Below are 57,671 nucleotides of genomic sequence, written 5' to 3' on the forward strand. Positions count from 1 at the left end.
CGGCCGCGTCATCGGCATGGCCCGCAACCAGGTCCTGATGCCGGGCTTCGCCGCCTACCATCTGGGCCAACAGGGGGTAGACCCGGACCATCGGCTGGCGCCGCCGGTGCGGGACGACCTGTTCTCGGATACCTCGGAGTAGCCAGGTGTGGATCAGGGCTTTGGGCCGGCGCAGGTCCGGGAATCTGCGCTGGCCTTCGGGGATGGTGTTGATGGCCTGCTCGGCGTGCGCGAGCAGTGGATCGCCTTGAGGCACCAGGAACCGAAGGAAGTCTTCCAGGATGCCGGGCAGTCTGTTGTCGGGCATGAGCCAGACGCCGACCCGTGGCAAGAGACTCTGATCTGGCGGTAGGATCACCGTACCGTGGACTTCGGGAGACGCGGGCACCGGGCTGTATCCGGCACCTTCGAGTCGCGCGGCGATGGCCTGCCAACTGGCATCCAGACTCTCGTCCGCATCGAGCAGAATGCCGAGCGCGGCGATGTCGCTCTCCATCAGGCGGACAGGTATGCCTTCAAGCAAGCCGGGCTTCCCTCCATAAGGCTTGATCACATCGATCTTGCCAAGCTGCCTCTTGCCGCAAATGGCCTTGACCACATGCTCGTCGCTGGACCCCTCGACCATCAGCACTGTCTCGCCGGCCATGGCTCAACGCACCTCAATGTGATCGCGCGTCACGATTTCGAGGTCCTTTTCCTTGAAGACCGTCGCGGCGACACGGTCGCTCAACTGAGATAGGCGCACAAGAACGCCGTCCAGCGGGCTCTCGCTCGCCGCCTCCTGAAAGGCGCGCACACAATCCCAGCTGTGTGAGGTGGCAAAGACCTGGACATTGAGGTCTGTCGCGAGCCGGAAGATCGCTCGCCAGATATCACTTTGGACAGAATAGTGCAGACCGTTTTCGATTTCGTCCACGAGCAGAACCCCATCACGGGCATTGCATAATGACAGCACGATGCCGAACAGCCGGTTAACACCATCACCGAGGCTGCGGAGCGGAACCCGGTGGGCGTATCGCGAGCTCTTGGCGATGGCCGTTCTGGGGCCGCGACCGCGCTCATCGCTGCCGATAACCGAGATCGCTTGAATGTCATCGGAGATCACTTGCAGCGCCTTGACCACCTCTTGCTCTACCTCCGTTAACGCGATGGCATCCCAGAGCGGTCCAAGCTCGCGAGTGGAGCGAGAGCTGAAGGGGTCGAGATAGACACAGGGTGTCTGCGGTGCATCCGGGTCGGGGCGAATGGGATATGCGCGACGGTTGAGTCGCTGCATGGGCACAACACGCGAGCGCGCCGACATCTCCAGCACGAGTGCTGGAAACGACTCTTCGTCATCGAATAGATCCGCTTGCACCGGCTCGTAGGAATAGGTTTTCCGGTCTGGGTCGGCTCTGCGAGCGAACCAGTCCATGCTTACAGCGATCTTGCGAATTTGCGCGGGGATATCGCCCGTGGCGGAAATCGAGAATCCCTGCCCAACAGCGCCCAATTCCGGAAAGCCGTGGAACAGGTTGCAGATTGGCGCCACATCGCGCGCCGAGTACACATGCTCGGAGTCCCGGTCGGCGTTCAACTCCTCACGGTCATTCAGTATCTCGTAGAGTGTTCTGAGTGAGCCGCCCGTTGTAAGCACCCTGATCGCCTCAAGCAGTGTCGATTTGCCCGCGTTGTTCTTACCGGTAATCAGGTTGACCTTGCCAAAGCCGTCCAACCTCAAGTCACTGAGTGCCCTGAAGCGCCGGATGGCGATGCTCTCGATGAAGACCGTCATGGTGTTGGTCTCTTGCTGCTCAGGTGCGGTTCCAGGGAAGTCTTGCGCCGAATCGCCGGATGTGACCGCGTCGAACGTGAGTCGTGGGCGCTTGCCCAGCGCAGAACAGCTGTCGGCCAACGTACGCAGCGTCATGTTGCGCGAACCGTTCAGCAACTGGGAGACGTGGCCCCTGGTCGCGCCCATGCGCTTGGCAAGATTGGTTTGGTTCACGCCGGCCTACTTCATCGCCTGCCGGATGGATTCGGTGAATTCCGCGATCAGCAATTCCTGCGCCGCCGGTTTCGCGCTCTCGGGGCTGTCGCTCGCCCAATGTTCCAGAAAGTCAGTCAAGCACCTGCACCTTGGCTGGTGGATGTCGTTGGCGGCGTGCCCCGCGGCAACGGAGCCAACTGTTGGTGCATTCAAGCACGGAGTTTAGTTTCGGGACCAGCTCCCACGCTGGACAGACCGGGCAAGAATTCACCGGCGGCGGCCACACGGGCCATTGCGCCGCGCGCTGCGGACAGCAGATCAGTCGTTTACGTGCGCGCGGATGGCGGATGCGCTTCGCTTATCCAGCCTACAGCCGATACTTGCCCAGTCTGTGGAGCGTGGGAGTCACAGCGCCTACGCCGTCGCCTCGCGGCCTGGGCGGGCTGGGCTCGTCCGGTCAGCGCCCGGCCTGCTCCAGCGCCTCGATCAGCAGCAGGACCTCGGCGGCGGAGATGTAGTGCAGCGCCGGGTCCTCGGCGAGGGCGGGGTCGCGACTGCCGGCGGCGATGGCCTGGAGGGCCGCAAGGAAGGGGCGGAGCGAATCGGGCAGGTCCGGTTCGGCTTCCAGCTCCGCCAGCAGCGCCGCCGCGGCGGCCGGGTCGCCGGCGAGCAGGTGCTCGGCGACGGCCAGGGCGAGGCGGCCGTCGAGAGCATGGTTCTCGCCGCCGTCGCGGCGGTAGGCCAGGTAGGCCGCGCGCGCCTTGCCTCGGGCCTGTTGGGCGGCGGGCGGGTTGCCGGCGTCCGTCTCGATGGCGGCGAGGATGCCGAAGCTCTTCCAGGGCTCGGCCGCGTGGCCGAAAGGCGCCTTGCAGGCGATGGCCCGCTCGACCTCGCGGCGGGCCTCGTCGAGGCGCCCGAGCCGGCGCAGGGTCTCGGCGAGGTTGCTCCTGGCCACGCCCTCCATGGCCACATCCCCGACCTCGATGGACTTGTCCGCCGCCTGGCGGTAGAAGCCCGCCGCGTCCTCGGGCCGGTCGAGGGCGTCGTCGTAGAGGGTGCCGAGCTGACCCAGCGTGCCGGCCTGTCCGGCGACATTGCCGAGCTGGACCTCGATCTGCAGCGACTGCCGGTAGGCCGCCTCCGCCGCCTGTGGCTGCCCCGCGCCCTCGTAGGCCAGGCCGGTCTGGTGCCAGAAGACGGCGACGCTGCCCGGCTCGCCCAGCCGGGTGAAGGCCTCGCGGGCCTCGGCATAGGCGTCCAGGGCGTCCTGGTAGCGGCGCTGGTCCTTGCGCACGGAGCCGAGCTGGCCCTTGCCGACGGCGACATCGCGGGCGTCGCCGCGCTCCTCGTCGCGGCGGATGCCCTCCTCATAGGCCGCCGCCGCCTCGTCGAGCCGCCCCAGGCGCCAGAGACACTCGCCCCGCTCGCTGATGCAGGCGGAGGCCATGCGCGCCGCGGCGCGGCTGGACCGGTCTTCTGCGATGGCCTCGAAGCGCTGCTCCGCCTCGGCGAGCAGCGGCAGGGCCTGCTCCGCCCCGCCGGCGGTCCTCAGCACCCGGCCGAGCAGCCAGCAGGCCATCGCCAGGTCGTAATCGGCGCCCCGATAGGCCGCCTCCCCCGCCGCCCGGGCGCGCGCCAGCAGCGCCCGCGCCCCGGTGAGCGCGCCCTGCAGGTCGCCGCCGGCGAGCTGCTGCTCGATGCGGGTGCGCTGGGCCTCGAACCCGGCATGGCTCCAGCCGTCGCCGAGGGCCTTGGCGGCGGCGTCGCGCGCCGTGGCCACGCGCCCCAGCAGCCGCGGCTTGCCGGCGTTTTGCAGCAGACCGTAGAGGCTGGTGGCAAGATCGATGGTCGCCGCCGGGTCGTCTTTCGCCTGCAACTGCTCCAGCAGCGCGAACAGGTTGGCGAGCTCCAGTTGCGTCAGGGTCGCCGCCAGCTCGGTGTCCTGGTTCGACTGCTGTTCGAGAAAGGCGACATAGCCACCCATCGCCTCGACCCAGCGGGCGGTGAGCGCCTCGCGCTCGGCGTCGTCCAGCCGCGCGTGCAGATAGGGGCAGAGCGCCGGGTTCAGGGTCAGGTGATTGTACGGGTCCGGCGTCGCGAGGCCGGTCTGCACCAGGTCCGCGGCCAGCGCATCCAGGTCCGCCTCGTCCCAGTCGGTCATGACGCGCAGCACAGCAAGCTGGACACCGCCATGGAACACCCCCAGCACCCGCACCCGCTCCCGGTTGGCCTCCGACAGCCGCCGCAGGGACAGCTCGACGCCGGCAAAGACCGACTGCTCCCGGGCCTGGGGATGGCCTGTGGGGAAGCGCCGGGCCATGTCCGCCATCAGGTCGGTGAGCGCCGCGCGGGTGGCCTCGACGCCCTGGCTTTGCAGCGACGGCGCCAGCAGCGCCAGGGTGCGGGCGTGGCCGTGGACGGCGTCCACCAGGCGCTCGATGGCCTCGCGGCCGGCGGCGTCGCCGGCGGCGACCGCTCCGCCGCCGCCGTCGGCCGCATCCAGCACCCGCTCCACGAGCTTGATGGCGTCCTCCGGCGCGAGCCGGTGCAGCTCGCGGCGGTTGCGCTTGGCGTCGAAGGGCGCCGGCAGGGCCTCGCGGCTGGTGAAGACCAGGCGGGTGTCGCCGGCCCCGAGCAGCCGCTCGCACAGCGATAAGATCTCCGCCAGCTCGGCGCGGGCCTCCTCGGTGAGGGCGTCCGGCGTGGCCTCCGCCAGGTAGGGCGGCAGCAGCAGGCTCTCCATGTTGTCGACGACCAGGAGGCAGCGCTCCTCGCGCAAGGCGCGCTCCACCTGCTGGATGGCGTCTTCCAGCTCTCCGGCGGCGCTGAAGGCGGCGCCCACGAGCTGCCGGCCCAGGGCGTCGACCACGGCGCGCAGGTTGCCGTGGATCTCCACTGACACGAAGGCGGCGCGGCGGACCTGGTGGGAGCGCACCAGCCAGCGGGCCAGCTCGGCGGCGAGCGCGGTCTTGCCCTCGCCGCCCTGGCCGCGGATGACGGCGTAGCGCGCGCCGGCCCTGGCATCCGACTCCGGCATCAGCAGGCGCTGCAGCGCCAGCAGCTCCCGGGAGCGGCCGATGAAGCCGGTGGCGGGTGCCGGCGGCAGCGCGCCGAGGCGGGCGGCGAGGGCCTGCTGGAAGTCCGCGCGGGTCTGTTCGGCGGGCCGGCTCTTGAAGAGCTGCGGGTCGTCCTTCTCCTGGAAGAGCACGGGCACGAACCAGTCCTGGAGCCGCAGTGCCCGGGTGCCGAAGACCCGCCCGCGGGTTGGGTCCTCCGCCAGCGCCCGCTGGCCCGCGAGCATGGCGTCCCCCACCCGCCTGCCGTCCGCGAGCGCGGTGTAGAAGACGGCGACGAAGCGCCTCGCGGTCTCCACCAGCACGCTGTGGCTCATGGCCACCACGGAGGCGACGCCGACCTTGAGCAGCTCCGAGGCCACGGACTCGGAGACGCTTTCCGCCACCGCGCTCTGGCAGGCCTCCAGGAACACCAGCGGGATGCGGTGCTCGCGCAGCAGCGGGCCCAGCGCGTTAGTGTAGACGGTCAGGTGCCGGCGGCCGTCGAGCCTGCCGGTGTCGTCCGGGTGCTCGAAGCAGAGCCCGCCCAGGCCGACCTGGCGGTCGTAGACGCCGTGGCCGTCGAAGTGGACCACCTGGTAGGGCCGGCGGGCGTCGCGGGCGCGCTCCAGCGCCAGGCGCAGCGCCGGCAGGGTCGGCGGGCTCAGCACCGTCAGCGCCACCAGCCCGGGCAGGGCCTCCATGGCCTCCACCAACGGCAGGGCGCTGACGCGGTGGTCGATGTAACCGCAGGCGTCGTCCTCGGGACGGGCGGTGACCAGCAGGATGCGGATCGGCGTGGCCACCACCGGCACGTCGAAGCCCTGGGTCCGGGGCAGGCGGCGGCGCACGCGGGTGGGCCTGGCGCCCTGGAACAGGAAGCTCTTGCCGTCGTGCAGCAGCTCCCAGGGCAGGCCGAGCAGCACCGTGGCGGCCTCGCGGGCGGCCTCGACTTCGGTCTCGGGTGCACCGGCCTCCAGCGTGGCGTCCACGTCCACGTGCACCGAGAAGCGCCGCCCAGCGTGGTCGTCGATGCGGGTCCAGGCGTCGCGGACGTTCGCGGTGTGCTCCAGCGGCATGGCCGCGGCGTGGAGTGCCCGACCCCAGGTCTCGAGATTCTGCTCCACGCGCCCGGCCCGCTCCTGGATGACGGGGACGCCGCTGGGCCAGGTGGCGTAGTCCTCCAGGTACCAGCGCAGATCGTCCGTGTCCAGGGGGCCGAGGGGGTCCACCAGCCGCCAGGCCCGTTCGCTGTGCACGGCCTCCTGCCCGGGTGTGGCCGGCGCGTAGACCAGCCGGGCGCGGGCGGAGGCGCGGCGGACCGGCGCCTGGCCCTCGGCCGCGTGCTGCTGGAAGCGCAGGTCCGTCAGCTCCAGCACCAGCTCCTCCAGCGGCTCCGCCGGGGGCTGGGGTGTGGCCGGCACGTCGGTGGGCAGGCGCTCGCCGAGGGCCACCAGTATGGCGTGCATGGCCGCCTCGATGCCGCCGGGGTCGCTGCTGACCGGGATGTAGGCGGGCGCGTCGGCGAAGAAGCGCTCCATGACGCCGAGCCTGGTGCCGTCGAGCGACAGCGGGAGCACCGGATACTGCTCCTTGCCCCGTTGCTTCTGGATCTCCAGCGCGTGCACCAGCTCGTCGCCCACGCACCGCGATTGCAGCCCGTCCGGGCTGACGACAACGGCGTAGGCGCTCGCGTCCTCGATGGCGGCCTGGACCGTCGGCCACAGCAGGTCGCCGCCGCGCAGCTCGCGGGAGTCGATCCAGCCGTCGTGGCCCTGGTCGGCCAGCGCCTGCCGCAGGCGCCGCACGAAGTCGTCGTCCGCGGTGCTGTGGGAAATGAAGATCTTGGTCATGGCGTCCGCTCCCTGACGATGGGTCACTGGCCTGGGACAGTCTGACGGCCGAATCTACCGCCCGGGCAGCCCTAAGTCACGGGCAGCCCCGCCCGCCGGGGCAGCAGCGACGCCCGGGGGAGCGCAAGGACGGTGTGCGCGCCGTATGACGGCTTCCGCTCAGCCCATGGCGAAGGGACAATAGGCGGTCAAGAACCGCCCGCAGCAAGAGAGCCCTGCCATGCAGCATCCGACGGCCGCCAAAACCGGCTCCGCATCATCCCCGGACGGCGCCCAGGCGCCTGGCAGCGCGAGACCGGCGAGTCTGCCGGTGCGGATCAGAAGCGTCATCTTCGTGATCCTCTCCGGCCTCCTCGCCGTGCTGCATGCGCCGCTGGTGTTCCTGACCGCGCCGTTTCTGAGCTTCGAGCAGCGCTACCGCTTCGTGAACATCTGGAGCGTGGTGATCATGTGGCTGCTCCGGCATCTGAACCGTGTGCGCATCGAGGTGGAGGGGCGCGAGCACATCCCCAAAGACCGCGGCGTGGTGGTGATGTCCAATCACCAGAGCCCCTGGGAGACCTTCTATCTGCAGCTGCTGGTGTCGCCGCAGGCGACCATCCTCAAGAAAGAGCTGCTGTGGATTCCCTTCTTCGGTTGGGGGCTCGCGCTGCTGAAGCCCATCGCCATCGACCGGTCCGCCGGCACCCAGGCGCTCAAGATCATCGTCAAGGAGGGCGCGGCGCGGCTCGCGGACGGCATCAGCGTGATGATTTTCCCGGAGGGCACCCGCCAGCCGCCCGGGACCATCGGCCACTTCAACTCCGGGGGCGCCATGCTGGCGACCCGCTCCGGGGCGGACGTGCTGCCGGTGGCCCACAACAGCGGCGACTGCTGGCCGGCGCGCTCGGTCATGCGCTACCCGGGCACCATCCGGCTGGTCATCGGGGCGCCCATCCCGTCGAGCGGCAAGTCCGCCAAGGCGCTGACCGCCGAGGTGGAGCGCTGGATCACCGCCCATTACCCCGGTGAGCGGGTGCAGCCACCGGCGGCGGCCTGAGAGCTTGTGAAGAAGCCCAGCCGCCTACTGCGGACCCCTGCGTACGCGCCCGGCGGCGTTGCGTCGCGCCCCGGCCTCAGATGAGGGCGTGCCGCACCCGGCTGGAGACCCATTCGCTCACCACGACGGTGGCGAGGATGACCAGGAAGATGAGCGTCACCTGGGGCCAGGCCAGGGTGTCCACGGAGGCCTTGAGCTGAAGGCCGATGCCGCCGGCGCCCACCAGCCCGAGCACCGTGGATTCGCGGATGTTGATGTCCCAGCGGAACACGGCGATGCCCGCCAGCGCCGGCAGGATCTGCGGCACCACGGCATAGTCCAGCACCTGGGCGCCGCCGGCGCCGGTGGCGCGCACCGCCTCCACCTGGCGCGGGTCGATCTCCTCGATGGCCTCGTACAGGAGCTTGCCGATGAAGCCGATGGAGCGCAGCGCAATGGCGATGACGCCCGCGAGCAGGCCGGGGCCCAGGATGGTCACCAGCAGCAGCGCCCAGATGAGCGAATTCACCGAACGGGACGCGACGATGACGAAGAGCGCCAGCGGGCGCACCAGCCAGCGGCTGGGCGTGGTGTTGCGGGCGGCGAGAAAGCCCACGGGGACGGCGATCGCCAGCGCCAGCAGGGTACCGAGCGTGGCGATGTTGAGGGTGTCCCAGAGCGGGCGCCAGAGCTGGTCCAGGTACGACCAGCGCGGCGGCACCATGCGCTGGAACAGATCCCCCGCCTGCCGCGGCGCGTCCCAGACGAAGGCCCAGATCTGCTCGCGGGTCATCAGCTCCCAGCAGACCACGAACAGCAGCACCAGCAGCAGCCAGCCGGTCCAGCGCACGAGCTCCGCAAGCGCGCTGCGCCGCCGCCAGAGGGGGGCAGGGTCCGGTGCCGGGAGTCCGCTCACTGCACCTGCCTGCGAATCCAGCTGGAGGCGTACTCGGCCACCATCACGATGGCGATGATGAGCAGCAGGATGGCCGCCGCGGCGTCGTATTCGTACCTGTCCAGCGCGGTGTTGAGCGTGGACCCCACGCCGCCCGCCCCGACGATGCCGATGACCGCCGACTCGCGAAAATTGATGTCCAGCCGATACAGCGCGAGCCCGATGAGCCGCGGCATCACCTGCGGCTGAACGCCGTAATTCAGCGTCTGAAGCCAGGAGGCGCCGGCGGCGCGGATGGCCTCCACCTGCGCCTTGTCGATGTCCTCGATGTCCTCGGCGAGGAGCTTGGCGAGGAAGCCGATGGTGGCGAAGGCCAGGGTCAGAAAGCCCGCCAGCGGCCCGAAGCCCACCATGGCCACGAACAGGATGGCGACGATGATCTCCTGCAGCGAGCGCGACACCGCGACGATGGCGCGACAGACGAGATACACCGGCAGGGGCGCAAGGTTGCGCGCGGCGCCGATGCCGATGGGCACGGAGATCAGCACGCCCACCACCGTCGCGGTGAGGGTCATGGTGAGGCTCTCCGTCAGCCCCTGCTGGATATCCCCCCAGCGGCTCACGAAGTCCGGCTGTACGAAGCCCGCGAGGAAGCGCAGCCCCCGCTCCCAGCCCTCCGCCGCCCGGCCCCAGTTGACCGTAAGGCTGCCGATGCCGATGACGAGATAGGCCAGGGCGCCGAGGAGGAGCGCCCAGCGCAGTCGGGCATCGGCGATCAGCGGCGGGCGGCGCCAGCGGGTGGGACCATCGACGACGGCGGGCGCACCGGGGGACGGGGTCATGGCTGGCGGGCGGGGCGTGCCTGGCTGCCCATGGGAAAGGCCCGGTGCAGCCGCGACTGATGGACACTCTGGGCGCTGCCGGCTGCAGCGGGGCTGCTGGTGCCCCGGCAGTCGTCGCGGCCGGGAGGCCGCTCCCACCCGCATGCACTTGTGGGAGCGGCATTCCTGCCGCGACGCCCGTGGGCGGCGGTGCACCGGCAGTCGTCGCGGCCGGCAGGCCGCTCCCACCGGCGGGCGATCACAGCGCCGCCGCCAGCTGGTCGTCGTCCGGCACGTCCGGACCGGCATCGCGCCCGGCGCCCGCCTCGCCCGCGGCGCTCCAGTCCTCCTCGCCGTAGATGGCGGTGAGCACCTCGGGGCTCAGGCCCTCCGGTGCACCGTCGTAGACGATGCGCCCGTCACGCAGGCCGACGATGCGCATCATGAACTGCCGCGCCAGGGCCACGTCGTGGATGTTGACGATGGCGGCGAGGCCGCGCTCGGCGCAGACCTCCCGCAGCAGACGCATGATCTGCCGCGAGGTCTTGGGGTCCAGGCTCGCCGTGGGCTCGTCCACCAGCAGGATCTCGGGCTCCTGCGCCAGGGCCCGGGCGATGCCGACGCGCTGGCGCTGCCCGCCGGAGAGGGCGTCGGCGCGCTTGTCGGCCTGCTCGCGCAGCCCCACCCGGTCCAGCAGCCGGAAGGCGCGGGCGATGTCCGCGGGCGGAAAGCGCCGCAGCCAGCTGCGCCAGAAGGGCACATAGCCCAGGCGCCCGGAGAGAACGTTCTCCATCACCGTGAGCCGCTCCACCAGGGCGTACTCCTGGAAGATCATGCCCATGCGCCGCCGGGCACGCCGCAGCCCGCTGCGGCCGAGGTCCGTGACCGCCGTCTCGCCCAGCAGCACCCGGCCGGCGGTGGGCTCCACCAGGCGGTTGATGCAGCGGATCAGCGTGGACTTGCCGGCGCCGGAGGGGCCGATGAGCCCCAGCACCTGGCCCGCCGGCAGGGCGAGGCTCACGTCCGTGAGCGCCCGGTCGCCGGTGGCATAGCGCTTGGCGAGGCCCTCGACGCGGAGCTTAACGGCAGTCGTAGCTGACACCGTTGGCCGCATCGATCTTGCGGATGACGTCCCAGTGCTCCTGGTAGGTGATGGGGATGAACTTGGCCTCGCCCGACTGCTCGAATTCCGCCGCCAGCGCGGAGCCCTCCCAGGGGAAGCTGAAAAAGGCCTCCCTGATCTTCTCCTGGAGCGCCGGCGTCAGGTTGTGGGCATAGCCGTAGCCGGTGGTCGGGAAGGTCTGGGACTTGTAGATGCTGACGATCTGATCCGGCTCGATGACATCGCGGGCGATCATCCGGCGCAGCACGGAGTTGGCCACGGAGGCCGCCGGATAGTCCTTGTTGGCGACGCCCATGATGGAGTTGTCGTGCTTGCCGGAGAAGGTCGGCTCGAAATCCCGGTCGGCGAGCATGTCGAACTCGCTTTTGAGGATTGCGGACGGTGCCTTGTAGCCGGAGTTGGACGTGGGCGACGTGAAGGCGAGCTTGCCGCCCCTGATGTCCTGCACCTGATCGATGCCGCTGCCGGGATGGGTGATGATCTCCATCTCGTAGCCGAAGCTGTCGTCGGCGCCCGCCATCATCGCGAAGGGCACGAAGCCCGCGCAGTTCACGGCCAACGGGTTGGAGCCCGTGTTGAAGCCGGCGACATGCAGGCGCCCGGCGCGCATGGCCTCGATCTGTGCGGCGTTGGATTGGACGGGAAAGAACTGCACGCGCTTGCCCGTCACCGCTTCCATGTGGTCGAGGAAGCCTTCCCAGACCTTGGCATAGACCGACGGGTCCTCCACCGGCGTGTACGCGAACACCAGCACCGGCGGGTCCACCAGCGCGGCCGGGTCCTCCGGCGTGTCCGCCACCAGATCGCCGTCGGCATCCGTAAACCGTGGGTCCAGGGCCAGGGCCGGCAGGGCCAGGGCCAGGGCCAGGCCCGGGGCCGCAAAGCCGAGCAGGACCCGACGAAGCGCATCGAAAGGCATCACCGTTACCTCTGCATCACCATCCGCCGGAGATTAACCAGCGAGTGTGACAGGGCGATGACGGTTCAGCCCGTGGCGGTCTTGAGCGGCGCGGCTGCCTGCTGCTCCGCCTCCGCCTCCAGCTGCGCCTGGTAAGCGGCGTTGACGCGGTCGCGCAGCTCCTTGCCGGGCTTGAAGTGGGGGACGTACTTGCCGGCAAGCGCCACGGAGTCGCCGGTCTTGGGGTTGCGGCCGATGCGCGGCGGGCGATAGTGCAGCGAGAAGCTGCCGAAGCCGCGGATCTCAATGCGCTCGCCGGCGGCGAGTGCAGCGCTCATCTGCTCGAGAATGCAGCGCACGGCGAGCTCGACGTCCTTACAGGCGAGATGGCTCTGCTGTTCGGCCAGGATCTCGATGAGCTCCGATTTCATCATGATGCATCACCCCGAAAATGCTGGGCGGGTTTGGCCCCGCCGCCACCTGCCCGGCGGGCCGGCGGCGGGACCGCACGCGGGCGGCGGTCCGGCGTGGCCGGTGCTCAGGGTCAGTCTTCCTTGGCGGCCTCCTCCATCTGCTGCTTGAGGATGTCGCCCAGGGTCGCGGTGCCGGCCTGCGCCTCGCGCGCATAGCCCTTGATGGCCGCCTGCTCGTCGGCCATGTCCTTTGCCTTCACGGACAGGGAGATGGTGCGGTTCTTCCGGTCCACGCCCATGAACTTGGCCTCGATCTCCTCGCCGGGCTTCAGCACCTGGCGGGCATCCTCGACGCGGTCGCGGGAGATCTCGGAGGCGCGCAGATAGCCTTCCACGCCTTCGCCCAGGTCCACGGTGGCACCCTTGGCATCCACCTCGCTGATGGTGCCCGTGACGATGCTGCCCTTCTCGTTCAGGGCGACAAAGCTGGAGAAGGGGTCCTTGTCCAGCTGCTTGACGCCGAGGGAGATGCGCTCGCGCTCCGGGTCCACCGACAGCACCACGGTCTCCACCTCGTCGCCCTTCTTGAAGCGGCGCAGGGCCTCCTCGCCGGCCTCGTCCCAGGAGATGTCGGACAGATGAACCAGCCCGTCGATGCCGCCGTCCAGGCCGATGAAGATGCCGAAGTCGGTGATGGACTTGATCTGACCACTGACCCGGTCGCCCTTCTTGTAGGTGGCGGAGAACTCGTCCCAGGGGTTGCTCTGGCACTGCTTGATGCCCAACGAGATGCGGCGGCGCTCCTCATCGATGTCGAGGATCATGACCTCCACCTCGTCGCCCAGGGCGACCACCTTGGTGGGATGCACGTTCTTGTTGGTCCAGTCCATCTCGGAGACGTGCACGAGGCCCTCGACGCCCTCTTCGATCTCCACGAAGCAGCCGTAGTCCGCGATGTTGGTGACCTTGCCGAAGACGCGGGTGCCCTCCGGATAGCGGCGGGAGATGTTCACCCACGGGTCCTCGCCCATCTGCTTCAGGCCCAGGGAGACACGCTGGCGCTCGCGGTCGAACTTGAGCACCTTGACCATGATCTCCTGGCCGATCTCGACGACCTCAGACGGGTGCTTCACCCGGCGCCAGGCCATGTCGGTGATGTGCAGCAGGCCGTCGATGCCGCCCAGGTCCAGGAAGGCGCCGTAGTCGGTGAGGTTCTTGACCACGCCCTGGAGCTCCAGGCCTTCTTCGAGCTTCTCCAGCAGGGCCTCGCGCTCGGCGCTGTATTCCTCTTCCACGACGGCGCGACGGGAGACGACGACGTTGTTGCGCCGGCGGTCCAGCTTGATGACCTTGAACTCCAGGTCCTTGCCTTCGAGGTAGGTGGTGTCGCGCACCGGGCGCACGTCCACCAGGGAGCCGGGCAGGAACGCGCGCACGTTGCCGAGCTCCACGGTGAAGCCGCCCTTGACCTTGCCGTTGATCATGCCCTTGACGGTGTCGCCGTCCTCGAAGGCCTTCTCCAGCTGATCCCAGGCGGCGAAGCGCTTCGCCTTCTCGCGCGAGAGCCGGGTGGTGCCGAAGCCGTCCTCGACGGCGTCCAGGGCCACCTCCACCTCGTCGCCGACGGCGACTTCCAGCTCGCCCTCGGGCGAGATGAACTGGTTGCGCGGGATGATCCCCTCGGTCTTCAGGCCGGCGTAGACGATGACCACGTCCGGCGTGATGTCCACCACCTCTCCGGTGATGACGGTGCCCGGTTGGAGCTGGGTGTTGGTAAGGCTCTCTTCGAAGAGCTCAGCGAAGCTTTCGGTCATGAGGTTGGGTTTTTCCTGGCCGGGTGGGCGCCGCGGTGCGCTGTGGTGGGCACGCTGCGGGGCATGTTGCGATGGCAGCGTCGTGACAGCTCGGCCCGCGGCTCGCCGGCGGGGGATGAGAGGTCACCGAGCACGCCGCCCGGCCTGTTCCTATGCTGCTGCAAGGGTGAATGAAACACCGGTGGCGGACCACCGGCAGCTCGGTTGCGGTGCCCGGCACCGCGGCTCTCTTTCTGCGACAACTGCTGACTGCTCGGAGCCGGCTCGATGCCCCGCCCGTAGGATGCCGGCTGGGGCCGGTACGCGCTGGGGCGACGGCGACGGCGACGGTCCCGACGATGGCACCGGCGACGGATCAGGCGCCGGACTGGACGCCGGATGACGCCTGGAGCGCCTGCGGCAGCCGGCGGCGGACCGCGTCCACCACGCATGCCAGCACGGCGTCGATGTCGAGCGCCGAAGTGTCGATGATCACGGCGTCGTCCGCCGGCGCCAGGGGGCTTGCGGCGCGCTCGCGATCACGGCGATCGCGCTCGGCCAGCTCCTGCGCAAGACTGTGCAAGTTAGCATCCATGCCCTTGTCTTTCAACTGCTTATAGCGCCGATCCGCGCGCACTTCCGGACTTGCGTCAAGGTAGAGCTTGAGGGCGGCCTCCGGGAAAACGACGGTGCCCATGTCACGGCCGTCCGCGATGAGCCCCGGTGGGCGCACCGCCTCGCGCTGGAGCCGCCACAGGGCCTGGCGCACGGCGGGCTGTGCCGCCACGCGGGAGGCGTGCTCGGCGGCGGCGGCGGTACGGATGTCGGTGCTCACATCGAGGTCGTCAAGCAGCACCCGCTCGCCATCGAAGCGGATGTGAAGGGCCTGCGCCAGGGCGCCCAGCGCGTCGCCGTCATCCAGGTCCAGCCCGCGGCGCACGGCGGCGAGCCCGACACAGCGGTAGAGCGCACCCGTGTCCAGCACATGCCAGCCGAGCAGCTGCGCAAGCCGCCCGGCAATGGTGCCCTTGCCGGTGCCGGAGGGCCCATCGACGGTGATCACGGGCGCCGCCAGGCCCGCCGCGGGCTCGATCATGCCGGTGTCTCCTCGATGCCCAGCCCGGCCGCCGCCGCCAGCGTCGCGAAGCCCGGAAAGGAGGTGTCCACGTTGGCGCAGTCCTGCACCAGCACCGGGGCCTCCGCCCGCAGCGCCGCCATGGCAAAGGCCATGGCGATGCGGTGGTCACCGTGGCTGTCCACACTGCCGCCGGCGAGGGGCGCACCGCCCCGACCCTGGATGCGGATGCCGTCCGGCAGGACTTCGGTCTCGACGCCCAGGCGGCCCAGCCCCGCCGCCATCACGGCGATGCGGTCGCTCTCCTTCACCCGCAGCTCCTCGGCACCGGTGAGCAGCGTTTCGCCTTCGGCGCAGGCGGCGGCGACGAAGAGCGCCGGGAACTCGTCGATGGCGAGCGGCACCTGCTCGGCGGGGATCTCGATGCCCCGCAGCCGTGCGCTGCGCACGCGCAGGTCCGCCACCGGCTCCGCGCCGCACTGGCGCGGGTTCTCCACAGCGATGTCGGCGCCCATGGCCTTGAGAATGTTCAGCACGCCCACCCGTGTCGGGTTCACGCCCACCGCCGGCAGGGTCACAGCGCCGCCGGCGGCGATGCTCGCCCCCACCAGAAAGAAGGCGGCGGAGGAAATGTCCGCCGGGACCTCGACGGGTGCCGCCGTGAGCCGGCTGCCGCCCTCAATGCAGACCCGGGCACCGTCGCGCCGAACCGCACAGCCGAAGGTGGCCAGCATGCGCTCGGTGTGGTCGCGGGTGACGGCGGGCTCGGTGACGCAGGTCTCACCGTCCGCATAAAGTCCGGCCAGCAGCAGGCAGGACTTCACCTGGGCGCTCGCCACCGGCATGGCGTAGTCGATGCCGTGCAGGCGCGGCACCGGGCGGATCAGCAGCGGCGCGGTGCCGGCGGCAGTGGTCTCGATGTCGGCGCCCATGCGCGCGAGCGGCTCGGTGACCCGGCGCATGGGCCGGCGCGACAGGGACGCATCGCCCACCAGGGTGGTGGCGAAACGCTGCCCTGCGAGCAGCCCGCACAGGAGCCGCATGGCCGTGCCGGCGTTACCGACATCCAGCGGCGCTGCGGGCGCCGTGAGCCCGTCGCGCCCGACCCCGCGGATGCGCAGCTCGCCCCGCGCGGGGCCTTCGATGGCGACGCCCATGCGGCGGAAGGCGGCGAGCGTGGCCAGGCTGTCGGCGCCTTCGAGAAAGCCCGTCACCTGCGTCTCGCCGTCTGCCAGGGCACCGAGCATGATGGCGCGGTGCGAGACCGACTTGTCCCCGGGCACCCGGATCTCGCCCACGAGTGTACCGCCCGGCGCCACGGCGTAGCCGCGCACGGGCGCCGGCGGGACTGCCTGCGGAGGCTGGTCTGTCGCTGGATCCGGGCTCAAGGCGCTGGCGCTCAAGTCGATGCGGCTCAAGTCAGTGGGGCTCCCAATGCGTCGGTGGGTGAGTCGGGGGCGTCGCAGCCATGATCGGCCGGCCGCCTGCGCCATCGAGCCTGCGATCAGGCGGCACAGGATCAGACGGCACAGCAGGGCGTGCGGTGCCGGCGGCAACAGGCCAGCATAGCCGGCGTTCCCGACCCCACTTGCATCGGGGCGGCAAAAACGCTGCAAAATAGCGCAGCCCAAACGCGGTGTAAATCCTCTGCGCGGGGCCCAGCGGCGTTGTGGCCGGCATTGTGCCCGGCGTTGCCGACAACCGCCGGCGCCCCCGCCCCCGACAACACACCTTCAGGAGAGCATCAGGTGCAAGAAAGAAGCGTCGACGTGGCCATCATCGGCTCCGGCACCGCCGGCCTCAACGCCATGGCCCAGGTGCGCAAGGCCGGCAAGTCCTTCGTCCTCATCAACGGCGGCGAGCCCGGCACCACCTGCGCCCGGGTGGGGTGCATGCCATCGAAAGCGATGATCCAGGTGGCGGAGGACTACCACCGCCGCACGCACCTCGGCAAATACGGCATCGACGGCCACGAGGCGATGACGCTCGACATCCCCGAGGCCATGGAGCATGTGCAGGACCTGCGCGACATCTTCGTGGACCGGGTGCTCGGCAGCAGCACCGACGACATGCCGGAGGACCTGTTCATCCAGGACTACGCCCGCTTCCTGGAGCCGACGCTGCTGGCGGTGGGCCAGGGCGCAGACGCACAGCGCATCCGTGCCGGCGCCGTGGTCATCGCCACCGGCTCCACGCCCTTGGTGCCGGCGGCCTGGCGCGAGCTCGGCGAGCGGATCCTCACCACCGACACCCTGTTCGAGCTTGAAGACCTGCCCAGGTCCATCGCCGTGATCGGGCTCGGCACCATCGGCCTGGAGCTCGGGCAGAGCCTGCACCGGCTGGGGGTCGAGGTGACGGGCTTCGATCAGCAGACGCAGATCGCCGGGCTGCGCGACCCTGCCGTCAACGAGGCCGCCATCGCGCTGATGCAGAAGGAATTCCCGCTGCACCTGGGCGTCGCCGCCGAGATCGAAGCGGACGGCGACGGGCTGCGGGTGCGCGCCGGCGAGGCAGCAGTGAGCGTGGAGCGGGTGCTCGTGAGCATCGGCCGGGTACCGAACATCGCCCACCTGGCGCTGGAGAACCTGGGCGTCCCGCTGGACACCAGCGGTCTGCCGCCGTTCGCCCCCGACACCATGCAGGTGGCGGACCTGCCGGTGTTCATCGCCGGCGACGTCAACGGTCAGCGCCAGATCCTCCACGAGGCCGGGGACGAGGGCAAGATCGCGGGCTTCAACGCCGCCCGCGGCGAGGTCCGGGCCTTCCGCCGCAAGACACCGATGCACATCAACTTCTGCGACCCGAACATCTGCGCCGTCGGCGAGCGCTTCGACGCGCTGGAGCCCGCCACCACCGCCGTCGGCGAGATCAATCTCGCCCCCGTCGGCCGCGCGCTGATCATGGGTAAGAACCGCGGCGTGCTGCGCGTCTACGCCGACAAGGCCGACGGGCGCCTGCGCGGCATGGAGATGATCGGCCCCAAGGGCGAGCACCTCGCCCATCTCATGTGCTGGTGCATCCAGCAGGGCCTCAGCGTCGGCGAGCTGCTGCGCATGCCCTTCTACCACCCGGTGATCGAAGAGGCCCTGCAGGCGGCACTGTACGACGCCTACGGCAAGGTGCAGCAGAAGAACGAAGGACTGACGGAGCTTAAGATGATCCGGTGAGTCAGCGCGCGCCGGCGCAGGCCAGCCGCCGGGGCAGGCTAGCCGCCGGCGACCGGCAGCCAGCGGGCGAGGGTGTCGTACAGTGTGGCGCTCTTGAAGGGCTTGGCGATGTAGTCGTCCATGCCGGCAGCGAGGCAGGCGTCGCGGTCGCGCTCCATGGCGTTGGCGGTCATGGCGACGACGGGGAGGTGGCCGCCGCCCCCGGCGCGCTCGCGCTCGCGCAAGGCGCGGGTGGCGGAGAGGCCGTCCAGCACCGGCATCTGCACGTCCATGAGCACCAGGTCCCAGCCGCCCTTGGCGAGGCGCGCGAGCGCCGTCTCGCCGTTGTCGGCGAGACCCGCGTCGATGCCCACCTTGCCGAGCATGGACAGCGCCACCTGCTGGTTCACCGGGTTGTCCTCCACCAGCAGCACCCGCCCCTTGAGCGGCGGGCGGGGCGTGGTCGCCGGCGGCGCCTTGGCGTAGGCCGGCGTGGCACCGTAGAGCACCTGGTAGAGGGCGTCGCGCAGCACAGCGTAGCGCACGGGCTTGGCGATGCGCAGGGCAAAGGGGTCGGCGCCGTCCGTGGGCGGGCTCGCCACCGGCGAGCTCAGCAGCAGCAGCGGCAGATCGGCCCAATGGACATCGGCGTGGATGGCGCGGGCCAGGGCCTCGCCATCCATGCCCGGCATCTCCAGGTCCAGCAGCCCCAGGTCGAAGCGGACCGCGACCTGCGCCGCCTCGCGCAGCGCGGCCAGCGCCGCCGTCGCGTCGGCGGTGAGCACACAGTCCATGCCCCAGCCGTGCAGGTAGTGCTTGAGGATCTCGCGGTTGGTCTCGTTGTCGTCCACCACCAGGACGCGGCGGCCGTCGAGCCCGGCGTTGCACGGCAGCTCTGAGCCCACGGGCTGAAGCGCGAAGGGCAGCCGCACCCGAAACAGGGTGCCCTGCCCAGGGGCGCTGTCCACGTCGATGTCCCCGCCCATGAGCCGGGTCAGGCGCTTGGTGATGGCAAGTCCGAGCCCGGTGCCGCCGAAGCGCCGGGTCATGGAGCCGTCCGCCTGGCGGAAGGGCTCGAACAGTCGCGCGCGCTGCTCGGCGGTCATGCCGATGCCGCTGTCGCGCACCTCGAAGACCAGCTGCACACGGTTGTCGTGGCGCTCGGCCTCGCGCACCGTCAGCGCCACCTCGCCCCGCTCGGTGAACTTGACCGCATTGCCCATGAGATTGGACAGGATCTGCCGCAGCCGCGTCTGGTCGCCGATGACGCGCGTGGGCAGCTCCGGCGGGATGAAGCAGGTGAGCTCGAAATCGGCGTTCTGCACGTTGGCGGTGAACAGCGCCGTCACGTCCTCGGCGAGCGCCCGGATGTCAAAGGGGACCGACTCCAGGTCCAGCTTGCCGGCCTCGATCTTGGAGAAGTCGAGAATGGCATTGATGACGTTGAGGAGGCTCTCGCTCGAGGTGCGCGCCACCTCCACGAAGCCGCGCTGGCGGCTGTTGAGCTCGGACTGCGACAGCAGCTCGATCATGCCCAGCACGCCGTTCATGGGCGTGCGGATCTCGTGGCTCATGTTGGCGACGAACTCGCTCTTGGCGACGCTGGCGCTCTCCGCCTGCTCCTTCGCCGCCGCCAGCTCCTCGGCGATGCGCTTGCGCTCTTCGACCTCCTGCGTCAGCCGGGCGTTGAGCGCCCGCACCTGGTCCGACTCCTCGGTGAGGTCGGCCACCAGGTCCGCGTTGGCGTAGCGCAGCTCCAGGGCACTGCGCACGGTGCGGTGATGGGCACGCGCCGTCAGCAGCATGAAGGTGCCGAAAATGGCGATGAGTATGCCGAAGGTCAGCGCAAACTCGCCGCCGATGAGCGCCATCCGCAGCCCGAGCGGCAACAGGGCACCGAGCAGGTAGGGCACATAACTGCTGAGGCACGCAGCCAGGCTCGGGATGGCACCTGCCACCATGCCGGCGATCACGAAGGACAGGAAGACCTCGTCGGTAAACTCGGGCCAGGGCAGCACATAGGCGGACAGGCCCCAGCACAGACCTGTGGCACCGGCCCCCACCGCGAACAGCGCCGACCAGCCGGACACAGCGAGGCGCTCACGCTGCCGCCGGTACAGCAGCACCAGCAGGGCGCGCGCCGCCAGCACCGCCAGCAGGGCGCCGAGCCAGGCCCAGGCCAGCGACGCGGCATAGAAGTAGGAAACCGCCAGCGCGACGATGAGACCGTTGGCGGCGGAAACCACCAGCCCCACGGGCGCCTGGCTGTAGAGCAGCCCCACCAGGTCCGCCTGGATCCCCGCCTGGGATCGCGCGGCGGCCGGCGGCGCCGAAAACCGGTCCGTGACGGCGACTGAGCTCACCACATCAGGTCGTCCGGGACCTCGTAGTCGGCATAAGGGTCGTCCGGGTCGGCGCTGCCCGGCTTGTTCCAGACCACCAGGGTGGCGGGGTCCGTCGCCTCCACCCGTTCCGCCACCGCGGCGGGCACCAGCTCGTAGAAGTCGTCGTGCCGGACGATGGCGAGCTCGCCGTCGGCAATGGACTTCTGCTGCGCGCTCTTGACATAGAGCCGCTTCAGGGCCGAGCCGTCGGCAAAGTTGTAGGCGATATCGCCGCCGTCGCGGGAGACGCGGTTGTCGCGGACCTGCTGCCACAGGGCCACCAGCTCCGCCTTGCGCTGTCGCTCGGCCTCGCGCTGGCGGTTCAGCTCCTGGTCGCGGCGGCGCTTCTCGGCCGCCGCCTGTTGGGCGGCGGCACTGTGCTCGGCATCGGCGGCGGCCCGGCCGCCGCCGGCACGCTTCTGCTTGCGCTTCTTGCTCTTCGCCTGCTTCAGCTTCTGCTCGTCCACGAGCCCCGCCTTGAGCAGCTGATCCTGCAGCGAGTTGGCCATGTCGTCTGCCTCCGCAACCGCGGCCGGCGAGCGCCGCAGGCTGCGCACCGGGTCCGCCGAGAAACCATCGGCAGATTGTAGCCCAGCGCTGGGCCGGCTTGTCTGCCGCAGGCTGTCCCTCGCCGGGCACCGGCAGTAGAATCCGCGTCCGGGCGGGAGCAAGCCTCCGCTCCCCGGCCGCCGTCCACCCAGTGCCAGCGTCCCAGCGGCCCCCTGTCAGGGCCACCGTCAAGGAGACTCATCACCATGCACCGCCTCCCTGTCCGCCTGCTCATCACCGGCCTCGTCGGCCTGCTGCCCGCGCTCGGGCCGGCCCCCGCCGCGGCCGAGGGCATCGGCTTCGTCAACATGGAGCGGGTGTTCGCGCAGAGTCCGCAGGGGCAGGCGGCCCAGGAGCGGCTCAATGCGGAGTTCGGCGAGGAGCAGCAGACCTTCGCCCGGCGCGAGCAGGAGATCCGCCAGATGCAGGCCCGCCTGGAGCGCGACAAGCCGCTCATGAGCAAGGCGCAGCTGGAAAAGAAGGAGAACGAGATCAAGGAGCTGATTGCGGCATTCGAAGCGGACTTCGCGAAGATCCAGGAGCAGGTGGCCGAGATCCAGCGCGAGGAGGGCCAGAAGCTGCTGGAGCCGGCGCAGGAGGCCATCGCGACGGTCGCCAAGGCGCGGAACATCTCCGCCGTGTTCGAGATCGGCTCCTTCGATCCGAATCGCGCCGGCATGCTCTACTTCGAAGAGGGCGCCGAGGTGGACCTCACACAGGCGGTCATCGACGCCCTCAACGCTGACTGAACGCTGACTGACCGCGGACCCGGTCGCCCCCGCCTACCCCGGCGCCGGCAACGCACCCCGGCGCCACCCCCGGTCGTCTCATCGCACCTGTGTGCATGCACGCCTGCATACAGGTGTCGCCACGTCGCCCAACCGCGCCGCCGGCCCCGACACGGGGCCGCCGCCGGAACCCCTGCTGTCGCCCCACCACTGCCGTTTGTGGTGCAGAACGGACACTTCCATAACCCAGGTCATCCCGGCGCATCGCTGCGTGGTTCTGGTGACATGAACGCTGGTTTACAATCGAGGGGCAGCCTGGCTGAACACGGCGCATCGGGCGCCGGTGCGAGGTCTGCGGTACCAAACCCATGCACGCGCCGACCCGGCAACGGCGCGTGCGCAACGGACCCGAACCTGCTCCCGGGGCAACCACAGCGCCGTTCGCGGCGCGCTGCTGCGGAGGACGATGACCCGATGCTCGGCGAGAAACATGACTTGGTCCACGAGTTCCCGGAGCTCGAAGGCAAAATCGAATCCATGCGCGAATCCGACACGGCATTTGCGGCCCTGATGAACCAGTACGACGACCTCGATGCCCGCGTCCGCAAGATCGAGGAGCTCGGCACCCCGGTGGCCGACGAGACCATCGAAGACCTGAAGAAGGAACGCCTGCTGCTCAAGGACAAGCTCTACGCCCTGCTGCGACCCTGAGCCCGCCCCTACTGAGCGCGATCAGCTGCGGGCAATCAGCTGCGCGCGATCAGCCGGACAGCCTCTGGAACGCGGGCTGAGGCAGGACCACGCGCAGAGCGGCAGCCAGGACAGACCGCCATCCGGACGCGGCTGCTGTTCCAAGGTTGTATGCGCAGGCTCCATTACGGGTCCCGCCGTTGACGCGACCCCGCCGGCGCTGCCGAAAAACGCAGCGCTCGCGGGAGCCAACCCCGGATGCAGGTGGCCCGGGCCGACCCGCGCAGCCCGCTGACTGCCCGGCAGGCCTTGTGTCTGCTTGATCCGAGCCGCACGGCGTCCATCTGACAGCGCAACTCTTCCCGGGGCGCGGCTGTCCCGGCCTCGCCGCCGAACGAATTCGCCCCGATGCCCCCACCCGGCACCGCCGCCCACACAGGCTCCGACACCGCCGAGCGCGCGCGCTCCCGCCACCTGGGCCCCCTGTTCCGGCTGCTCGGCTTCACCTGGCCCTACCGCCGGCGGCTGGCGCTCGCGCTGGCCGCACTGGTGCTGGCGGCGCTGTCGCTGTTGGCCTTCGGTCAGGTGATCCGCGCCGTCGTCGACCGCGGACTCGCCACCGGCTCGCCGCAGGCGCTGAACCTGGCGCTGGCGCTGTTCCTGGGCGTGGTGCTGCTGTTCGCCGCGTCGGTCACCCTGCGCAGCTATCTGCTCAACTGGCTCGGCGAGCGGGTGGTGGCCGACATCCGCCGGGCCGTCTTCAACCGGGCGCTGGCGCTGGACGTGGGCTTCTACGAAACCACCCGCACCGGCGAGCTCATTGCCCGCCTCACCAGCGACACGGCTCTGCTGCAGCTGGTTGTAGGCTCCACGCTGGCCATGGGGCTGCGCAGCGCCATCCTCGCCGCGGGCGGGCTGGTGATGCTGGCGGTCACCAGCCCAACGCTCACCGCCCTGGTGCTGCTGGGCGTGCCCTTCGTGATCCTGCCCACCTGGCTCATCGGGTACCGGGTGCGTCGCCTCTCGCGTGAGAGTCAGGACCGCATCGGCGACATCGGGGCCTATGTGGATGAGACGCTGCACGCCATCCGCACCGTCCAGGCGAGCTGCCACGAGCCCGTGGATGCCGCCCGCTACGGCGGGCGCGTGGAAGCGGCCTTCACCACCGCCATGCAGCGCTCCCGCGCCTCGGCCCTGCTCACCGGGGTGGCGAGCCTGCTCTCCTTCGGCGCCGTCGGCACCGTGCTCTGGCTCGGCGGGCATGCCGTGCTCGCGGGCGACATCAGCGGCGGCGAGCTGTCGGCCTTTCTGTTCTATGCCGTGCTGATGGCGGGCTCCCTCGGCTCGCTGAGCGAGATCCTGGGGCAGCTGCTGCGCGGGGCGGGCGCGGCGGAGCGGCTGATGGAGCTGCTCATCACTGAGCCCGCCATTCAGCCACCGGCGCAACCGAGCGCCCTGCCCGTGCGCATCCGGGGGCATATCCGCGCCGAGGGCGTGACCTTCCGCTATCCGGCCAGGCCCGAGACGCCGGCGCTCGCAGCGCTGAACCTGGACATCGCCCCCGGCGAGCGGGTGGCTCTGGTGGGACCGTCCGGTGCCGGCAAGTCCACGCTGTTCCATCTGCTGCTGCGCTTCTACGACCCGCAACAGGGCCGGCTCACCTTCGACGGCGTGGACCTGCGGGCGCTGGACCCGGCGGAGCTGCGCCGGCACATCGCCGTGGTGCCCCAGGACCCGGTGATCTTCGGCGCCTCGGCGGCGGAGAACATCCGCTACGGCACCGCGGAAGCCAGCGATGCGCAGGTGCGCGCGGCGGCGGTCGCTGCCCATGCGGACAGCTTCATCGAGCGGCTGCCGCAGGGCTACGACACCTTCGTCGGCGAGCGCGGCGTGCGCCTGTCCGGCGGCGAGCGCCAGCGCATCGCCATCGCCCGCGCCATCCTGCGCGACCCGGCGCTGCTGCTGCTGGACGAGGCCACCAGCGCGCTCGACGCCGAGAGCGAGCGCCTGGTGCAGGATGCCCTCTCTCACCTGATGATCGGGCGCACCAGCATCGTCATCGCCCATCGCCTTGCGACCGTGCGCGAGGCCGATCGCATTCTGGTGCTGGACCAGGGCCGCGTCGTCGCCCAGGGCCGCCACGCGCAGCTCCTCGCCCAGGGTGGACTCTATGCCCGCCTGGCGGCGCTGCAGTTCCAGGATCTGCCGGCGGCGGCCGTGGGCTGAGCGCGACACCCGGCGGACCCCCACCGCGTTCACGCCATGTGAACGTCATCTGACATTCACGCTATCGTCACCGCACCGTTCCGGAAGCTTCATCTGGAGGTCGCCTGCGGCTGCAAGACTAGCCGGCGACGGCACTCGAGGCCCGGCCCGAATCCCACCGCAGCCCCATCAGCTGCGGCCGGCGACAGACAGCCGCGTCGCAGCCCCAGCCGGCGCATACGGCTGCGCGCGCGGCCCACGGGCTTGGATGCGGCACAAGCGAGCTTGTGCGCGCTCCGGCACACCGCTCGCCGCCGCCTCAGTCTGCGCGCCGCCGCCAGGGCCAAGCGCCAACCCGGCACAATCCTGAATGCAAGGTGACTCGATGCATCTCGGTAATCCAATCCCCGCAGCACTGCTGTGTGCGGCCCTCATGGGCAGCGCCTCCGCCGCTTCGGCCGTGGACATCGCCGGTGAAGACTTCACGGGCCAGGACGGGAAGGGCGCGGTCGGACCTGACCCGACCATCGATCTGGCGGGCGTGCCCTGGAGCATCGACGTTTCCAGCGCCGACCTGACCGCTTCGAGCGACTGGCTCCAGGTCCAGGCAGAAGCCCTGGAGGGCAGAGACCTGGACGGCGCAGCGCTGTGGCTGTCGCCAGCCTACGACATCAGCGGTTACGTCAACGTGGCGCTCGGCATCACGGTCTCGGAAGCAGGCGACCACGAAGCCGCCGACTACGTGGACGTCGAGTACCGGGTCGACGGCGGGGCCTGGGTCTTGATCGCCGACTGGAACGGCCTCGGCAGTGCCGACCACAGCTTCATCGGCGATGTGCCCGACGATGGCGATTGGGGCAGCGAGCGGGTCATCCAGAGCATCGGCACCGGCTCCACGCTGGAGCTGCGGGTGACCATGCAGAACAATGCTGGAAGCGAGTATCTGCGCATCGACGACATCGTCATCAGCGGCGACCCGTCGGACGGCGCGGACACCACACCCCCGGCGATCCTCGCATCCGCGCCCGCCGACACCGCCACCGGCGTGCCGACGGACCTCGCCGCCATCGTCGTGGACTTCAACGAGCCGCTGGACACCACCGCGTCCACGGCCGGCAACGTCACCGTGCAATGCCCCGCGGGCACGGGCTCGCGGGTGGCCGCCGCCGGCTTCGACGACGCCGACACCCTGACCGTCGGCCTGGACGGCAGCCTGCCCGAGGGCACCCTCTGCACCCTGACCGTCCCGGCAGGAGACATCAAGGACCTCGCCGGCAATGCGACGACGACGGACCTCGGCATCGCCTTCGAGACCTACGCAGCGCCGACGCTGCCCTTCGCCGAGACCTTCGACGACTGCGGCCTCGCCGGCTGGACCATCTACAGCATCGATGCGGACACCGCCAACACCTGGACCTGCGGCGGCGGCTATGTGGAGGCCAACGCCTTCGGCGCCGCCGCGGCGGGCAACGACTGGCTCATCACGCCGCCGCTGGACCTGAGCGGCGCCACCGACCCGGCGCTCAGCTTCAAAAGCTACACGGGCTTCACCGACGCCGACTATCCGCAGCTCGCGGTCTACTACGCCACCGACTACAGCGGCGGCGACCCCGCGGGCGCCACCTGGAACGCCCTCGGCGGCATCGACTACGCCCCCGAGAACGACTTCTCCTGGGCCGACTCCGGCAGCGTCGACCTGTCCGCTCTGGACGATGTCACCGTGCACATCGCCTTCGTCTACACCTCCTCCGGCACCGGCGCCGGCACCAGCACCCGCTGGCGCATCGACGACGTGCAGGTGCAGGAGGCCACACCGCCGGTGGCGAGCAGCTGCGGCGCGGACGGCGCGACACCGATCCACGCGGTGCAGGGCGCCGGCAGCGTGAGCCCGCTGGAGGGCCAGACGGTGAGCATCGAGGGCGTCGTCGTGGGCGACTTCCAGGCCACCGACGGCACCGGGCTGCGCGGCTTCTTCGTGCAGGAAGAAGACGCCGACGCGGACACCGACCCGGCGACCTCCGAGGGCATCTACGTCTACGACAACGGCTTCGGCGTGGACGTGATGGTGGGCGACATCGTGCGGGTCAGCGGCACGGTGGTCGAGTTCCCGTCCGAGGACAAGCCGGACGCACTCACCGAGATCGGCTCCGTCACCGACGTTCAGATCTGCACCGACCTCACCGGCACCGCCACCGCAGCGCGCCTGGAGCTGCCGCTGCCCAACGATCAGGCCACCGACCTGGAGCCGCTGGAGGGCATGGCCGTGGACATCGTCGAGGCCGCCGATGCCGACGCGGCAGACGATGCGCTGACGCTGGTGGAGTACTTCAACCTCGACCGCTTCGGCCAGATCCGCGTCGCCGCCGGCGGTCGCCCGCTGCAGTACACGCTGGACAACGCGCCGGACATTGCCGGCTACACGGCGCATCTGCTTGAAATGGAGCAGCGCACCCTGCTCATCGACGACGGCCGCAGCGGGCAGAACCTGGACCCCATCTTCTTCGGCCGCGGCGGCATGCCGCTTGACGTCACCCTGGACCCGCCGAACCTGCTGCGCGGCGGCGACACCGTGGACGTGATCCACGGCGTCATGCACTTCGACTTCGGCGACTACCGCGTCCAGCCGGTGAGCTCCCCCAACTTCGTCGCCGCCAACCCGCGGCCCACCGCGCCGCCGGCGGTGGCAGGCGCGCTCAGGGTGGCGAGCTTCAATGTGCTGAACTACTTCCAGCAGCTCGACGACGGCACCGCCAAGTGCGGCCCGCCCGAGAACCTTCAGGAATGCCGCGGCGCCGACGAAGGCCCCGTGGACAGCCTCGGCCGCAACGAGCGCGATCGCCAGGAGGCCAAGCTCATCCCGGCCCTGCTCGCGCTCGATGCGCACATCTACGGCCTCATGGAGCTGGAGAACGACTTCGGCAGCGGCACCACCACGTCGGCGGAGCGCCTGGCGCAGCTGATGGACGCCGCCAACGGCACCACTGCCCCGCAGACGAGCTGCACCGACTACGAGGCCATCGCCCCGGAGACCTATGTGGGCACCGATGTCATCGCCGTGGGCTTCGTCTACTGCGCCGCCGGCGTGGAGCCCGCGCCGGGCACGACGGTGGAGGTCCTGGATGACAGCGACCTGCCCGCGCTCGGCCTCGGCGGCCTGGCGCCGCTGTTCGACGGCAACTCCACCAACCGCGCGTCCCTGGCGGCGAGCTTCCGGGAGCTGGCCAGCGGCGCGGTGCTGACCGTCGCCGTCAACCACTTCAAGTCCAAGGGCGGCCCCCGCGACCCGGCGGTGCTCGACTGCGACGCCACCCCGGAGGACCCGGACTGCGATCAGGGCGACGGCGCCGGCTTCTGGAACCAGCGCCGCACCGACGCGGCCACCGCGCTCGCCAGCTGGCTCGCGACGGACCCGACGGGCGCCGGCGACGCGGACTACCTGATCCTCGGCGACCTCAATGCCTACGCCGCGGAGGACCCCATCGCGACCCTGGAAGCCGCCGGCTGGGAGAATCTGATCGCCACCCGCGGCGATGCCGCGTCCTACTCCTTCCTGTTCGACGCCCAGCTCGGCTATCTGGACTATGTCATGGCCAATGCACCGCTGGCCGCTCAGGTGGCCGGCATCGCAGAGTGGCACATCAATGCCGACGAGCCCGATGCGCTGGACTACGACATCAGCTTCAACCCGGAGCAGTGGCTCGCGGAGGACGAATTCCGCACCTCGGACCACGACCCCGTCATCGTCGGCCTCAACCTCACCCCGCCGGCGAGCCCCGGTGACCTCAATGGCGACGGTCAGGTCGACGGCGCCGACTTCAGCCTGTTCCGGCAGGCCCTCGGCAGCCGAGCGGGCGATCCGCGCTGGAACCCGGCGGCCGACTACGACAACGACGGCGTGGTCAGCTACCGCGACTACGTCATCTGGTACGGCTATCTGTAACCGGCCGGCGGCTGGCGCCCTGCCGACGCGTCAGCCGCTGAGCACAACGCAACCAAGGTTCAAACGCCATGCGCATCTCCCCTCTGAGCGCCATGCTCGTCATGGTCGCTGCATTCGTGGCGCAGCCCGCCGGCGCCTTTCAGATCTCACTGGCGCCGCCGCTGAGGCCGATCACGGTGGGTGACAGCTTCAAGGTGCTGGTGAGCGCGGAGGATCTCTTCGCCGGGCGTGCCGGGGATTCGCTCCTCGCCTACGCCTTTGATGTCGAGACCGCCGGCGCGGCGTCCTTCGACGCTGCAACCGTTGCAACCGCCCAGGGCTTCGCCGACGACTCCGGCCTGACCGGCCTTGACGTCTCCGCCTCGGCCTTTCCCGGGTTCGCCGATCCCGGCGGCACCACGGACCTGCTGCTCTCGGAGCTGACGCTGACGGCGCTCACCGTCGGTCCCTTCGCTCTGACCGTGAGCGCTGATGCGGCCGATCCCTTCCAGGGCCTGTTCTTCCTCGTGGACGGCCAGGCCGGCTTCAGCGAGACCGTGCCGATTCCGGTTCAGGCCGCCCCCAGCCCCGGGACTGTGCTGCTGCTCGGGGTGGGGCTTGCGGCACTGGTGCGCCGACGCCCTGGCTGATTCGGCTGCACCGGCGCCATCGGCGGCGCCTCTGCCGTCCGTGCATCTGATGCACATCGACATACATCCAGTGTGTGTCGATTTGGGCGACATGCAGTGGCTGCACCCGCGGCTGTCCGCCAAGTTTCTATCTTTGAAGCGCTTCTCGAAAAGGCCCACATCGGCATGACGCTTGATAGACATGCGTTGCCTTTCCCCGAAACAGAGGAGCAACGCATGTCCATCTTCAAGCGCCTTTCTGCCACGCTGTCCGCCCAGGTGGACCAGCTGGTGGGTGAGATCGAGAACCACGACGCCGTCATCGAGGCCGGCATCCACGATGCCCGCCGGGCCTATGCCACCGCCAAGGTCCGCCTGGCGCGGCTGCAAGCCGACGGCCAGCGGCTGCGCGAGCGCCGCGACGGCCTGCGCGCGGAGGCCGACACCTGGCGCCGCCGCGCCGCCGGCTGCGCGGAGGAGGCCCGCGGGCTCGAATGCCTGCGCCGGGCGAAGCGCGCCGACGCCGAGGCCGATGCGCTGACCCGCACCCTGGCCCAGCACGACACCACCACCGCACGCCTGAGCACCGACGTGGACGGCCTGCGCCGCCGCGTCCAAGCCCTGGAGCATCGCCGCAGGCTCATGCGCAGTCGCGCCGCCGGCGCCGACGCCGCCGCCCGGCTCGCGGACCTGGACGCATCCCCCGCGCTGGACCTGGACGACACCTTCGAGCGCTGGGAGATCCGCATCGCGGAGCAGGAAGTGCGTGCCGTCCCGGACGACCACATGGACGACGGCTTTGCCGCGGCCTTCGACGCGGATGAAGCAGACACCGCACTGCGCGCCGAGCTGGCCGCACTGAAGGGCGCCGCGGGCAACGCCGCCGGGCAGGGCCGGGAGGACGACCATGCGCGCTGATCTCGCCACCGACGACCTGACGCTGGACTGGCCCGCGGATCCCGCTCCCGCGATGCCCCATCGGCTGCGTGCCCCAGACACCCGTGCCGCTCACGCCCATACCCTTGACCCCAAGGCCCTTGAACCCAAGGCCCTTGACCCGAGGGACCTTGACCCCAGCCCCGTTGACTCCGGTGCCTTGGAACAAGGCGCTGCCGACGGCCACGCCATCACCGCTCAAGGCGCACAGGCCACCGGCCGCGACGCGGCGCCCATCCCGGCGGAGACCAACCTGCCGCTGTCGGCGCTGCTGCGGGGCCTGGGCGCCCTGGTGGTCACCGGCGCCTTCGTGCTCTATCTGTTCCAGGGCTGGCGCGGCGGCGACGACCTGACCCGGGCGCTGCTGCTGCTCGGGCACACCGTCGCGCTGACGCTGGCGGGCTTCGGGCTCGGGCACTGGCTGCGGGAGCCCCGCGGCGCGCGACTCTTCATTGCGCTGGCGCTGGCGGCCATGCCCGTGAGCTTCGCCTTCCTGGGCGGGCTCCTCTACAGCCACCTCGGCAGTGTCATGCCGGACCCGGCCGCCGCCGGCTTCTGGCAGCCGGCGCCGGACGGCGCGCTCGCCCTGGGGCCGGTGCTGCTGCTGACGCTGACGGCGACAGCGGTGCTGGCGCTTGCCATCGGCATCGGCTTTCTGGTGCTGGCGCGGCGCTCGGCGTGGCGCCTGACCGGGCTCTATCTGCTCGCCAACCTCGCGCTGCTGGTGCCGGTGCGCCATGGTCTCGCGGTGCCGGTGCTGCTGCTCGGGCTCGCGCTGGCGCTGTCGGCCGCGGCGGTGCGGCTGCGCCGGGCCGATGCCTCCCTGGCAACGACGGAGGGTCGCTTCGCGCGACTGGTGCTGGCGCTGCCGCTGCTGCTCATGACCGGCCGCAGCCTGTGGCTGTACGCGCCGGATGCGCTCTTCTTCGCGGTGCTCGCGTTGCTGGGCCATGGCGCGCTGCGCATGGCCATGGATGCAGGCGCGCGGTGGCCGCGGCTGCTGGAGAGCGCGGCAGCCGCGACGGCCATGGTCGCCGCGGGCTGCGTGCTCCTGACGCTGGCGCCGCTCGCCGCCCTCGCAGATGCGGCGAAGCTGCCCATCGCCACACTGGTCTTGGCGGGGCTGCTGCTGGACCTGGGCAACCGTCCGGGCCACACCGGAGCAGCCTACCGACCGACGGCAGCCGCACTGTTGGCGCTCGCCATGGCCCTGAACCTGGCCATCCACGGCGGCCTCGGCCCAGCCGTCGGCGCCATCGCCGCCGGCATCGGCACCCTCGCGGCGGGCTACTGGCTGCGCAGCCGCGGGCTGTTCCTGCTCGGCATGGCCGTCGCGGTGCTGGGGCTCGGCTATGCCGGCGAGGCCGCCCTTGCGAATTTCACCATCGGCACCTGGACCGGGCTCGTGCTCCTCGGCAGCGCCAGCATCGTCGCCGGCTCCCTGCTGGAGCGCCACGGCACGGCGCTGCGCGCCCTGTTGGCCCGGGGCAGACGCCACTTCGACAGCGTCGGCTGAACGCAGAGACGCGGCGGGCAGGGATGCCCGCCCAAATTCTCGGTGACAATTTTTGGGGACAGTGTATTGAACCCTCGCCCTCCGGTCAGCGCACGCCGCGTACACCGAAAGTGCATCCACTCAGGCCGCCATCACGTCGGCGTTGATATACTGTCAGCGGCCGGCCCCGCCGCCGGCGGCGACAGCAAGCCCGGAATCGGTACCCCTCATGGCGTTGGCAGAAGAAGACATCCAGTTCATCAAGGACCACCTGGCGGTGTGGCTGGCGGAGCAGAGCCTCGGTAAGCCGCCGGCGGTGTACGAGATCGAGCTGCGCGAGCGCATGGTGCGGGTGGAAGAAGAGCTGCGCCACCAGCGCGAGCTGATGCGCGAGGGCTTTGCCCAGATCGACAAGCGCCTTGAGCAGGTGGATAAGCGCTTCGAGCAGGTCGACAAACGCTTCGAGCAGGTGGACCAGCGTTTCGAAGAGACTCAGGCGTTCATGGAGAAGCGCTTCGCGCAGGTGGACAAGCGTTTCGAAGAGACTCAGGCGTTCATGGAGAAGCGCTTCGCGCAGGTGGACAAGCGCTTCGAGGACATGCAGACGGCCATGGGCAAGCGCTTCGAGGACGCGCAGGCCGCCATGGACAAGCGCTTCGCGCAGGTCGATAAGCGTTTCGAAGACATCCAGGCGTCCGCGGACAAGCGCTTCGAGAGCATGCAGACATCCATGGATAAACGCTTTGAGGAGATGCAGACCTCCATGGATAAGCGCTTCTGGGACATGCAGTCATACATGGACAAACGCTTCGACGCCGGCCAGCAGGATATCCGCGAGCTGCAGCAGCGCATGGACCGCTTCCTGGTCTGGTCCTTCGGCACCACCGTCGCCGTCGGCGGACTGGTGGTCACCTTGATCAAGTTCTGGAATCCCTGACGCGCCGGACACAGCCCCCGAGCGCTGCCGGCACCAAAGGCGCAGCACAGGGTCCACAGCGGAGCATCCGCGACCTCAGTCCGATGCCCGCCGCCGCGACGGCTTCTCGATGCCCAACCGCTTGATGCGCGAGGCGAGCGTCGTGGGCTTGAGCCCGAGCCGCTCAGCCGCCCCGCCCGCACCGAACACCTTGCCGCCGCTGGCCTCCAGGGCGGCGACGATCATCGCCCGCTCCTGGGCACGGCGCTCGGCCTCGGTGCTGGGCGCCGCGGCGGTGCCTGCCGGCAGCGGCTGTGGCTGCGGGTCCGGCAGCGGCACCCCCCTCCCCGGCAGGTCGATGACCAGCTTGTGACCGGTCGAAACGATCAGCGCGCGCTCAATCAGATTCTCGAGCTCCCGCACGTTACCGGGCCAGTGGTAAGCCTGCAGCCGCTCCACATCGGCGCGGGAGAGCTGCAAGCCGTCGCGGCCGTGGCGGCGGCTGACCTTGGCGAGAAAATGCGCCGCGAGCAGCGGGATGTCCTCCGGGCGCTCGCGCAGGGGCACGGACTCGATGGGGAAGACGTTGAGGCGATAGAACAGGTCTTCCCGGAAGCGCCCGGCGGCGACCTCTTCCTCCAGCCGGCGATTGGTGGCAGCCACCACGCGCACGTCCACGCTGCGGGTGCGGGTGTCGCCCACGCGCTCGAACTGGCCCTCCTGCAGCACCCGCAGCAGCTTGCCCTGGAGCTCCACCGGGATCTCGCCGATCTCGTCCAGGAAGAGCGTACCGCGGTCGGCGAGCTCGAAGCGCCCCACCCGGTCCGCCACGGCGCCGGTGAAGGCGCCGCGCACATGGCCGAAGAACTCGCTCTCGAACAGATCCGCCGGCACCGCAGCGCAGTTGACGCGAATCAGCGGCCGGTCGCCGCGGCGCCCGGCGCCGTGGATGGCCCGGGCGATGAGCTCCTTGCCGGTGCCGGACTCGCCGGTGATGAGCACGGGCGCCTCCGTCGGCGCCACCAGCTCGATCTTGCGCACCACCTCCCGCACCGCACGCGAGCGGCCGACGATCTCGCGGTAATTGGTCTCCTCTTTCAGCTCCTGCTGCAGGTAGTCGTTCTCCAGCTCCAGGCGGTGCTTGAGCTGCGTGAGCTCCGCCATGGCGCCGCGCAGGCGCTCCTCGGCATCGCGGCGGTCGCTGATGTCGCGAAAGACGATGACGGCCCCGACGATGCGGCCGCGATCGACAATGGGGGTGCTGGTGTACTCCACCGGGAAGCTGCTGCCGTCCTTGCGCCAGAACACTTCGTCATCGCGGCGCTGCACGGCCCCCTCGCGGAAGGCGCCGTAGATAGGGCAGGCCTCGGCGGCGTAGCCGCTGCCGTCGGGATGGCTGTGATGGATGGCGGCATGCATGCCGCGGCCCACCAGCTCGCCCGCCGTATAGCCAAGCATGCGCTCGGCGGCGGGATTCACGAAGGTGGTGATGCCGTCGGCGTCCACGCCGTAGATGCCCTCGCCCGCCGCACGCAGGATGAGCTGGTTGTCCGACTCGATGTCCGCGAAGAGGCGCTCCACCCGCCGCCACTCCGAGAGCCCACTGCGCAGATAGGCACCGGCATCGGCATGCAGCTCGCGCCGCCGGACGGTGGCGAGGTCGCGCGCGGTGATCAGCAGCAGCGGGCGGTCGTCGAGCACCACGCGGCGGGCGTTGTACTCCACCGCCAGCCGGGAGCCGTCCGGCAGCTCGCAGCTGAGGCTGTCGGTCCAGGCCTCGCCGCGCTCCAGCACCGCATCCGTGAACACCACCAGGGCACCTCGCTCGCCGCTGTGCAGGGCGCTCGGCGACAGCGCCAACAGCGCCGCGCGCGCGCGCCGGAGCATCGCACAGGCCGCAAGGTTCACCTCCACCATGCGGTCCGCAAAGGGGTCCCAGAGGAGCTGCGCATCCGGGTGCTCAGCAAAGAGCGCGCGGAAGCCCTCGGGACTCAGAGCGGGGGCTGCATGCGGCGCGAGCTCGAGCACGCGGGCAGCGTCGGCGGGTGGTGTCATGAGCTACGCAATTTCGTTGTACGGCAACGCGATCTCGTAGTCTACGAGACTTCGTAGTGGTTCTCAGCCCAACTGGCGCGGGCAACAGCCGGAAACACCGGACTCAGCGGCATCACGCCTTGTGGCACGCCAATTGCTTGCTACGGATTTGAGTCAACTCTCGCTCGCGGCAGCGGCCGCGAACGCATTGCTGCGACGCACAACCGGGGCGGAAGCACGGACCGGTCGCATCCCGCAGGGCAGGCGGGTGCCGCACGACGGATTCAATCCGCACGCCGCCAAGCGAGCCCTGCGCCGCCGCACAGATGGCGTCGGGCCGCAGCAACAGCACATCGCAACCAAGGGGAAAACGATGTCGTACCGAAGCCTGGGCAATCCCTTCGATGCCAACACCGACCTCCAGCATGGGCCGGCCTGCAACTGCCCCATCTGCGTCTTCAAGCGCGAAGAGGCGGCCTCCTCCTACGAATGCACCGAGTCCGAGATGACGGAGCGCCTGGAGCGCGCCGTCTTCGACGACGCCGCCACCGACACCGGCGCTGCGTCTCCCGCGCTCGCCGCCGCCGGTGCGGCCAAGCGCGAAACCTTCGAGACCTCCGACGACATCATGGACCGCGCCATCGAGAGCGCCATCGTCCGCGGCGTCTTCGGCCACAACGACATGAGCCGCCGGCAGTTCCTGGGCCTCGTCGGCGGCGGCACGCTGGCCTCCATCCTCGGCACCATGCTGCCCATGGACAAGATCAAGGCCGCCGCCAAGGAGGAGATGGGCGCGCTCGAGAAGGCCAAGCTCAAGGTCGGCTTCGTGCCCATCACCTGCGCCACGCCCATCATCATGGCGCACCCCCTCGGCTTCTACGAGAAGTACGGGCTGGACGTGGACGTGATCAAGACCGCCGGCTGGGCCGTCGCCCGCGACAAGTCCCTGTCCGGTGAGTACGACGCCTCGCACATGCTCACGCCCATGCCGCTCGCCATGACCATGGGGGCAGGCTCCACCGCGGTGCCCTACCGCATGCCGGCGGTGGAGAACATCAACGGCCAGGCGATCGTGCTGCACAACGACCACAAGGACAAGCGCGACCCGAAGGACTGGAAGGGCTTCAAGTTCGGCGTGCCCTTCGACTACAGCATGCACAACTTCCTGCTGCGCTATTACGTCGCCGAGCACGGCCTGGACCCAGACCAGGACATCCAGATCCGCGTGGTGCCGCCACCGGAGATGGTCGCCAACCTGCGCGCCGGCAATCTGGACGGCTTCCTGTCGCCTGACCCGTTCAACCAGCGCGCGGTCTGGGAGAAGGTGGGCTTCATCCACATCCTGACCAAGGACATCTGGCCCGGTCATCCCTGCTGCGCGTTCGCATGCTCCGACGAGTTCGCCGAGACCATGCCGAACACCTACTCGGCGCTGCTCAAGTCCATCATCGATGCGACGCACTACTCGCAGAAGGCGGAGAACCGCAAAGAGATCTCAGAGGCCATCGCGCCGAAGAACTATCTCAACCAGCCGGTGCCTGTCATCGAGCAGGTGCTGACGGGCCGCTTCGCCGACGGGCTCGGCAATGTGCAGGACGTGCCGGACCGCATCGACTTCGACCCCTTCCCGTGGCATTCCATGGCCGTGTGGATCCTGACGCAGATGAAGCGCTGGGGCTATGTCGAAGGCGACATCGACTACAAGGGTATCGCCGAGCAGGTCTATCTGGCCTCCGACGCTGCGAAGTATATGCAGGAGCTCGGCTACGAGCCGCCGGACAAGACCTACGAGAATTACACCATCATGGGCAAGGAGTTCGATTGGACCAAGCCCGAGGAGTACATCGCGAGCTTCGACATCAAGCGGACCTGATCCGCGCGGACGTCATCTTCCGATAAGGCTCTGCAAGCAGGTATGCAGGGCCAGCCCCGACCTTGGCCATGGACGGCCAGGCGTCGGTACTCCCCCGTTGATTCATCCCGTCGCGATTGCAAATGAAATCGGCAAAGCGATCGGTATTAACCACAGTTTTGCGCACGACCAGCTGACACCATACTGAAAGGCATGTGAGCGACCCGCACCTCTGCTGCTGCACGTGACGCTCCGCGCCGCAGCCGCGTTTGCAGCTGCGACCCACGAACCGCCTACGCCGATCCCAAACGAGCACAGCACCATGCTCCAATCCATCAACGCCCGCGCAGTACTGGTTTCTCTCGTGCTGCTGGTTGTCACCCTCGGCCTGTGGCAGCTCAGTCACACATCTTCCGAGGCCGACACCGAAATGACCGAGTACGAGCGCCTCATGGGCGGCGCGGAGCCGCAGGCCAAGGTACCGCCGCCGTCGGAGATCATCGGTCTGGCGGCCAAAGAGCTGTCCAACCCCTTCTACGATGCAGGCCCCAACGACAAGGGCATCGGCATCCAGCTCGGCTACTCCATCTACCGGGTGCTGACGGGCTTCGGGCTCGCGGCGTTGGTGGCCATTCCGCTCGGCTTTCTCATCGGCATGTCGCCGTTGATGTACAAGGCGCTGAATCCCTTCATCCAGATCCTGAAGCCCATCTCGCCGCTGGCCTGGATGCCGCTCGCGCTCTTCATCATCAAGGACTCGGAGGCGTCGTCCATCTTCGTGATCTTCATCTGCTCCATCTGGCCGATGCTGATCAACACCGCCTTCGGCGTCGCCGGCGTGCGCAAGGACTGGGTGAACGTGGCCCGCACTCACGAATTGACGCCCATGAACACGGCCTTCCAGGTGATTCTGCCCGCGGCGGCGCCGACCATTCTCACCGGCATGCGCATCAGCATCGGCATCGCCTGGCTGGTGATCGTCGCGGCCGAAATGCTCGTCGGCGGCACCGGCATCGGCTACTACGTCTGGAACGAGTGGAACAACCTGGACCTCACCAGCGTCATCTTCTCGATTCTGATGATCGGCCTCGTGGGCATGCTCCTGGACATGGCGCTGGCCACCGCCACCCGCTTTGTCCAATACCAGGAGTGACGACCATGGCAGAGCAGCATTTTCTCGAAGTCCGGCACCTCGGCAAGCGCTTCGACACCGATCACGGCGAGCTCACCGTCTTCGATGACGTGAGCTTCGGCCTCGACAAGGGCGAGTTCGTCTGCATCATCGGCCATTCCGGCTGCGGCAAGTCCACCATTCTCAATGTCCTCGCCGGACTCGACTCGCCGAGCGGCGGCGAGGTGTACATGGCGGGCAAAGAGGTCCGCGGCCCGTCGCTGGAGCGCGGCGTCGTCTTCCAGAACTACTCGCTGCTGCCCTGGCGCTCGGCGCTGAGCAACGTGGAGTTCGGGGTGCGGGCGCGCTTCCCGGGCTGGGGCAAGGCCAAGGTGCGCGAGCACAGCCTGCGATACCTGCACATGGTGGGCCTCAAGGACGGCGCCGAGCACCGCAAGCCCGCCGCGCTGTCCGGCGGCATGCGCCAGCGCGTGTCCATCGCCCGCGCCTTCGCCACCCAGCCGCAGCTGCTGCTGCTGGACGAGCCCTTCGGTGCCCTGGATGCCTTGACCCGCGGCACCATTCAGGACGAGCTCCTGAGGATCTGCGCCGAGACCCACCAGACGGTGTTCATGATCACGCACGATGTGGACGAGGCGATTCTGCTCGCCGACCGCATCCTGCTCATGACCAACGGCCCATTCGCCCGCGTCGCCGAATCCGTCAAGGTCAGTATCGAGCGCCCCCGGGACCGCACCACCATCGTGCACGATCCAGGCTACTACCCCATCCGCACGCACTTGGTGGACTTTCTTGTCTCCCGCTCCCGCGAGCTGTCCGAGCGCGACGACGCCGTCCGCGACGCCGGTCATGCCCGCGAGGTGCGCGCCGAGGCCATGGCGCCGGTGGAGGTGGACCCGGCCGCCGATGCGCGTGCCGAGGCGGCCGGCCTTGTCCGGGCGCAAGGCCCCGACCCACACGCGCCGCCACCGCTGAAGGCCGTCAACGGCAACTGAGGCCGCGCCCTGACGACAGAGCCCGACAGATCAACGAGCACACCACTGGACCCGCCATGACCGCATCCTGCGCCCTGGAAAGCGAGGGCTTCGCGCCCCGCCCCGACCTCGACCCCACCGCGGAGCTGGACGACCCGCGCGTCCCCGTGACCGTCCTCACCGGCTTTCTCGGCGCCGGCAAGACCACGCTGCTGAACCGCATCCTCACCGAGCAGCACGGCCACCGCATCGCCGTCATCGAGAACGAGTACGGCGAGATCGGCATCGACCACGAGCTGGTGGTGCAGACCGACGAAGAAATCTTCGAAATGAACAACGGCTGCATCTGCTGCACCGTACGTGGCGACCTCATCCGCATCCTCGGCCGGCTGATGCGCCGCAAGCACAAGTTCGAGCGCATCATCATCGAGACCACCGGCATGGCGGACCCGGGTCCGGTGGCACAGACCTTCTTCATGGACGAGGAGATGAAGGCCAAGCTGCGCCTGGATGCCATCGTCACCCTGGTGGACGCCAAGCATGTCGCCGATCACCTGGACGACTCCGACGAGTGCCGCGCGCAGATCGCCTCCGCCGACATCCTGCTCCTGAACAAGTCGGACCTGGTCTCCGCCGGCGACCTCGCCGCGCTGGAGCAACGGGTACGCGGCATGAACCGCCTCGCCCGCGTGCATGCCACCGAGCATGGCGGCATCGACCTGGACCAGGTGCTCGACGTCCGCGCGTTCGACCTCGATGCCCGCGCCGCCGAGACGCCGGCCTTCCTTCAGGAAGAGCTGCCCTTCGAATGGGCCGGGCTCTACGACTTCGCGCCCGGCACTTATGAGCTGGCGCTCGCCGCGGGCCCGGACCCGACCATCGACCTCGTGCTCGGCGGCCCGGGCCTGGAGCATGAGGCGGTCTTTGCCGACTGGAAGCGCCGCAGCATCCTGCTCTACTCCGGTTCCGCCGAGGCCCGCTCCGGCAGCGCCGACGACGCCCCCGCCGAGCCGGACGAGACCCTGTACCGGCTCAGCGTGGACGACACCGACGGCGCCCGGCTCAGGCTCCGGATCCCCGCCGCCGGCCGTTACGTGCTGCTGACCCAGCACCTGCCGGAGGAGTTCGACATGCGGCTGACCGACGCCGCCGGCACCGCCGTGACGCCGGTCGCCGAGCACAGCTACGCAAGCCCCCACGAGCACGACGACAGCGTCGGCTCGGTTGGCCTGACGGCGGGCGAGCTGGACCCGAGCCGTTTCGAGCAGTGGATCACCAACCTGCTGCGCACCAAGGGACCGGATATCTTCCGCACCAAGGGCGTGCTGGCTTTCCGCGGCAGGCCCAAGCGCTTCGTCTTCCAGGGCGTGCACATGCTCTTCGACGGCGACGACGGCAAGCCCTGGGGCGACGCCGAGCCCCGCGGCAGCGAGCTGGTCTTCATCGGCCGCAACCTGGACCGGGCCGAGCTGACGGCAGGGCTCAGCTGGTGCTCGGCCTAGCCGCCCCACTGCCCACCGTGATGCACCCACGCTGGCAGCGGCAGCTGCCGGAGGCGGTCACCGCGCTGCGCTGGCGAAGCGCCGCCGAGCCGGACGGGCACAGCGCTGGGGCAGAAGACCTGCTCGCCGCAGGCGCCGACGGCTGGCTGCGCAGCCACGCTGGAGGCGACGGTACCGAGCAGCTCGCCTGGCAGGCCCATACCGGCGGCATCACCGCCCTCTGCCTGCGTCCAACCCCGAAGCCTGCCCCAAACGAGGCCGGCGACAGCCTCCCCGCCGTGCTCGCCAGCGCCGGCGAGGACGGTCGGGTGCTGCTGTGGGACACCCGCGGCGGGCTGGTGGCGACCCTCGCCGAGGAGTCGAGCTGGGTGGAGCACCTCGCCTGGACGGCGGACGGCAGCCTGCTCGCCGCCGCCGCGGGACGCAGCATCCACCTGTGGCGCGGCGAGGAGTCCCTGGGTGTGTGGTACGACGCCAACCGCTCCGTACTGGCGCTGGCCTGGGCACCGGACGGCAAGCGCCTTGCCACCGCCGCCAACAAAGGTCTGCACCTGTGGCAGGTGGGTGGCGATGCACCGGTGCAGCTCCTCCAGTTTCCGGGTGCGCCCGTGGTGCTCGGCTGGCGACCGGACGGCAAGGCACTGGCAGTGGGCACCCAGGACGGCTTTCTTCAGGTCTGGCGCCAGGCCGGTGCACGCGGTCAAGGCGCGAAGGGCGCCGGCCGCAGGGGCGGCTCGTCGCAGCTGACCATGCGCGGCTATCCCGCCAAGGTCGCCTGCCTGGACTGGCACCCGACGCGCTCCCGCGTCGCCACCGCCGGGGGCCAGGACGTGGTGCTCTGGGACATCCCCGCCGCCGGCGAGGGCAAGCCGACCCCGCTGCGCCTGCACCGCACCGCCATCACGGCACTGGCTTACGCACCGCACGGCACCCTGCTCGCCTCCGCCGACCGCGACGGCCGTGTCTGCATCTGGTCCGACGCCGGCGCGCCGCTCCAGTCTCTCGGCCTGGACGCCGAGGTGGCCTGCGCCGCCTGGAACGCCGACGGCTCCGCCGTCGCCTTCGGCGGCACCGACGGCCGTATCACGGTGATGGACATCGAGACACAAACAGGCCGTGGTCCGACCGCGGCGAAACACGCCAAAGCTCCGCAACGACCCGACCCCGAGGTGACTCCACGATGACCCGACCCACCGACTCCGCACCCGCCAACCTGCTCGTCACCCGCACTGGCACCGCTGCCGCGGGACTGCTCGCCACCATGCCGGCGCTGGCCCACCATCCCATGGGCGGCATGACGCCCGCGACCATGACCCAGGGCCTGCTCTCCGGCCTGGGCCATCCCGTCATCGGCATCGACCACTTCGCCTTCCTGGTGGTCGCCGCCCTGCTCGCCTTCACCGTCACCGGCGCCGCCCGCTGGCTGCTGCCGGCGGCCTTCATCGGCGGCACCGTCGCCGGCACCCTGATCCACGTGCAGGCGCTGGACCTCCCCGCCGCCGAGCTGCTGGTGGCCGCGAGCGTGCTCGCCGGCGGCGCGCTGGTGGTCTCCGGGCGCAAGCTCGGCGCCGGCGCCCTGGCGCTGCTGCTGGCGGGCGCCGGCGTCTTCCACGGCTATGCCTACGGCGAGTCCATCGTCGGCGCCGATGCACCGGTGCTCGGCAGCTACCTCGCCGGCTTCGCGCTGATCCAGTACGCCGTCATCGCGGGCCTGCTGCTGGGCCTGAGCCGGCTCGCCGCCCGCTCCGAGGGCACGGCCGGCACGCTGATCCGCACCGGCGGCATCGGCGCCCTGGCCGTGGGCGGACTCTTCCTGGTGGCCGGCCTTGTCTGAGCCCGCGCCGGAACCCACCCGCCAGGAGCCCTGACCACGGATGGTCCCAGCCGGCACCAGCCGGCAATCTTGATTCAGAACGACGTCGCTGACTGCGGCGCACTCCTGTGCGCCGCCCGGGGTTTCTTTGCCCAAGGAAACCCCACCGAGACCCCCAACGAGAGCAGTCCCATGCACGAGAACACCCTGATTTCCCCCGAGCAGCTCCACGGCATGATGACCTCCCTGCCGACGGTCATCATCGACACCCGCGCCCCGGAGGCCTACGCCGCGGGCCACATTCCGGGCGCCGTGAACATCCACGACATCTTCACCTACCTGGCCACGTCGGACCCCGACGGCATGGCCGCACTCAAGGGCAAGTTCGCCGACGCCTTCGGCGCCGCCGGCCTCTCCGGCGACGAGGTGGCCGTGCTCTACGAAGACACCATGAACTCCGGCTACGGCCAGTCCTGTCGCGGCTACTTCCTGCTCAAGTACCTGGGCTACCCCAAGGCCGTGGTCCTGCACGGCGGCTACCAGGGCTGGGTGCACGAGGGCTACGAGACCAGCACCGCGACCGTCTCCCCGGAGCCCAAGACCTTCCCGGTGGACGAGGCCGCGGCCGACATCATGCTGGACAAGGATGCCATGCTGAAGGCGCTGGAAGACCCGTCCATCATCAAGCTCGATGTCCGCGACGTGGACGAGTGGGTGGGCCTGAGCTCCAGCCCCTACGGCGTCGATTTCTGCCCGCGCAAGGGCCGGCTCCCCGGCGCCAAGTGGCTGGAGTGGTACCGCGTCATGAAGCCCGGCGACGTGCCCGTGTTCAAGACCAAGGAAGAGCTCGCCGCCGAGTTCCAGAGCGTCGGCATCAAGGCCAGCTCCAAGGTCTACCTCTACTGCTTCAAGGGCGCCCGCGCCTCCAACACCTACGTCGCGCTCAAGGAAGCCGGGGTCGAGGACGTCGGCATCTACTTCGGCTCCTGGAACGAATGGTCGCGTGACCCGTCGCTGCCCATCGACGAGAGCCGGCCGAGCCTCGGCTGATCGCCGACCCCGGGCGCCGGCTTCCATCGGCGCCCGGGTCCGCCGGCGCCGGGGGACACCGACTCCAGCATGCGGAGATCGATGAGCACTTGCCTTCGGGACTTCGGTCAACCGCCCACCACCGAGGCCACCAGCCACAGGTTGTAGGCGGCGAAGGCCAGCACCAGGAGAGCGCCCTCAAGCCGTTTGATGCGCCCGGGCCGCCCGCGAAAGCCATAGGCCATCAGGAACAGCACAGCCATCAGACCCATCATCACCGGCCAGTCGCGAGTCAGCACCGCGGGCGCCAGGGCGGGCATCGGCGTGATGGCGCCGGCGATGCCCACCACCGCCAGCAGGTTGAACATGTTGGAGCCCACCAGGTTACCGATGGCGATGTCGTGCTCGCCCTTGCGGGCGGCCATCACCGAGGCGGCCAGCTCCGGCAGCGAGGTACCGAGCGCGACGATGGTGAGACCGATGACGAGGTCGCTGACACCCAGCGCTTCGGCAACGCTCACGGCCCCCCAGACCAGCACCCGGGAGCTGATCACCAGCAGCACGAGCCCCGCCAACAGCCAGAAGACGGCCCGGCCAAGGGTCATGGCATGTGCCTTCAGCTCCTGCATCGTCTCGTCTTCCAGCGGGTCGCCATGCCCGCGCAGCGCGGCCACCACGGACCAGCCGATGAGCCCGAAGAAGCCGGCGAGCAGCAGCGCCGACTCCATGCGCGAGAGCGCCCCATCCCAGAACAGCGCGCCCGTGGCCAGGCCGATGGCGAAGAGCAGCGGCAGCTCGCGACGGATGATCTTGGAGTGCACGGCGATGGGTGCCACCAGGGCCGTGACGCCGAGCACCAGCCCGGTGTTGACGATGTTGGAGCCGAGCGCATTGCCGAGCGCCAGGTCGGGGTTGCCGTCCAGCGCCGCCATGGCCGAGACGACCATCTCCGGCGCCGAGGTGCCGAAGCCCACGATGACCATGCCGATCAGCAGCGACGGCATACCCGCATGCCCGGCGGTGGCCGCCGCGCCCTCCACGAAGCGGTCCGCACTCCACACCAGCAGCACGAAGCCGCCGATGATGGCCGCCAGCGCCGGAATCAGCTCCACAACCGTCACCCCCCGCATCCAGTCGATTGCCAGCACGACACGGTAACCCCGAAACGGGGGCGGGGAAAGCCGCGGCGACGCCTGGGACGACTCAGCGGCTGCGTGCGGTGTCGAGGACGGAGATGTGGGTCGTCTCGCCGCTGCCCGTGGTCGCCCGCAACGCCTGCGCCGCCGCGCGCAGGGCTCCGGCAGTGAGCAGGACGGCGGCCGCGCCCGGGTGCGGCTTGCCGTCCCCGCGTCGCTCCGGATGACCAGGGATTCTGACGGCGCCATAGCCGCGACAGCGCCGCCCGCCGGCGACGGCGCCGGGAGCCGCGGCGCGCGGTGCCCGGCAGGGTCCTTCGATGCTGAAGGTCCAGCCGGGCTCAGCAGCAGCTCACTGGTCAGGCCGCAGCACGGGCGTCGGCGCCCTCGCGCGCAGCCACCGCCGAAAGATCGCCCGGATCCGGTCATGCGTCCGCGCATACCACTGCACGTCCTTGACGATGGCATTGCGGTCGTTGCTCGGATGCGTGGGCAGGTGCGGCTGCATGTCGATGCCGGTGCCGACGTGGCCGGCGACGCGGCGACTGGCGGAGCGCCGCGCCGGGCCATAAGGCAGATGGCGGGCGAAGCGGGTGAGCGCATCGGTGCCGGTGGCCCAGCGGATGAAGCGCAATGCGGCGGCCGGATGGCGGCTGCCGGCGGTGATGGTCCAGTTCTCCAGCTCCTGGATCTGGCCGTCCCAGAGGATTTCGATGGGCGCGCCGCGATCCGCCATGGCGGCGAAGAAGCGGCCGTTGTAGCCGCTGGCCATGACCACCTCGCCGTGCTCCAGCAGCCGCGCCGGCGTGGCACCGTCCTGCCACCAGGTGACCTGATGGGCCACGGCGTCCAGCTTCGCCAGGGCCAGGCGCAGCCCGCGGCGGGTGCTGAGCAGTCGGTAGAGGTCCGCGGTGGGCACGCCGTAGGCATGGAGCGCCCATTCCAGGTTGCCGAAGGGGGCTTCCTGGAGGGCGCGGCGGCCGGGGAAGCGCTCCAGGTCGAACAGGTCCGCCACCCGCTCCGGGCGGATGCCGGGGAAGGCGCGGCGGTCGTAGGCGATGACGGTGGCATAGGCGGTGTGGGCGATGCCGCAGCGGGTGAGCGCGCCGGGGATGAAGTCGCGATGCGCCGGCGCGCCCTCCGGCGACGGCGGCAGGTCATCCTGGGGCAGTGGGCGCAGCAGCCCCTCCCGACAAGCGGTGAGGGTGTCGCTCATGGTCATGTCCACCAGGTCCCAGGTCACCCCGCCGTCGGCGTGCCGGGCGCGCAGCTCAGTGAGGCCGCCGTCGTATTCGGCCACGCGGATCTCGATGCCGGTGCGGGCCGTGAAGGGCTCGAACAGCGCAGCGCGCTGGGCCTGCTCATAGGCGCCGCCCCAGGTGGCGATGGTGAGTACGGGCGGTTCGGCGCCCGGGGCCGCCGTGCCCGCGCTCGCGGTTACCGACGGCTCGCCGGTCGCCGCCGCCGGTGCGTCGGGCTGGTGCATGTAGACCGGGTTGGGCGCCGCCAACAGCGCCGGGCCCGGCGAGAAAAGCATTGCGAGCACCAGGGCCGGCAGCAGCAGGCAGCCATGCACACGCCGCGGGCCGATGCGGCCCCAGTGGCCTGCCGGGCAGCGGCGGACAGGCTCAACCCCCACCATGCTCCTCCCGCCGCACGGCATCCAGGGTCTCCACATGGGCACGCGACAGCGCCACCTCCGGCAGCACCCCCACGAGCCGCCGGCCGCCGCGCTCGACCACCGGCAGGGCCTCGCCGGTGAGATTGCGCGCCTGGTCCACGGCCATCCACAGCGAGCTGTCGGCGGTCACCACCGGGCGCGCCGGCTCCGCCGCGTCCTCCGCAGCGCCGTCGCCCTGCCCGCGTCTGGCCTCCAGCGCGGCCAGGGTGACGGTGCCCCGGTAGCCGCCGTCGGCGTCCACCAGGTAGCCCTCGGCGCGCCCGCGGCGGCCCAGCAGGTCGATGGCATCGGCATTGGACATCCCGGGCGGCAGGGTCACCGGCGCCGGCTGCACCAGCGGCGCAATGGGCTGGCCCTGGAGCAGCGCCCGGCTACGCCCGGCGGACAGGTCCAGCCCGCGCCGGCGCAGCTGCACGTCGAACAGCGAGCGGCCGAACACCCGCGCGCCGGTCAGGTTGGCCAGGGCAACGCTCGCCAGCGCCGCGGTGGTGAGCGAATAGCTGCCCGTCAGCTCGAACACGATGAGCAGCGTCGCCATGGGCGCACCGATGACGGGCGCCGTCACCGCCACCATGCCGGCCACGGCGTAGACCACCATGGTCGCCTGCACACCGCCGGTGAGGAGCGCCACCGCGTTGCCGCACAGCGCCCCGAACAGCGCACCGATGAGCAGCGCCGGGCTGAACACCCCGCCGCTGAAGCCGAAGCCCAGGCACAGCGCCGTCGCCAGCAGCTTGGCCACCAGGATGAGCGCCAGCTCGGGCGGCGGGATGGCGCCGGCGATGGTGGCGAAGCGCAGGGTCTCGGCGCCGATGCCGAGGATGTCCGGCACCCAGAGCGCCGCCGTGCCCAGCACCGCGCCGGCGGCGGCCGGGCGCAGCAGCGCCGGGATGCGGGTGCGCGGCGCGAGCCGGGCGGCCCCCAGCACTGCGCGCAGGTAGGCCGCCGCCACCAGGGCGCCGGCGGCGCCCATGGCCAGGAACACCAGGTATTCCCAGCGGTGCAGGATCTCGGCGGCGGCGACGTGGAAGAGCGGCGGGCGCTCGAACACGAGGTCCTCCATGACATAGCCGGCGATGGCCGCCGCCGCCACCGGCGCGAAGGCCCGCAGCGCGAAGTGACGCAGCACCACCTCGTGCGCGAACAGAATGCCCGCCAGCGGCGCCTTGAAGGCCGTGGCAATGGCCGCCGCGACCCCGCAGGCGATGGCGATGTTGCCGTCGGCGCGCCCGGCCCGCAGCAGCCTGGCCCCGAGGGAGCCGAGCGTGCCCCCCATGTGCACCAGCGGACCGTACTGCCCCACCGAGGCACCCGACCCCAGCGACACCAGACTGCTCAGCGCCGACAGCAGGCCCGGGTGCAGCGGCAGCCGCCCCCGGCTCGTCTGCACCGCCGCGATCACGTCAGGCGGCCCATGTGCGCGCCCCTCGGCGATGAAGCGGTGCAGCAGACCCACCACCAGACCCCCGAGCATGGGCACCACCACGGTGACCGCCGCAAGCCAGCCGCGGTGCTCAAACATCATCCGCGCCCGTGGCGAGATCAACAGCCAGTCGTTCAGCGCGAAGATGGCCAGCACGAAGCTCGCCGTCAGTGCACCCACCACGAGGCCGACACCGGCCCCGAGGGTGACCACCAGGGTCAGGCTCAGCTCGGCCCTGTGCGGCGGCGGGTGATCGGTCACTGATCCACAGTCCCGGTGCATCGGGCGGCCGCGAAGACGCCGCCGGCGGCCTGCTCATGGCAGGCTGACCCGCAGCGCCCGTGGGCATGCGCGCGGCACAGGCTCGGCTTGAAGATGTCGTGCGTCGGGGCCTTCGGCAATGGTCCAGGGCGGGCGCCGGTGTGTTGCGCTCATGTCACAGCAGAGTCTGCCCAAGGGCGTCGGGTGCGGCAAGGCGCTGCGCCGGGGACGCAGATGGTGCCGACGCGCGCCGGCGATGGCCAGCGCCGCCGGGATGGCTGGATAATGACGGGATGGTATCCGGAGGGCAGGAGATGATGGCGGCGCACTACATCCACGGCTTCAGCGATGCGGAGCGCCGACGCCTCATCGCGCAGGCGCAGATGCTGGCCGCACCGGTCTTCGGCGGTCTGGATTTCTCAGGCGACCACAGCCTGCTGGAGGTGGGCTGCGCCGTGGGCGCCGAGCTGCACCTGATCGCGCAGCGCGCCCCGCATCTGGCGCTCACCGGCGTGGACCTCAGCGCCCTGCACCTGCGCGCCGGCCAAGCCTGGCTCGCCGGGCACGCGCAGATCCGCCTGCTCCAGGCCGACGCACGCGCCCTGCCCTTCCCCGATGACAGCTTCGACGTGGGCATGACCATCTGGCTGCTGGAGCACCTGGCGGACCCCGCCGCCGTGGTGCGCGAGCTGCTGCGGGTGGTAAAGCCCGGGGGCCGGGTCATCCTGACGGAGGTCGACAACCACAGCTTCGGCTTTGATCCGCCGCAGCCGGCCATCAGCGCCTGGTGGGACGCCTTCAACGCCTGTCAGGCCGAGGTGGGCGGCGGCGATCCCTACATCGGGCGCAGGCTTCGGAGCATCGCGACATGCCTCGGCGCTGAGGTGCTGGCGGAGGAGCCCAGGCTCGTCATCAGCAGCGCCGATGCCACCCGCCACCGCACCGAGCAGCTCCACTACCTGCGCGCACTGCTGGCGTCCGGCGCGGAGCGCATGCTGGCCGCGGGCTATGCGACGGCGGCGATGCAGCAGGCCATGGCGGCGGCCTTCGACGCGGTGCAGGCGGCGCCCGGCGTCGCCTTTCGCTACGGCGCGGTCCGGCTGATCTGCCGCAAGCCCCGACCGTAGCGGCGCAGGATACGCACGCTGGCGTTTCGCGCGCTCTAACCCTGCTCTCGGGCCGCCGGCACCATGAATTCGGACCCGGCTGGGTCGGTGACGTACCCGGCGATGATGGCGTCGATGCGCGCCATGGCCTCGGCTGAATCTCCGGCGAGATATTCGGTGACGGTATACCTAACCGCGCGACGCCAAAGATGAGATGAGTATACCGTCCCCGCTAATGTTGGAGCACGCTTGATCAGTATACTGTCCCCGTTCTTTGCGATCAGTCTTCGCCGTCCTGATCCCGACGGGGCACCGTCTCCGGGTCGGCGGTGATGGGGCGGTAGATCTCCACCCGGTCGCCGTCCTTGACCTTGGCATCGGGCTTGGTGAGCTTGCCGAAGATGCCGACCCGCTGGCGGTCGAGGTCGATGTCCGGATACTGCTTGAGCAGCCCGGCGTGCTCGATGGCCTCGCGCACGGTGCAGCCGTCCGGCACATCGAGCGTGAGCCAGGTGCGCTTGAACTTGTCTGCGTAGGCGACGCCGATGTGCATGGTTGCGGGCTCCGGGGTTGGCAGTGTGTTCTCGCGATCGCCCCGTGTCCCGACGATTGGCGCGTGCCCAGAGGGCTGAGGGCTGGGGGCTGGGGCTGACGGCTGGGTCGGTCAGGCGCTTGCGGCGAGGCCCGCCGCTTTTGCTTGCTGCCGCGCCGCGAGCTTGCGGTCCAGCACCCGCTTGCCGGCGAGCAGGAAGCCCATGGCGATGAAGCCGCCCGGGGGCAGGATCATCAGCAGGAAGCCGCGGTAGTCCGGGATCAGGGTGACTTCCAGCCAGCTGAGGGACTCGCCGAGGAGCATGGAGGCGTTGGCGAAGAGGGTGCCGGAGCCGAGCGCCTCGCGCACCGCGCCGAGGGCCACCAGCACCAGCGTGAAGCCCACGCCCATCATCAGCCCATCGAACACCGCCGGCAGCGGCGCCTGGCGCGAGGCGAAGCTCTCGGCCCGGCCGAGGATGGCGCAGTTGGTGACGATGAGCGGGATGAAGAGCCCGAGGACCTTGTGCAGGTCGTGCATCCAGGCGTTCATGCCGAGGTCCACCAGGGTCACCAGCGTGGCGATGATGAGCACGAACACCGGGATGCGCACCTGCGGCGTGATGATGCCCCGCGCCAGCGACACGAGCAGCCCTGAGGCCACCATCACGAAGGTGCTGGCGAGCCCGAGCCCGAGCCCGTTGGTGGCGGTGCCGGTGACGGCCAGCAGCGGGCACAGTGCCAGCGACTGGGCCATGACCACGTTGTTGTCCCAGACGCCGTCGCGGGCGATGCGGGACCAGTTGGTATCTGTCTTCTCGGCCGTGCTCACTTGCTCACCTCGGAATCAGGCGCGTGGCGAATTGCGGGTTACGAGCGGCGAGGTAGATCGCAAGACCGGTATGCGCCCCTCGATACTCGATACTCGTCACTCGCCAGTCGATACTTGCTGCACCGCGGATGCCGTCAGTGCGTCGCGCTGGTCGGCGAACAGCTCCAAGCCGCCCTTGACCGTACTCACCACCGCCCGCGGCGTGATGGTGGCGCCGCTGAACTGGTCGAAGTCGCCGCCGTCCTTCTTGACGGCCCAGCGCTCCGGTGGCGGCTCGCCCAGGGACTTGCCGTCGAAGCTCAGAATCCAGTCGTCCCGGGCCACCTCGATCTTGTCGCCGAGCCCGGGCGTTTCGGTGTGCGACAGCACCCGGGCGCCGAGCACGCGGCCGTCGGCGTCGATGCCCAGCAGCACGCGGATGGGGCCGGCATAGCCCTGGCCGACGGTCTCAAAGGCGACACCGGCCACATCGAGCCCCGTCAGCGCCCGATAGACGGTCAGCTCGCCGTCGGCGGTGTCCAGGGTCATGCTGTCCGCCAGCAGGTCATTGTCGTGCAGGTCCGCCGGGATCACCTGCGACAGCGACGCCAGCAGGTCCTCGGCACGGCGCTGCTCGATGGCGTCCCGGGTCGCGAGGTCGCCGATCACCAGAAGCGCGGCGGCGACGAGCGCAAAGCCGCCGAGCAGCGCCGCCTGATAGCCGACGCGCTCGCGGTAGCTCGGGTTGGCGACGGTGGTGGTGCTCATTGCCGGCCCTCCCCGGGCTTGGCCGTGGCAGCGGTTGCCTCGGGCTGGGGATACTCCAGCGGCTGACCGCGCCGGTCGCGGCCGTAGATGCGCGGCTTGAGGTAGTGGTCGAGCATCGGCGTCGCCGCGTTCATCAGCAGCACGGCGAAGGCCACGCCCTCCGGATAGCCGCCCCAGGTGCGGATCACATAGACCAACAGCCCGACACCGGCGCCGAAGACCAGCTGCCCGGCGCGGGACACGGGCGAGGTCACCGGGTCCGTGGCGATGAAGAAGGCCGCCAGCATGATTGACCCCGTCAGCAGGTGATAGGGTGCGCCGGCGTAGTGCCCGGGGTCGATGAGATGCATGCCCGTCGCCAGCACCGCCACCGTGCCGAGCAGGGCCGCCGGGATGCGCCAGTCGATGACGCCCTTGTAGATGAGCCAGAGCCCGCCCAGGGCGATGAGCAGCGCGGAGGTCTCGCCGAGGCTGCCGGGGACGGTACCGAGCAGCGCGGAGAAGGGATCGAAGACACCGGTGAGCGCGGCATTCAGCACCTCACCCTGCCCCAGCTCCGTGCGCACATGGCCCAAAATCGAGGCGCCGGACATGGCATCGAAGCCCAGGGCGTCCAAGGTCTGCCCGCCGAAGGTGATGGTGAGCCCCTCGAAGAAGCCCGGCGCGTCGCCGGTGAAGAGCGGCGCCGGCGCCACCCAGCGCGTCATCTCCAGCGGAAAGGAGATCAGCAGCGCCACCCGCGCCACCATGGCCGGGTTGAACAGGTTCTGCCCGATGCCGCCGAACACCTGCTTGCCGAGCAGCACCGCCAGCGCACCGCCCACCACGCCGATCCACCAGGGCGCCCAGGGCGGCAGCGTCAGCGCCAGCAGCCAGCCCGTGAGCAGCGCCGAGCCGTCCATCAACGTGAGCCGCACCGGCTTGCCGGCGGCCGCGAGCGACAGGGCCTCGAAACCGAGGGTGGCACCCAGGGTGACCGTGAACAGGAAGATCGCCGGCCAGCCGAACTGAGACAGCCCGAACAGGGTCGCCGGCACCAGCGCCAGCATCACCAGCGCCATGGTGCGGCCGACAGAGACCGGCGCGTGGGCGTGCGGGCTGGCTGAAAGGGATGGATTCATTCGCGTTCGATCTCTTTTCGGCTGAGGAGCGAGGAGCGAGAAAGACCCTACTCGTCACTCGATCCTCTTTACTCGTGACTCACCCTCAATTCGCCTCCGCCGCCTCGACATGGTCTGCCTTGGCGGCCGCCTGCTCCTTTGCCTGCTCTTTCGCCTTCTGGGCCGCCTGCTCCGCCTTGCGCTTGGCCATGGCCGCGCGCTTGGCCTGCTTCTGGGCCTCGATGCGGGCGGTGCGGGCCTCGGCGAGGCGCTTGGTCTCGGTCTGCTTCTGCTTGGCGCGACCGCGGGCGGCGAGCTCCCCCTTGGCATGGTTGAAGAACTGCACCAGCGGGATGTGCGCCGGGCAGACATAGGCGCAGGAGCCGCAGCCGATGCAGTCCATGAGCCCCTGGTCCACGGCGCCGTCGAGGTCGCCGGTGCGCACGTGCGCGGCCATGGTGAGCGGCACCAGGCCGCAGGGGCAGGCGCCGACACAGCTGGCGCAGCGGATGCAGGGTGCGGGCGCGCGCTGGCCGGTCTCGGCGGGGGTGAGCGCCAGCACGCCGTTGCTGCCCTTCATGATGGGCACGCGCAGCTCCGCCAGCGGCTGGCCCATCATGGGCCCGCCGCTGATGAGCTTGGCCGGCTCCTCGGAGAAGCCACCGCAGTGGTCCACGAGCGCCTGCACCCGGGTGCCGATGGGCACGCGCAGGTTCTTCGGCTGCGCGACGGCCTGGCCCGTGACCGTGACCACCCGGGAGATGAGCGGCCGGCCGAGCCGCAGCGCCTCGTGCACCGCAAAGGCCGTCGCCGGGTTGTGCACCACCACGCCGATGTCCGCCGTCAGGCCGCGCGCCGGCGTCTCCTTGCCCGTCAGCGTCTGCACCAGGTGCTTCTCGGAGCCCATGGGGTAGCGCGTGGGCAGCTTGACGACACTCACCTCCGCGTGCTCCGCAGCGGCCTCGCGCATGGCGGCGAGCGCCTCCGGCTTGTTGCCCTCGATGCCGATGATGATCCGGCTCACCCCCAGCGCATGGGCCATGATCCGGACGCCGTCCAGCACCTGCGCGGTGTGCTCGCGCATCAGCCGGTCGTCACAGGTGAGGTAGGGCTCGCACTCGGCACCGTTGATGACGAGCGTATGCAGGCTGTAGCGGTTGCGCAGATTCAGCTTCACGGCGGACGGGAAGGTCGCCCCGCCCATGCCGACGATGCCGGCGGCGGCGACGCGCTTGGCGACCTCCGCGGGCTCCAGCGCAAAAGGGTCCTCCACGCCGCGGATGTCCGGATGCCAGCGATCCTCCCCGTCGGGCTGAAGCGTGATGGTGCGCACGTTGAGCCCGGAGGGATGGTTGGCGGGATACAGCCCGAGCCCCACGATGCGACCGGAGGTGGGCGCATGGATGGGCGCGGAGACGGCGCCTTGTGCATGGGCGATGACCTCGCCCTTACGCACCTGCTGGCGGCGCTGCACCACCGGATTGGCCGCGGCGCCGATGTGCTGCTGAAGCGGAATGTGCAGCAGGCCCGGCAGGGGCAGATCCTCGATGGGCTGCCCGGCGGCGAGGGACTTGCGGTCGTCCGGGTGGACGCCGCCGCGGATGCCGTGCAGCTCGCCGAAGAGGTTGAAACCCAGGACATTCATCAGGCTGCCTCCGGCACGGGCCAAACCCAGTTGCTGAGTGTTTGCGTGGGCGCCCGCAGCTCGATGCACTCGGTGGGGCAGGCGTCCACGCACTTGCCGCAGCCGGTGCAGGCGTCCTCGAACACGGCGTGGATCTGATCATTGGCGCCGATGATGGCGTCCGTCGGGCAGCGCTTGAAGCACTTGGTGCAGCCGACGCAGAGCCGCTCGTGGATGTGCGCCACCTGCGGCGCCTGCGCCGCCATGCCGGAGAAGTCCGCGGTGACGCCGAGCAGCGCCGCGAGCTCCTCCGCCAGCGCCCGGCCCCCCGGCGGGCACAGCGTCACCGGCGCCTCGCCGGCAGCCACCGCGGCGGCGGCAGGACCGCAGCCGGGGTAGCCGCACTGGCCGCACTGGGAGCCCGGCAGCAGCTCCTCCACCTGGCCGACGATGGGGCTTTCCTCCACCGCCAGATAGCGCGCCGCGATGCCGAGCAGGGCACCAAGGCCAAGCCCGAGGACACTGAGACTGAGAATGGCTGCAATCATTGGTCAGACGCCATAGGGTGAGTCACCGTGTAGGGCAGACAAGCGAAGCGCATCCGCCGCGGTCCATGCGCTCGATGCATCACGCCAGCCCGGCAAAGCCCATGAACGCCAGCGACAGCAAACCGGCCACCACGAAGGCGATGGGGGTGCCGGCGAAGGCCGCCGGTACCTGCGCCAGCGCGAGCCGCTCCCGCAGGCCCGCGAACAGCACCATCACCAGCGTGAAGCCGAGCGCGGAGCCGAAGCCGAACAACAGGCTCTCGAAGAAGCCGTTCTGCTCCTGCACGTTCAAAAGGGCCACGCCGAGCACGGCGCAGTTGGTGGTGATGAGTGGCAGAAAGATGCCGAGCACCTGGTAGAGCGTCGGCGAGAGCTTGCGCACGGCCATCTCGGTGAACTGCACCACCGCCGCGATGACGAGAATGAAGGTCAGGATGCGCAGAAAGCCGATGTCCAGCGGCGCGAGCACCAGGTGCTGCAGCAGCCAGCTCGCCGCCGCCGCCAGCGTCAGCACGAAGGTGGTCGCGAGCCCCATGCCGAGCGCCGTGTCGAGCTTGTTGGACACGCCCATGAAGGGGCAGAGGCCGAGGAACTTCACCAGCACCACGTTGTTCACCAACGCGGTGGCCAGGATCAGCATGAGGTATTCAGTCATCGCGGTCTGGGCTCCCCGTATCGGGGTCCGCGGGGCCTGTCAGACGGCCTCGCGGTTATGAAGGAGTTGGCGGACGCCGGGTCGCACCGGCGCAGGGCGCGGGCGTGGTACGCTGCTGCCGGAGCCTCGCTGCAAACGCGATGCCAGGCCCAGGGCGCCACCAGCGGGCCTGCCTCCTTCCGGGGCACCGCGCCCCGAAACTGCCCGTTCTCAATGCGTTGCGGCGCCGCCGGCACGATGCTCCAGCCGCAGCCTGCGCTCCGGCGCCGCCTGTCGGGCATGCCACAACCCCATGCTGCACCGCAGCAGGATTGTCGCAATCCCGACAGGCGACGCCGCCGGCGCCACCGCCCGGTCCAGGCTCGGCCTCGTCGCGACAGCCACTTGGCGGCGCCGGCGTCTCCAGGTCCAGCCGCGGGTCACTGGCACGGAACCTGCTGCACTGGTGGTTGGACCCGCCCGGCAGCAGCATCGGTACGGGTGTTCTTCCGCCCAACCGACAGACCACCACAGAGAACGAGACGGGGAGCAGCGTGTGAGCACTCGCAAAGGCATCGACACCCAGCAGGCGGGCGACCTCGCCGCCCACGACCAGGGCGCCCCGGGGGTGGCGGGCGGCTTCAAGCCGGATGCAGAGCTGCCCGCTGCGAGTGCGCTGGGCGCCTTCCTCGAGTCGCCGCCGCCGGGCACGCCGCCGGAGGTGGTCGAGGCGCTCACGCTCATGGCGGGCGACCCGACGGACCCACTGCCGCCGCGGCTCTACTTCGAGACGGTGGAGCAGTCGCCGGTGGCCATCTCCGTCACCGATGCCAAGGCCAACATCCTGTATGCCAACGCCGCCTTCGAGGAGCTCACGGGCTACAGCCGCGACGAGGTGCTGGGCCAGAACGAGGCCATTCTGTCCAGCAACTCCACCCCGGACAGCATCTACCAGCAGCTCTGGCGCACCATCCAGCGCAAGCGGCCCTGGACCGGCGTGCTCATCAACCGCCGTAAGCAGGGCGAGGACTACCTGGCGGAGCTGACCATCTCGCCGGTGCTGGACGCCGCCGGGCGCATTCGTTACTTCCTCGGCATGCACCGGGACGTGACCCGCGAGCACGAGCTGTCCGTGGCGCTGCGCCAGCAGAAGACCCGCATCGAGACGGTGCTGGACGCGGCCCCCGTGGTCGTCGTGCTGCTGGACACGGAAGGCCGCATCATCCTGGACAACCAGGAGTACAAGAAGCTGCTCGGCGACCTGCGCGGGCGCGAGCCGCTGGCGCTGTTCCGCGCCGCGCTGCTGCAGCAGGCGGGCTTCGACCCGCTGGAGCGCGCCGCCGAAGGCCGCGGCTTCCGCGACGTGGAGATCAGCATCGAGGTGCCCGGCAGCGCCGGGCCGCGCTGGTTCGCCTGCTCCGGCACGGCGGTCAACGAGTCGGACAGCAGCCTGTCCGGCTACTTCATCCGCGGCGACGCGGGCGACCAGCGGCTGCTGCTGCTCGCCAACGACATCACCGGCCGCCGCCGCGAGATCGAGCGCGCGCATCTGGAAAACCTGCGCGCGCGCCTCGCCGAGCAGCAGTTGGCGCAGGGCATGCGCGAGGCCCTCACCGCCGCCAGCTACCAGCTCCAGGTGCCGCTCAACATGATCCGCGCCGCCAGCGGCATGTTCAAAGACGGCGCCGGCAACCCGGCGCTGTTCGCGGACATGCTGGGCCAGATCACCCAGGCCGGTGAGACGGCACTGGCCACCCTGCACGCGGCCATGCCGACGGAGGTGCCGGAGCCCGGCGTCAACGTCAATGTCAACGAGCTGCTGCGCCATGTCCTGGCGCTGGAGACCGACAACCTGCTCGCCGCCGGCATCGTCGTGGACTGGCAGCCGGCGCTGGTGCTGCCGGAGCTCTCCGGGCACAAGAACGAGCTGCGCTCGCTGTTCAAGCACCTCATCGACAATGCGCTGCAGGCCCTTTATGAGGGCGGCGGCAGCCAGCGCGCCCTGCGTCTGGCCACCCGCGCCCTGGACGACGCCGTGGAGGTGATCGTCGAGGACAACGGCCCCGGCATCGCGCCGGCAGAGCGGCTCAAGGTCTTCGAGCCCTTCCACATCGGCTGGCGCAACCGCCGCGGGCGCGCCGGCATGGGCCTGGCGCTGGCGCAGGAGATCGTCAATCAGCACGACGGGGGCATCGAGATCGACCCCGACTACCGCGACGGCTGCCGGGTGCGCGTGACCCTCGGCAACGTGCGCGCGCGCGACTGAGCGTCCGGCTCAGCATCCAGCCGGGCGGCCGCCTGGGCCCCCGGCACCCCGGAACCCGAGGCCGCAGTCCCACATGCTCGAGATGCCCGAAGTCGAAGCCCCCGCTCCATCCCCGTCCCAGTCCGGCAACGGCGAGGCCGTGCGCCTCAAGCTGCTGGAGGAGCAGCTCGCCGCCCTCTTCGATGTGAGCTGCGTGCTGAGCCGCTCCCTGGAGCTGCGCGAGACCCTGCGCCACGTGCTGCGCACCCTGCACGAGCGCGGCCGCCTGTCGCGCGGCATGGCCAGCCTGCTGGACGCCGACAGCGGCGACCTGCTGGTGGCCGCCCTGCACGACGAGGACGCCGCCCCTTTCGAGAAGATCCGCTACCGCCCGGGCGAGGGCGTCATCGGCCAGGTGCTGGAGAGCAACCGGCGCTGGATCCTGCCGCGGGTGGGCGACGAGCCCCGATTCCTGGACCGGCTCGGCCTGTTCGATGCGGACCTGCCCTTCATCGGCGTGCCCATCCGCATCGGCGAGGACGACGTGGTGGGCGTCTTCGCCGTGCAGCCGCCGGTAGCCGACGAGCTGATGCCGCAGCGGGCGCGGCTCGCGGAGATGATCGCCAACCTCATCGGCCAGGCCGTGCGCCTGTCCCGTTCCGTGGAGGCGGAGCGCCGCGCCCTGCGCGAGGAGCGCGACACCCTGCGCCGGCACCTGAAGAGCAGCCACGGCTTCGACAACATCATCGGCCGCACCGAGCGCATGCGCCTGGTGTTCGACCAAGTGCGCCAGGTGGCCAAGTGGAACACCACGGTGCTGCTGCGCGGGGAGTCCGGCACCGGCAAGGAGCTCATCGCCAGCGCCATCCACTACAACTCCCCGCGCGCCGGCGGCCCCTTCATCAAGCTGAACTGCGCCGCCCTGCCGGACAACCTGCTGGAATCCGAGCTCTTCGGCC

General features: G+C 70.1%; 44 protein-coding genes (1 of these 44 running past the window's edge). 20 read left to right on the forward strand and 24 right to left on the reverse strand.

Annotated features, from left to right (window positions below; translation table 11 throughout):
* From QZ607_RS16490 to QZ607_RS16500, 3 genes are all read right to left on the reverse strand, one after another.
* On the reverse strand, positions 1-646 hold a 646-nt coding region (locus tag QZ607_RS16490), incomplete at its 3' end, for a DUF3226 domain-containing protein (RefSeq protein ID WP_295884784.1).
* A 3-nt stretch (positions 647-649) separates the two neighbouring features.
* Entirely contained in the window at positions 650-1,987 is a 1,338-nt protein-coding gene (locus tag QZ607_RS16495) for an AAA family ATPase (RefSeq protein WP_295884786.1), read from the reverse strand.
* A 439-nt stretch (positions 1,988-2,426) separates the two neighbouring features.
* Complete coding sequence (locus QZ607_RS16500) at positions 2,427-6,875, reverse strand: tetratricopeptide repeat protein (protein ID WP_295884787.1); 4,449 nt, start codon at positions 6,873-6,875, stop codon at positions 2,427-2,429.
* Positions 6,876-7,095: 220 nt separating this feature from the next.
* On the opposite strand from QZ607_RS16500, the gene QZ607_RS16505 reads away from it, so the two are divergent.
* Entirely contained in the window at positions 7,096-7,914 is an 819-nt protein-coding gene (locus tag QZ607_RS16505; RefSeq protein ID WP_295884788.1) for a 1-acyl-sn-glycerol-3-phosphate acyltransferase, read from the forward strand.
* Between the two features lie 76 nt (positions 7,915-7,990).
* On the opposite strand, the gene phnE (QZ607_RS16510) is transcribed toward QZ607_RS16505, so the two are convergent.
* The 8 genes from phnE (QZ607_RS16510) to aroA all read right to left on the reverse strand — a co-directional run bounded on the left by phnE (QZ607_RS16510) (position 7,991) and on the right by aroA (position 16,245).
* Complete coding sequence (phnE, locus tag QZ607_RS16510; RefSeq protein WP_295884790.1) at positions 7,991-8,809, reverse strand: phosphonate ABC transporter, permease protein PhnE; 819 nt, start codon at positions 8,807-8,809, stop codon at positions 7,991-7,993.
* On the reverse strand, positions 8,806-9,630 hold the full coding sequence (gene phnE, locus QZ607_RS16515; RefSeq protein WP_295884792.1) for a phosphonate ABC transporter, permease protein PhnE: 825 nt from the start codon (positions 9,628-9,630) through the stop codon (positions 8,806-8,808). The genes phnE (QZ607_RS16510) and phnE (QZ607_RS16515) overlap by 4 nt, the downstream gene beginning before the upstream one ends.
* A 238-nt stretch (positions 9,631-9,868) precedes the next feature.
* The gene (gene phnC, locus QZ607_RS16520) at positions 9,869-10,711 is read right to left on the reverse strand and encodes a phosphonate ABC transporter ATP-binding protein (protein ID WP_295884794.1); all 843 of its coding nucleotides are present in this window, start codon (positions 10,709-10,711) and stop codon (positions 9,869-9,871) included.
* Positions 10,689-11,651, reverse strand: a complete 963-nt coding sequence (phnD, locus tag QZ607_RS16525) for a phosphate/phosphite/phosphonate ABC transporter substrate-binding protein (protein WP_295884796.1) — start codon at positions 11,649-11,651, stop codon at positions 10,689-10,691. The genes phnC and phnD overlap by 23 nt, the downstream gene beginning before the upstream one ends.
* Before the next feature lie 65 nt (positions 11,652-11,716).
* Positions 11,717-12,064 (reverse strand): integration host factor subunit beta, encoded by a 348-nt coding sequence (gene ihfB / locus QZ607_RS16530; protein WP_295884798.1) that lies wholly within the window; start codon positions 12,062-12,064, stop codon positions 11,717-11,719.
* 110 nt (positions 12,065-12,174) lie between these two features.
* A complete protein-coding gene (rpsA, locus tag QZ607_RS16535) occupies positions 12,175-13,974 on the reverse strand; it encodes a 30S ribosomal protein S1 (protein WP_367268212.1) in 1,800 nt (599 codons plus the stop codon).
* 238 nt (positions 13,975-14,212) lie between these two features.
* Positions 14,213-14,932: a (d)CMP kinase gene (gene cmk, locus QZ607_RS16540; RefSeq protein ID WP_295884800.1), complete on the reverse strand. Its 720-nt coding sequence runs from the start codon at positions 14,930-14,932 to the stop codon at positions 14,213-14,215.
* Positions 14,929-16,245 carry a 3-phosphoshikimate 1-carboxyvinyltransferase gene (gene aroA, locus QZ607_RS16545; RefSeq protein ID WP_295884886.1) on the reverse strand — a complete coding sequence of 439 codons (1,317 nt, stop codon included), beginning with the start codon at positions 16,243-16,245 and terminating at the stop codon, positions 14,929-14,931. Before aroA ends, cmk begins: the two co-directional genes overlap by 4 nt.
* 414 nt (positions 16,246-16,659) lie before the next feature.
* Between aroA and QZ607_RS16550 the strand changes: the two genes are divergently transcribed.
* Positions 16,660-18,078 carry a dihydrolipoyl dehydrogenase gene (locus tag QZ607_RS16550; RefSeq protein ID WP_295884802.1) on the forward strand — a complete coding sequence of 473 codons (1,419 nt, stop codon included), beginning with the start codon at positions 16,660-16,662 and terminating at the stop codon, positions 18,076-18,078.
* Positions 18,079-18,116: 38 nt separating this feature from the next.
* Here the strand turns inward: QZ607_RS16550 and QZ607_RS16555 are convergent, their stop codons facing one another.
* Both QZ607_RS16555 and QZ607_RS16560 read right to left on the reverse strand, forming a co-directional pair.
* Complete coding sequence (locus tag QZ607_RS16555) at positions 18,117-20,420, reverse strand: response regulator (RefSeq protein ID WP_295884804.1); 2,304 nt, start codon at positions 20,418-20,420, stop codon at positions 18,117-18,119.
* Complete coding sequence (locus QZ607_RS16560; protein ID WP_295884806.1) at positions 20,417-20,950, reverse strand: DUF2058 domain-containing protein; 534 nt, start codon at positions 20,948-20,950, stop codon at positions 20,417-20,419. Before QZ607_RS16560 ends, QZ607_RS16555 begins: the two co-directional genes overlap by 4 nt.
* Positions 20,951-21,196: 246 nt before the next feature.
* Between QZ607_RS16560 and QZ607_RS16565 the strand changes: the two genes are divergently transcribed.
* The 8 genes from QZ607_RS16565 to QZ607_RS16600 all read left to right on the forward strand — a co-directional run bounded on the left by QZ607_RS16565 (position 21,197) and on the right by QZ607_RS16600 (position 32,529).
* A complete protein-coding gene (locus QZ607_RS16565; protein ID WP_295884808.1) occupies positions 21,197-21,739 on the forward strand; it encodes an OmpH family outer membrane protein in 543 nt (180 codons plus the stop codon).
* A gap of 453 nt (positions 21,740-22,192) precedes the next feature.
* Positions 22,193-22,429 (forward strand): YdcH family protein, encoded by a 237-nt coding sequence (locus tag QZ607_RS16570; protein WP_295884810.1) that lies wholly within the window; start codon positions 22,193-22,195, stop codon positions 22,427-22,429.
* A gap of 387 nt (positions 22,430-22,816) precedes the next feature.
* Positions 22,817-24,634, forward strand: coding sequence for an ABC transporter transmembrane domain-containing protein (locus tag QZ607_RS16575; protein ID WP_295884812.1), 1,818 nt, complete (start codon positions 22,817-22,819; stop codon positions 24,632-24,634).
* A gap of 349 nt (positions 24,635-24,983) precedes the next feature.
* Positions 24,984-28,553, forward strand: a complete 3,570-nt coding sequence (locus QZ607_RS16580) for an ExeM/NucH family extracellular endonuclease (RefSeq protein WP_295884814.1) — start codon at positions 24,984-24,986, stop codon at positions 28,551-28,553.
* Between the two features lie 68 nt (positions 28,554-28,621).
* Positions 28,622-29,182: a hypothetical protein gene (locus QZ607_RS16585; protein WP_295884817.1), complete on the forward strand. Its 561-nt coding sequence runs from the start codon at positions 28,622-28,624 to the stop codon at positions 29,180-29,182.
* Positions 29,183-29,398: 216 nt separating this feature from the next.
* Positions 29,399-30,079: a PspA/IM30 family protein gene (locus QZ607_RS16590; protein ID WP_295884819.1), complete on the forward strand. Its 681-nt coding sequence runs from the start codon at positions 29,399-29,401 to the stop codon at positions 30,077-30,079.
* On the forward strand, positions 30,069-31,613 hold the full coding sequence (locus QZ607_RS16595; RefSeq protein WP_295884821.1) for a hypothetical protein: 1,545 nt from the start codon (positions 30,069-30,071) through the stop codon (positions 31,611-31,613). Before QZ607_RS16590 ends, QZ607_RS16595 begins: the two co-directional genes overlap by 11 nt.
* Before the next feature lie 208 nt (positions 31,614-31,821).
* A complete protein-coding gene (locus QZ607_RS16600) occupies positions 31,822-32,529 on the forward strand; it encodes a hypothetical protein (RefSeq protein WP_295884822.1) in 708 nt (235 codons plus the stop codon).
* A gap of 75 nt (positions 32,530-32,604) precedes the next feature.
* Here the strand turns inward: QZ607_RS16600 and QZ607_RS16605 are convergent, their stop codons facing one another.
* Positions 32,605-34,563 (reverse strand): sigma 54-interacting transcriptional regulator, encoded by a 1,959-nt coding sequence (locus QZ607_RS16605; RefSeq protein WP_295884824.1) that lies wholly within the window; start codon positions 34,561-34,563, stop codon positions 32,605-32,607.
* Between the two features lie 352 nt (positions 34,564-34,915).
* Between QZ607_RS16605 and QZ607_RS16610 the strand changes: the two genes are divergently transcribed.
* The 7 genes from QZ607_RS16610 to QZ607_RS16640 all read left to right on the forward strand — a co-directional run bounded on the left by QZ607_RS16610 (position 34,916) and on the right by QZ607_RS16640 (position 42,865).
* Positions 34,916-36,415 (forward strand): CmpA/NrtA family ABC transporter substrate-binding protein, encoded by a 1,500-nt coding sequence (locus tag QZ607_RS16610; protein WP_295884826.1) that lies wholly within the window; start codon positions 34,916-34,918, stop codon positions 36,413-36,415.
* Positions 36,416-36,716: 301 nt separating this feature from the next.
* Positions 36,717-37,547: a nitrate ABC transporter permease gene (gene ntrB / locus QZ607_RS16615; RefSeq protein WP_295884828.1), complete on the forward strand. Its 831-nt coding sequence runs from the start codon at positions 36,717-36,719 to the stop codon at positions 37,545-37,547.
* A gap of 5 nt (positions 37,548-37,552) precedes the next feature.
* Positions 37,553-38,521 (forward strand): ABC transporter ATP-binding protein, encoded by a 969-nt coding sequence (locus tag QZ607_RS16620; RefSeq protein ID WP_295884830.1) that lies wholly within the window; start codon positions 37,553-37,555, stop codon positions 38,519-38,521.
* A gap of 56 nt (positions 38,522-38,577) precedes the next feature.
* Positions 38,578-40,002: a GTP-binding protein gene (locus QZ607_RS16625; RefSeq protein ID WP_295884832.1), complete on the forward strand. Its 1,425-nt coding sequence runs from the start codon at positions 38,578-38,580 to the stop codon at positions 40,000-40,002.
* Positions 40,003-40,022: 20 nt separating this feature from the next.
* On the forward strand, positions 40,023-41,186 hold the full coding sequence (locus QZ607_RS16630; RefSeq protein WP_295884834.1) for a hypothetical protein: 1,164 nt from the start codon (positions 40,023-40,025) through the stop codon (positions 41,184-41,186).
* Positions 41,183-41,836 carry a HupE/UreJ family protein gene (locus QZ607_RS16635; protein WP_295884836.1) on the forward strand — a complete coding sequence of 218 codons (654 nt, stop codon included), beginning with the start codon at positions 41,183-41,185 and terminating at the stop codon, positions 41,834-41,836. Before QZ607_RS16630 ends, QZ607_RS16635 begins: the two co-directional genes overlap by 4 nt.
* Before the next feature lie 171 nt (positions 41,837-42,007).
* Positions 42,008-42,865, forward strand: a complete 858-nt coding sequence (locus tag QZ607_RS16640) for a sulfurtransferase (protein ID WP_295884838.1) — start codon at positions 42,008-42,010, stop codon at positions 42,863-42,865.
* Between the two features lie 107 nt (positions 42,866-42,972).
* Here the strand turns inward: QZ607_RS16640 and QZ607_RS16645 are convergent, their stop codons facing one another.
* From QZ607_RS16645 to QZ607_RS16655, 3 genes are all read right to left on the reverse strand, one after another.
* Complete coding sequence (locus QZ607_RS16645; RefSeq protein WP_367268208.1) at positions 42,973-43,992, reverse strand: calcium/sodium antiporter; 1,020 nt, start codon at positions 43,990-43,992, stop codon at positions 42,973-42,975.
* Positions 43,993-44,332: 340 nt separating this feature from the next.
* A complete protein-coding gene (locus tag QZ607_RS16650) occupies positions 44,333-45,619 on the reverse strand; it encodes an ABC transporter substrate-binding protein (RefSeq protein ID WP_295884842.1) in 1,287 nt (428 codons plus the stop codon).
* A complete protein-coding gene (locus tag QZ607_RS16655; protein ID WP_295884845.1) occupies positions 45,609-47,345 on the reverse strand; it encodes a chloride channel protein in 1,737 nt (578 codons plus the stop codon). The genes QZ607_RS16650 and QZ607_RS16655 overlap by 11 nt, the downstream gene beginning before the upstream one ends.
* A gap of 314 nt (positions 47,346-47,659) precedes the next feature.
* On the opposite strand from QZ607_RS16655, the gene QZ607_RS16660 reads away from it, so the two are divergent.
* Positions 47,660-48,472, forward strand: a complete 813-nt coding sequence (locus QZ607_RS16660) for a methyltransferase domain-containing protein (RefSeq protein WP_295884848.1) — start codon at positions 47,660-47,662, stop codon at positions 48,470-48,472.
* Positions 48,473-48,731: 259 nt separating this feature from the next.
* Here the strand turns inward: QZ607_RS16660 and QZ607_RS16665 are convergent, their stop codons facing one another.
* The 7 genes from QZ607_RS16665 to rsxA all read right to left on the reverse strand — a co-directional run bounded on the left by QZ607_RS16665 (position 48,732) and on the right by rsxA (position 54,488).
* Positions 48,732-49,004, reverse strand: a complete 273-nt coding sequence (locus QZ607_RS16665; protein WP_295884850.1) for an RnfH family protein — start codon at positions 49,002-49,004, stop codon at positions 48,732-48,734.
* A 111-nt stretch (positions 49,005-49,115) separates the two neighbouring features.
* Positions 49,116-49,814, reverse strand: a complete 699-nt coding sequence (locus tag QZ607_RS16670; protein ID WP_295884852.1) for an electron transport complex subunit E — start codon at positions 49,812-49,814, stop codon at positions 49,116-49,118.
* A 96-nt stretch (positions 49,815-49,910) separates the two neighbouring features.
* A complete protein-coding gene (gene rsxG / locus QZ607_RS16675; protein ID WP_295884854.1) occupies positions 49,911-50,561 on the reverse strand; it encodes an electron transport complex subunit RsxG in 651 nt (216 codons plus the stop codon).
* Positions 50,558-51,682, reverse strand: a complete 1,125-nt coding sequence (locus QZ607_RS16680) for an RnfABCDGE type electron transport complex subunit D (RefSeq protein ID WP_295884856.1) — start codon at positions 51,680-51,682, stop codon at positions 50,558-50,560. The genes rsxG and QZ607_RS16680 overlap by 4 nt, the downstream gene beginning before the upstream one ends.
* An 85-nt stretch (positions 51,683-51,767) precedes the next feature.
* Positions 51,768-53,306 (reverse strand): electron transport complex subunit RsxC, encoded by a 1,539-nt coding sequence (gene rsxC, locus QZ607_RS16685; protein ID WP_295884860.1) that lies wholly within the window; start codon positions 53,304-53,306, stop codon positions 51,768-51,770.
* The gene (locus tag QZ607_RS16690) at positions 53,306-53,833 is read right to left on the reverse strand and encodes an RnfABCDGE type electron transport complex subunit B (protein WP_295884862.1); all 528 of its coding nucleotides are present in this window, start codon (positions 53,831-53,833) and stop codon (positions 53,306-53,308) included. The genes rsxC and QZ607_RS16690 overlap by 1 nt, the downstream gene beginning before the upstream one ends.
* 79 nt (positions 53,834-53,912) lie before the next feature.
* Entirely contained in the window at positions 53,913-54,488 is a 576-nt protein-coding gene (rsxA, locus tag QZ607_RS16695) for an electron transport complex subunit RsxA (protein WP_295884865.1), read from the reverse strand.
* A gap of 535 nt (positions 54,489-55,023) precedes the next feature.
* Here rsxA and nifL point away from each other — a divergent pair.
* Together nifL and nifA are read left to right on the forward strand one after the other, a co-directional pair.
* On the forward strand, positions 55,024-56,733 hold the full coding sequence (gene nifL, locus QZ607_RS16700) for a nitrogen fixation negative regulator NifL (protein WP_367268209.1): 1,710 nt from the start codon (positions 55,024-55,026) through the stop codon (positions 56,731-56,733).
* Between the two features lie 82 nt (positions 56,734-56,815).
* Positions 56,816-57,671 carry the 5' portion of a nif-specific transcriptional activator NifA gene (gene nifA, locus QZ607_RS16705; RefSeq protein ID WP_295884890.1) on the forward strand. 758 nt of this gene lie beyond the right edge of the window, so only the first 856 of its 1,614 coding nucleotides appear in the window; it begins with the start codon at positions 56,816-56,818; its stop codon lies off the right edge, out of view.

It is taken from the genome of uncultured Thiohalocapsa sp., from assembly GCF_913063425.1.
In the GTDB taxonomy this organism is placed as follows: domain Bacteria; phylum Pseudomonadota; class Gammaproteobacteria; order Chromatiales; family Chromatiaceae; genus Thiohalocapsa.

What these genes read in the sequence shown, in the direction of transcription:
- QZ607_RS16500 (WP_295884787.1), bottom strand. Translation starts at nt 6,875, where the DNA reads ATGACCAAGATCTTCATTTCCCACAGCACCGCGGACGACGACTTCGTG.
- QZ607_RS16505 (WP_295884788.1), top strand. Translation starts at nt 7,096, where the DNA reads ATGCAGCATCCGACGGCCGCCAAAACCGGCTCCGCATCATCCCCGGAC.
- phnE (WP_295884792.1), bottom strand. Translation starts at nt 9,630, where the DNA reads ATGACCCCGTCCCCCGGTGCGCCCGCCGTCGTCGATGGTCCCACCCGC.
- phnD (WP_295884796.1), bottom strand. Translation starts at nt 11,651, where the DNA reads ATGCCTTTCGATGCGCTTCGTCGGGTCCTGCTCGGCTTTGCGGCCCCG.
- ihfB (WP_295884798.1), bottom strand. Translation starts at nt 12,064, where the DNA reads ATGATGAAATCGGAGCTCATCGAGATCCTGGCCGAACAGCAGAGCCAT.
- cmk (WP_295884800.1), bottom strand. Translation starts at nt 14,932, where the DNA reads ATGATCGAGCCCGCGGCGGGCCTGGCGGCGCCCGTGATCACCGTCGAT.
- QZ607_RS16560 (WP_295884806.1), bottom strand. Translation starts at nt 20,950, where the DNA reads ATGGCCAACTCGCTGCAGGATCAGCTGCTCAAGGCGGGGCTCGTGGAC.
- QZ607_RS16565 (WP_295884808.1), top strand. Translation starts at nt 21,197, where the DNA reads ATGCACCGCCTCCCTGTCCGCCTGCTCATCACCGGCCTCGTCGGCCTG.
- QZ607_RS16570 (WP_295884810.1), top strand. Translation starts at nt 22,193, where the DNA reads ATGCTCGGCGAGAAACATGACTTGGTCCACGAGTTCCCGGAGCTCGAA.
- QZ607_RS16575 (WP_295884812.1), top strand. Translation starts at nt 22,817, where the DNA reads ATGCCCCCACCCGGCACCGCCGCCCACACAGGCTCCGACACCGCCGAG.
- QZ607_RS16580 (WP_295884814.1), top strand. Translation starts at nt 24,984, where the DNA reads ATGCAAGGTGACTCGATGCATCTCGGTAATCCAATCCCCGCAGCACTG.
- QZ607_RS16585 (WP_295884817.1), top strand. Translation starts at nt 28,622, where the DNA reads ATGCGCATCTCCCCTCTGAGCGCCATGCTCGTCATGGTCGCTGCATTC.
- QZ607_RS16590 (WP_295884819.1), top strand. Translation starts at nt 29,399, where the DNA reads ATGTCCATCTTCAAGCGCCTTTCTGCCACGCTGTCCGCCCAGGTGGAC.
- QZ607_RS16595 (WP_295884821.1), top strand. Translation starts at nt 30,069, where the DNA reads ATGCGCGCTGATCTCGCCACCGACGACCTGACGCTGGACTGGCCCGCG.
- QZ607_RS16600 (WP_295884822.1), top strand. Translation starts at nt 31,822, where the DNA reads ATGGCGTTGGCAGAAGAAGACATCCAGTTCATCAAGGACCACCTGGCG.
- QZ607_RS16605 (WP_295884824.1), bottom strand. Translation starts at nt 34,563, where the DNA reads ATGACACCACCCGCCGACGCTGCCCGCGTGCTCGAGCTCGCGCCGCAT.
- QZ607_RS16610 (WP_295884826.1), top strand. Translation starts at nt 34,916, where the DNA reads ATGTCGTACCGAAGCCTGGGCAATCCCTTCGATGCCAACACCGACCTC.
- ntrB (WP_295884828.1), top strand. Translation starts at nt 36,717, where the DNA reads ATGCTCCAATCCATCAACGCCCGCGCAGTACTGGTTTCTCTCGTGCTG.
- QZ607_RS16620 (WP_295884830.1), top strand. Translation starts at nt 37,553, where the DNA reads ATGGCAGAGCAGCATTTTCTCGAAGTCCGGCACCTCGGCAAGCGCTTC.
- QZ607_RS16625 (WP_295884832.1), top strand. Translation starts at nt 38,578, where the DNA reads ATGACCGCATCCTGCGCCCTGGAAAGCGAGGGCTTCGCGCCCCGCCCC.
- QZ607_RS16630 (WP_295884834.1), top strand. Translation starts at nt 40,023, where the DNA reads ATGCACCCACGCTGGCAGCGGCAGCTGCCGGAGGCGGTCACCGCGCTG.
- QZ607_RS16635 (WP_295884836.1), top strand. Translation starts at nt 41,183, where the DNA reads ATGACCCGACCCACCGACTCCGCACCCGCCAACCTGCTCGTCACCCGC.
- QZ607_RS16640 (WP_295884838.1), top strand. Translation starts at nt 42,008, where the DNA reads ATGCACGAGAACACCCTGATTTCCCCCGAGCAGCTCCACGGCATGATG.
- QZ607_RS16660 (WP_295884848.1), top strand. Translation starts at nt 47,660, where the DNA reads ATGATGGCGGCGCACTACATCCACGGCTTCAGCGATGCGGAGCGCCGA.
- QZ607_RS16665 (WP_295884850.1), bottom strand. Translation starts at nt 49,004, where the DNA reads ATGCACATCGGCGTCGCCTACGCAGACAAGTTCAAGCGCACCTGGCTC.
- rsxG (WP_295884854.1), bottom strand. Translation starts at nt 50,561, where the DNA reads ATGAGCACCACCACCGTCGCCAACCCGAGCTACCGCGAGCGCGTCGGC.
- QZ607_RS16680 (WP_295884856.1), bottom strand. Translation starts at nt 51,682, where the DNA reads ATGAATCCATCCCTTTCAGCCAGCCCGCACGCCCACGCGCCGGTCTCT.
- rsxC (WP_295884860.1), bottom strand. Translation starts at nt 53,306, where the DNA reads ATGAATGTCCTGGGTTTCAACCTCTTCGGCGAGCTGCACGGCATCCGC.
- QZ607_RS16690 (WP_295884862.1), bottom strand. Translation starts at nt 53,833, where the DNA reads ATGATTGCAGCCATTCTCAGTCTCAGTGTCCTCGGGCTTGGCCTTGGT.
- rsxA (WP_295884865.1), bottom strand. Translation starts at nt 54,488, where the DNA reads ATGACTGAATACCTCATGCTGATCCTGGCCACCGCGTTGGTGAACAAC.